The organism is Priestia sp. YIM B13490 (assembly GCF_042787735.1).
Lineage (GTDB): Bacteria > Bacillota > Bacilli > Bacillales > Bacillaceae_H > Priestia > Priestia megaterium.
Window position 1 is genome coordinate 230,687 of the sequence record NZ_JBHZOT010000004.1, and the last position, 57,671, is coordinate 288,357.

Genomic DNA, 57,671 nt, shown 5'->3' on the forward strand with positions numbered 1-57,671 from the left:
AAATACATCCTTGCTTTCAGACTGAAAACTTGGAGCCAGCTCCGTTGCTTTAACTGATTTAAATACATCGTTAAATGAATGCGTCACATCTTTGAACAATTGCTCATCGACGAGTGAATCTGAAAAATAATTTTTTACTTTTTGAAAGATAGATTTTCCGAGTCGGTTATATAAATATACATTTAACACGCCGTCGTTAAAAAACTGATGGGGCGTCAGAGGAGGAATGAGCTCATAAATGAACACACGAACATCATCTTCTTCCTTAATATATGTTTTTAACAAACCAATGCCTTCTAATTTTAACCGCTCATGGTAAATAGCTTTCAAATTAATTTGCATCATTGACATTAGATGATGATGCGTAGACTCTTTCCCCCATAAACGATCTTGTTCCAGCTCGCTCCATAACGTCATATACAGACCAAAGCACGTTGTACCCACCAACGGCTGATAGAGCATGGTTAAAATCTTTCGGTCGTATTCCTGCAGTATGCCGTTCGAACGAACAACATAACGATCGACCGGTATCATTTCTTTCCAATGTTGTTCTTTCATGTCGTTCCCTACCTACTTTTAAAGTAATAGAAATGACAAAAAAAGAGCCTAAAGAATACTTCAATAGCTCTTTTACAGTCGTTCCTTCTTAATTAAATCTTTTAATTCATCAATAAATACATTGATGTCTTTAAATTGTCGGTATACAGAAGCAAATCGAACATAAGAGACTTCATCGATAGCAGCTAATCGCTCCATCACCATTTCTCCTACAACATCTGACTGCACCTCTGATGTACCCTGACTGCGCAGCTCTGTTTCAATATCGTGTACCGTATCTTCTAATTGTTTTAAGCTTACTTGGCGTTTTTCACACGCCTTAATTAACCCTCGAAGGATTTTGTCTTTGCTGAACTCTTCTCTCGCTCCATCTTTTTTTACAACAATTAACGGAAGTTCTTCTACTTTCTCAAAAGTTGTAAAACGATAGTGACACTCTTCGCATTCACGTCTTCTACGAATAGAGCGGCCTTCTTCTACAGGGCGCGAGTCCAGCACTCTCGTTCCATTGTAATGACAGGATGGGCACTTCATATTCTCAGCTCCAATAATAAACCTTGTTTTTCTTTTTATTTTCTCTTATATAAGTTAATTTCCATCTATGTTAGCCGGCTATTCGCCATTTATTATGATTTTTATCATCATTTCCTTTAACAAACACGATGCTGTATTAAAGGATTTGCTTTATTCCATCTTATAGAAAACAAGGCTTGAATACAAGTAAAGGAAAAGGAATTTCCCCATTTTATTTCCTGAAATTCAAAAATGATAAGGAACTTACGAAGAAAGAGGAATGAGTTTTTGATCAAAGCTCTTATAAAGCGTACGTACAAGTTCTTTACTAAAACCAAAATCAACCGGCACCACTTTTGATTCTGTTGTAGCAGAAAAATCGATAGCGGTTTCAAGAGGACGTACGTTAATAATGGTAATCACAACAAAAGCTTTTCTTCCTTTTACAACGTTTAAGCTAATCTCTCCTCGCTCTTCATATGCAGCAAGTATCTCTATCCCTTGCATGTGCTTCAACATTTCATGAACTTGCTTAAATGCATTCCCAGCTGTTGTTTTGTAATAATGCGTTTTTAGAGTCGGATCTGAATGGTAATCGCTTGTTTCCACATGATTAGAAAATAAAGATTTAACTGCTTGTACTACCCCCATGTTGTTATCCCCTTTGTTTTTGCGTATTAAAAATTTATATACTAAAAAGAGGTGTGTAATACACCTCTTAACTTACGTAATCAATCGACACTATTAAAGTGCATTCGCTTTAGTTTGTTTTACCTGAACAGGACCCATTCCACGTGGCAATTCAATTGTTTCACGTGTCTGTGCACTTAGAGCATCTGCAATATAATCTGCTGCGATTGTAGGATCTAAATGACCACAAGTATAAACATCGATACTTGCATAACCATGCTCTGGGAAGCTGTGAATCGTTAAATGTGATTCTGAAATAATAACAACGCCACTTACACCTTGAGGTGCAAATTTATGGAACGCTACTTCGCGAACTTCCGCACCGGATTTTAAAGCTGCATCAACAAACGTTTTTTCAATATAATCAATATCATTTAACTTATCGAAATCGCATCCCCATAATTCTGAGATGACATGACGACCCATTGTTTCCATAATGATATTTCCCCCTTTAACAATTTTTAATCGTTAAACATGAAGTTCTTTCGCCATATAGCATGTTAACTACCACGGGGGAAAGTTAGTCCAAAGAGGTCCTAACCCTTTAAGTAGCCACATCACCGAAAGGTACACAAGAAGTTCACGAAACATAGTATACTTTGTTTACATTTATTTTGCAATACGTGTTTTGATTTTATTAAAGATTGTTCTTGCAGATAGACCTATACAAATTACCCCTGTATTCTCGTGAGACAGTGTGTAAAAGCTGCTAAACGACTATTAATTTTTTATTAAAATTGAGGAAAATAAACACCCCTTTGCATGCTTATCTTATTGCTTTTCCCTATTCTTTTGGATAAAAACAAAAAAAACAGGGCGACAGCTCCCTGTTTTTTTAAAAGCAATCAATAGCTTTCTTAGCTTACTCTTATTTTTGATCCATTACGCATTTCTGCAGCAATATATCTTACCAAATCGACTACGCGCTGAGAGTAGCCCCACTCGTTATCGTACCAAGCTAACACTTTAATTTTATGATCTTCCATTACGATTGTGGATAGTCCATCTACAATAGCTGAATGAGGATTTGTATTAAAGTCAATTGATACGAGTGGTTCCATTGTTAAATTTAAAATATTCTTTAATGGTCCTTCAGCAGCTTTAATAAACGCTAAATTAACATCTTCCATCGTCACAGATTTCCTTACATCCACAACTAAATCGACAAGCGATACGTTCGGCGTTGGCACACGAAGCGCCATCCCATGAAGTTTTCCTTTTAAATGAGGAAGAACTAATGAAAGTGCCTTGGCTGCTCCAGTGGTTGTAGGAATAATTGATTGAGCACACGCACGGGCTCTTCGCAAATCTTTATGCGGATTATCGATATTCTTTTGATCATTTGTATATGCATGAACGGTCGTCATTAAACCGTTTTCAATTGTGAACGCTTCGTCTAGTACCTTGACAACTGGAGCTAGACAATTTGTCGTACAAGAGGCATTGGAAATAATGTTATGCTGATTCACATCAAACTCTCGTTCGTTTACGCCCATCACAATGGTGATATCTTCTTGTTTACCCGGTGCCGTTAAGACAACTTTTTTCGCACCTGCTTCAATATGTAACTGCGCTTTTTCTCTTGAATTAAATTTTCCCGTTGCTTCAACAACTAGATCAATCCCAAGCTCTTTCCAAGGCAAATTCAGCGGATCACGTGAATTTAATAGCTGAATTCTTTTACCGTTAACAATCAGCGCATCATCATCACATTTGACATCTCCATTAAATGCTCCGTGTATAGAGTCATATTTGATTAAATGTGCTAACGTTTCTGCTGGATAAGATGCATTTATTGCAATAATATCCAAATTTTCCTCTGTAATCGCTGTGCGAAACACCATTCTTCCTATTCTCCCAAAACCATTAATGGCAATACGTGCTTTCATGGCTATACCCCTCTCTATATGTGTTATACTATTTAACTTTTTATATTGAATAGTATAACATAAATATTTAAAAAGTGAATAATATTAATTTTTTTTAATAAATTATTTTAATTGAGTTTTACTATATGTATATAGCGAGAACAGATATTTAACACATTCTTTTTTAGAAGCCCTTAAATATTCCCAATAAAAAAAGAGTGAATGCAATCATTCACTCTTTAATCTAGCCATAGGGCTAATATACTTAAAAGCTGTTGTTTTGTTTCTTCCACAGGACCGTTGTTATTGATCACCGCATCGGCTAAGGCTACTTTTTGAATCAATGGCAGCTGTGCATGGATACGCGCATAGGCATCCTCCGCCGAGAGGTTATTACGCGACTTTAACCTTTCTAGCTGCACAGACTCATCGACATATACAACTACTACTTTATCGACTAAATGTGTCAAATCGCTTTCAAACAGCAGCGGAATATCTAATACAACGGCTTCGTAACCTTCCTCTATATAGCTTTCCTTTTGAGAAAGCATTTCTTTTCTTACGGCAGGATGTACAATTGCATTCAACTTTTTACGTTCTTCCTCTTGATAAAACACAATTTCCCCTAAAGCCGCTCGATTGATCTCCGCGTTCTCGTGAAGAATAGAACGGCCGAACGTCTCGACAATTTGTTTGTATGCTTCTTTTCCTGGTTCTACGACTTCTTTTGCAATGTGATCAGCGTCGATTACTGGAATATTGATATCTCGTAGCATTCCGGTTACCGTGCTTTTCCCGCTTGCAATTCCGCCTGTTAATCCAATTACAATTGACATTGGCCTCTCCTTTATCTCTTTATTTAAAATCTAAAAATACCTAAAATAATGAGCAGAACTCCTGGTACAAATGAGAACATTTTCATCCATGATAAACGTGAAAAAACCTTGCCAAATTGTATGCCCGCACTTAAAAAAAGAGAACTCATAAGAGCTACAGCAATTGCTAGAGCATACGGCGAATAACCTAATAAAGCCGCTCCAAACCCCGCTCCAAATGCATCAAGAGATAATGCAATTCCAAGTATAAATGCTTCAATACCATTGATGGAACCTGAATTATCTAAATCTGCTGCAATTGGCTTTTTTAATACGTTAATGACTAGGCCAATTGACTTAATTTCAATTTTTACTAATGTTTTTTCTTCTTTTACTCGAGGTGAATCTGCCGGACAAAAAAACTGGTATAAAATCCACATCCCAAGCAGAACAAGAATACCTCCGCCTACTTTATTTAGTACATCCACTGAAAATAGATGCGTAAGTACTTTTCCTAAAAACATAGAAAACATTAAAGAAAATGCTGAGCAACATGAAATAATAAAAATGGATTTCAGCGGGATTTTCACCTTTCGAAGTCCGTATGTCAGGCCAACACTAAAGCTGTCAAGACTTACGGCAAAAGCAAGAATAAGTAAAGAAAATGTTATCATGATGAGAGGACTCCTTTCCTTTCTGTCTATACGTAGTATATGAAAGGAGCCCATCCATTGTTATTTTTTATCCGGCTGACAATTTGGGCAGATATGTGTTCCTCTACCGCCTACAACAAATTTTTCAATTGGGGTACCGCACATTTTACAGGATTCGCCTTTTCTTCCGTACACATAAAGCTGCTGCTGAAACATGCCTATTTGTCCCTGTGTGTTTACATACGTGCGAATGGTGCTGCCTCCTTGTTTCACAGCTTCTTGAAGAGTCGCTACAATTTCTTCGTACAATTTTTCATACTCTTCGTCTGTTAATTGGCTGGCCACTCGTTCAGGATGAATCCCTGCGCGAAACAGTGCTTCATCTACATAAATATTTCCAAGGCCAACCACGACATTTTGATCGAGTAAAACCGGCTTGATTTTTCGAGAGGTTTTGCCGATTCTCATTTTTAATTGACTAGGATTAAATGTTTCGTCAAACGGTTCAGGTCCAAGGCCAATAAGAGGAGGAAACAGATCTTCCTCTCCCTTTTTAAATAAGTGCATAGTACCAAACTTCCTTACATCCCGGTATCGCAATTCCGTTCCATCCGTGAAGTGAAAAAAGACGTGTACATGCTTATCTGGTTCTTCTGCATTCTCATGGAGAGCATATTTCCCTTCCATACGCAAATGAGAAACCATCGTATAATCATCGAGCACAATTTTCAAAAATTTACCTCTGCGTTCAACATCTCGAATGGTTTGTCCAACAAGCGCATCACAAAACTGTTCAACTTGTTCAGGACGTTTGATAATATTAGGCCATTTAACTGTTACACGCTCAATGGTCTTTCCACTGGCTAATTCAATTAACGTACGTCTGACGGTTTCAACTTCTGGTAATTCTGGCACGTTTGTCACATCCTTTTTCCACTACTTTGCTTCGTACCAAGTCTTTCCGTAAGAATAATCTACTTTCAACGGAACTTCTAACTCTAAAGCGTTCTCCATTACTTCTGGTACGATTTTCTCTAAAATTTTAATTTCTTCTTCTGGGGCTTCAAAAATCAGCTCATCGTGTACTTGAAGCAGCAGCTTAGCCTGAAGATTTTCATCTTTTAAGCGCTTATCCATTTCAATCATTGCTTTTTTAATAATATCAGCTGCCGTCCCTTGGATAGGCGTATTCATAGCCGTACGCTCAGCGAAGCTGCGGAGGTTAAAATTTCGGCTCGTGATTTCAGGCAAGTAACGTCGGCGGTGCAAGAGCGTTGTTACATATCCCTTTTCTTTTGCATCGCGTACAATCGTATCCATATACTCCTGTACACCAGGGAAGCTTTTTAAATAGCGTTCAATAAAAGTAGCCGCTGCTTTTCTTGTAATTCCTAAACTTTGCGATAAACCGTAATCACTGATGCCATAGACGATTCCAAAGTTAACTGCTTTAGCCTGGCGGCGCATATTGGACGTTACTTCTTCTCTTTCGACGTGGAACACATCCATCGCTGTTTTCGTATGAATATCTAAGTCATGCTTAAACGCATCAATTAGCTTTTCATCATCTGCAATATGAGCCAGTACGCGCAGCTCAATTTGTGAATAATCCGCTGCAAATATCAACCAATCAGGCTGTGAAGGCACAAACGCACCTCTTATTTTTTTACCTTCTTCAAGACGAATCGGGATGTTTTGCAAGTTAGGATCTACTGAGCTTAATCTTCCCGTTTGAGTTAACGTTTGATTAAAGCGGGTATGAACTTTTCCATCGCTTTCATGAATAACCTTTTTTAATCCTTCAATATACGTAGACTGTAATTTTCCTAGCTGACGGTATTGTAAAATCTCTGGGATAATATCATGGGTACTAGCTAATTGCTCTAATACATCAGCTGATGTGGAATAGCCTGTTTTTGTTTTCTTTATGACCGGAAGCTGCATTTTTTCAAAAAGAACAACTCCTAGCTGCTTTGGCGAATTAATATTGAATTCTTGTCCAGCGTATTCGTAGATTTTCGCTTCAATTTTTTCAAGCTGCTCTCGAAGATCTTCGCCCATTTCATCCAAACGCGCGCGGTCAATTTTCACCCCTTGATATTCCATATCAGCAAGGACAATGGCAAGAGGCATTTCAAGCTTCTCAAACAGCTCAAACTGTTCATTTTCCACCAATTCTTTTTCTAACACTTCTTTTAAATAAGCTACGGCGGCTGCTTTTCTTACAACATGCTCAGCTAGCTGATCAGCTTCTGCAATGCTTCGCTTAGCTCCTTTTCCATACACAGCTTCATCTGATTGCACTTGATGGTATCCTTTTAATTTTGCAATTGTCGCTAGGTCATCATTTGCCTCAGCAGGGTTCAAGATGTAAGAAGCAATCATTACATCATGTTCAATTCCTTTAATTTCATGCCCCGCCCATTTTAACGATACAATCGTACGTTTCCCATTAAACACCGTCTTTTTTACACGTCCATCTTCTAACCATGCTTTAAATTTAGAAGATGAAAGAGCTGTATCTTTATCAATAAAATAGTGACCATTTTTGTTGCTGATTCCAAAACCGAGCAGCTGATTGTGATGGTAGTTTTCTTCATACCCTTCTACGATCAGAGCTGCTTCGCTTGTTAACATATCATCGTGAACTTCCTGCGCTATTTCAAACGTTAGTTCTTCAAAATCTGCTTCCTCTTCTGCTGATTCACCAAATTTAGCAAGCAGAGAATTAAACCCAAGCTCTTTAAATAATGAGATGACCTTTGAAGATTCAAACCCGTCATACTTTGCATCTTCTACAGATACTTCAAGAGGCGCTTCGCAATAAATAGTTGCAAGCTTTTTACTCATGATAGCTGATTCACGATTATCTTCTAGCTTTTCTTTTAATTTTTTACCGCTGACTTGATCGATAGATTTCAATACATTTTCAATCGTTTCGAACTCTTTTAATAGCTTTAAGGCTGTTTTTTCGCCGACTCCGGGCACGCCTGGGATATTATCCGAGCTGTCCCCCATAAGGCCTTTCATATCAATAATTTGTGCAGCCGTAATACCATACTTTTCATCAATGGCTGCAGGCGTATAGGAATCGACATCCGTAATTCCTTTTCTCGTAATATCTACGGTTACATGTTCTGACACAAGCTGAAGTAAATCTTTATCACCAGAAATGACTTTTACGGCCATTCCTTTTTGTTCAGCTTGTTTTGAAAGCGTACCGATAATATCATCTGCTTCATAATCAGGCAGTTCATAGCGCTTAATCCCATATGCATCTAATAACTCACGAATAAAGGGAAACTGCTCTGAAAGTTCAGGAGGCGTCTTTTGTCTTCCTCCTTTGTATTCTGTAAATGTTTTGTGGCGAAACGTTGTTTTCCCTGCATCAAATGCCACAAGTAAATGTGTCGGCTTCTCTTCCTCTAAGATACGTGTCAGCATTGTAGTAAAGCCATATATGGCATTTGTATGTATTCCTTTATCATTGTTTAAAAGCGGCAAAGCAAAAAATGCACGGTAGGCAATACTATTCCCGTCAATTAATACTAGTTTTTGTGTCATTCATGTTCCTCCATTTCGCTCTCTTCTTATCTTACCTTTATTTTAGCAAACAATAAGCTTTAAGGACAAAAAGTAATCTTGAGTTCAACGTTTTATTTTCATGTGGTGATAAGATCTGTACATCATAAAATAAAAACACCGCCTAGTTATTTTAGGCGGTGTAACATGTGAATGGATAGAAATTGTCAAAAAGAATCGGCGAAAATAGCACGGTTAAAGCTATTTTCGCCTTACACATTGGCTCCTTGGATGAAGGGGTTTCCATGAAAAATTGTATCAATTAATTATTAAGCTACATTAAATAAATTGTAAAAGGAACGTAAACATTTTACATCTGCGGCAAATACTTGTGCAGCTTGACCGAAAAAGTTGTCCCTTTATTGACTTCACTTTTCACTTCAATTTCCCCTTTATGAGCTTCAACGAGATGTTTAACAATTGCTAATCCAAGACCTGTTCCTCCGGAATTACGGCTTCTTGCTTTATCTACTCGGTAAAAGCGCTCAAAAATACGTGAAATTTCATCAGAATCAATACCGATACCTGTATCTTGAACATGAACCGTAATCGTTTCTTCTTCCTCTTCAAGCGAAACGTGAACAGTTCCTCCAGGCATTGTATACATGAGCGCATTGCCGATTAAGTTAACAAACACTTGCATAAGGCGCTGACTGTCACCATCAATCCACGCTTCTTCAGGAAGCGTATCTAACGTTAGCGTGATTTCTTTTTCAGTCGCTCGGTTTGATAGCACTGTTATGACCTCATAGAGAAGGGTATTCAAATCTACTGGATGGATGCTTAGCTTAAACCCTTGCTGTTCAACTTTAGACAAATCTAAAAGATCTTGAATCAGACTCTCCATGCGCTGACTTTCCGTTAAAATGATCGATAGAAACTGCTGGCGCAGCTGTGGATCTTCCATAGCACCGTCTAACAATGTCTCACTAAACCCTTTTATAGACGTAATAGGAGTTTTTAGTTCATGAGACACATTTGCTACAAAGTCACGGCGAACTTGTTCTAGCTTTTTCAGCTCGGTAATATCATGGAAAACAAGCACAATCCCTTTCCATTCATCGTTTAAGCCAATAATCGGCGCTCCGTAAACATCAAAATATCTTCGTTCAATATTTAAAGGGAGAACCACTTGTTTTCGAACCTTTACTTCCGTCATAAATATTTTTTCCACAAGCTTAATGATTTCTTTATGCTCAAATACCTCGTAATACAAATGATAAAGGAAGTCATCCGGATGTATATGAAACTGCTCTTTATAAGCTCGATTCACTAAGTTTATATAGCCTCTACTATCGATAAGAAGCATGCCGCTTCCCATATTTTCAATTAGCGTGCGCAGCCTGTCCTGCTGCATTTCTTGATTAGTGATAGACTCTTGCAGATTACGAGCAAGTGCGTTAATAGACTGACTCAGCATCCCTGTTTCATCTACATAATCTTCATATGTACGAGCTTTATAATTCCCTTTTGCAAGTTCCATAGCCACTTTGGTTGCCGATTCAATAGGACGGGTATAGCGTCCCATAATCTTTACACCTAAGAGTAAAATCACAATCAAAGCTAGACCTAAGCTTCCAATAAGAAGGCCCCAAATTTGCTGATTTACTTGTTTTAATGAATCAAACGATGTACTCAGCACAACAAATCCCTCTTGCTTACCTTCTATAATAAGCGGGATGCCATAGTAATATAAGTCGTAATCTTCTTTAATTTGATCAAAGCTTTTTTTACTGTTTAACTGCTTTTTTAATACTTGTTGGATTACGATACTTTTTTCGATTCTTTGCTGCTTGCTGCCTGGATTTGAGTCAACTAATATTTTTCCGTCTTTTTGAACGATAGTCGTTCGTACACTTAACGAATGGCTGATTTGATCAACTTTAGATTTTAAAGCAGGACTTGTGATACCTTCTTCGCTAATGTACATTTCTACAAGCTTTGCCTCTTTTTCCATTCGCTCTTGAAACGTCTGAAAATAAAAGTTTTTAAACAACTGTCCCAGCAGCAGGCCAAGACCTACTAATACAATAATAATAAGTACTAATAGAGCCAAAAGTAGCCTTGAACGAAATTTATTCATCTACCTTTGGTTCCTCCAGCTTATATCCTAATCCTCTAATCGTTTTTATATAAACAGGTTTTCGCGTATTGTGTTCAATTTTCTCACGCAAATGGCTGATGTGCACATCTACAATTCGCGTATCTCCGGCAAAATCATAATTCCACACTGCACTTAGCAGCTGATCACGAGTTAATACCCGTCCTTTGTATTTTGCCAAATATAATAATAACTCAAATTCTTTCGGAGTAAGCTCAAGCTGCTCTTGATTAAAGTATGCCTCATAATGATCTGGAAGAATTTTTAAATCACCGATCATGATGCGCTCGCCATCTTCCTCTTGTTCATTTTCCTGAGCAATGATTTGTGTTCTGCGTAAAATGGCTTTTACACGCGCTACTACTTCTCGAGGGCTAAATGGTTTCGTCATGTAGTCATCTGCGCCAAGCTCTAGCCCTAATACTTTGTCGAACTCATCGTCTTTTGCAGTTAACATTAAAATAGGCGTCATCACTTTTTGCTGACGAAGCTTTTTACAAACTTCAATTCCATCCATCTTAGGAAGCATCAAGTCTAACACAATTAAATCCGGTTTTCCTTCTAGTGCCTTGTTGTATCCTTCTTCCCCGTCTTCAGCTGTTTCTACTGTAAAGCCAGCTTGCTGTAAATTATATTGTAATAATGTTGAAATTGATTGTTCATCATCTACGACTAATAATTTCTTACTCATATTAACGATATAAGCCTCCATCTAGTTAAATTAAACCGCAGCTTCATCCAAATGATATTATTTTCTATTTATCTTCTCTTATCATACAATGTTTTAGCCTCGTTCTCCAATACATTTCAACATTTTCAGAAAATATGACCAAACAGTTTCTTCTATATTTATAAATATTTAAGGCGTTTTAAAAATTTTCAAAGTCGTGTGTCTCTACCGATGGAAGTCTAAACGGCGGATACACAAGAAACCGCGCCGTTACTACTTTCTCTTTTTGCTCATTGACCGCTTCCACCTCAATCGTAACAGTTCTAGAAGAAACATCTACCTCTGTCACTTCAAATAAAAATTCAATCGTGCTATAATGATGAATCTTTTTAGGGAAGGCTACCGTATGTTCTGCAACGTGGCTTCCAGGTCCGGGCAAATACTTTGAAATGGCTGCTGTCATAATACCGGTAATCATAATACTTGGCACAATAGGTTTTTTAAAAGGGGTCTGAGATGCGTAATCATGCTGAATGTATAAAGGGTTAGAATCGTTTGTCAGCCCTAAGTACAATAAGATATCTTTATCTTCAATTCGTTCCGTTAGCGTTAATTTTTCTCCAACTTTTATATCTTCAATACTTCGGCCTATTTTTTGTTTTTTACCTAATACCATCATCATTCCACCTTTTGTATAAAGTAATAGCTTTTCTTTATATACAAGAAAAATTCGAGGTTTCCCTCGAATTTTCCTTGTGACTATTGTTTGAATATTGATAAAAACCTATACTCAAACCTATTTTATTGTATTAAGCTAATACACCCATGACAGTTTTAACTGATTTTGCTGATTGATCTAAAGAAGCTTTTTCAGAATCAGTCAGTTCTAATTCAATTACCTGCTCAATTCCTGCAGCTCCTAATACGGTTGGAACACCTAAGTAGATGCCATTATAACCATATTCACCCTCCAGGTAAGCAATCGCTGGTAAAATACGACGCTGATCTTTTAAGATCGCTTCTGTCATTTCCACTAAAGAAGCAGCAGGCGCGTAGTATGCACTTCCGTTACCTAATAAGTTAACGATCTCGCCGCCACCTTTGCGTGTTCTTTCAACAATTGCTTCAAGACGCGCTTTTGGAATAAGCGTTTCAAGAGGAATACCGCCAGCATATGAGTAGCGTACAAGAGGTACCATATCGTCGCCATGTCCACCAAGTACAAAACCTGTAATATCTTTTACTGAAATGTTTAACTCCTGCGCTACGAACGTACGGAAACGTGCAGAATCTAATACGCCTGATTGACCGATTACGCGGTTTTTAGGAAAACCAGATTCTTTAAATACTGTATACGTCATAGCATCTACCGGGTTTGTCAACACGATGATGTGACAGTTTGGCGAGTATTTAACAACTTCTTGAGTAACAGACTTCATGATTTTTTGGTTCGTTGTTACTAAATCATCGCGACTCATACCTGGCTTGCGCGCGATACCAGCTGTAATAATGACAATGTCAGAATCAGCTGTGTCTTCGTAGTTGGCTGTTCCTGTAATGTTAGCGTCAAAGCCTTGTACAGGACTTGCTTCTAACATATCCAGCGCTTTACCTTTAGCTGGATTTTCTAATTGCGGAATATCAACTAATACAACATCAGCTAATTCTTTTTGACCAATTAAAAAAGCAGTTGTAGCTCCTGTAAAGCCCGCTCCGATAACAGATACTTTTTTACGCATATTTGCCATTATAATTCCTCCCCTAAATGAATAGCTATTAAACTGTTACTTGTTTTCCTAGATTGCTAATTAATTCATCAGCAAACTCTGAACACTTCACTTCTGTTGCGCCGTCCATTAAACGTGCGAAATCATATGTTACTACTTTTGAAGCAATTGTTTTTTCCATTGATTTCATGATTAAATCCGCTGCTTCATTCCAGCCAAGGTGTTCAAGCATTAACACACCTGATAATAATACAGAAGATGGGTTTACTTTATCTAAACCAGCATATTTAGGTGCTGTACCGTGAGTTGCTTCAAAGATAGCATGTCCAGTTTCGTAGTTGATATTTGCCCCTGGAGCAATTCCGATACCGCCAACTTGTGCTGCTAATGCATCTGAAATGTAATCTCCATTTAAATTCATTGTTGCTACTACATCGAATTCACGTGGACGAGTTAAAATTTGTTGTAAGAAGATATCTGCAATTGAATCTTTTACAATAATTTTTCCTGCTGCTTCCGCTTCTGCTTGAGCTTTGTTTGCAGCCTGTGCACCTTCTTTTTCAACGATGCGGTCATATTGAGCCCAAGTAAATACTTTATCGCCGAATTCTTTTTCAGCTAGCTCATAGCCCCAATTTTTAAATGCGCCTTCTGTATATTTCATAATGTTACCTTTGTGTACAAGCGTAACAGACTTGCGGCCTTGTTCAATTGCATAGTTGATTGCTGCACGCACAAGACGCTCTGTTCCTTCAGAAGAAATAGGCTTAATACCTAATCCAGAAGTTTCAGGGAAACGGATTTTATTTACGCCTAATTCCGTTTGTAGGAATGAAACAAGCTTTTGTACTTCTTCAGAACCCTTCGCATATTCAATACCAGCATAAATATCTTCAGTATTTTCACGGAAGATAACCATATCTGTATCTTCAGGGCGCTTAATTGGAGAAGGTACGCCGTCAAAGTAGCGAACAGGACGTAAGCATGTGAATAAGTCTAATTCTTGACGCAATGCCACGTTTAGAGAACGAATTCCACCGCCTACTGGTGTTGTTAATGGTCCTTTGATTGCAATTATGTATTCGCGAATTGCATCTAACGTTTCTTCCGGTAACCATTCGCCAGTTTGATTAAATGCTTTTTCACCTGCTAATACTTCTTTCCAAACGATTTCTTTTTCACCATTGTATGCTTTTGTAACCGCTGCTTCTAGTACGCGAGAAGCTGCTGCCCAGATATCCGGACCAATTCCGTCACCTTCGATAAATGGAATAATTGGGTTATTTGGTACGTTTAACACGCCGTTTGCTACAGAAATTTGTTCACCTTTTGTCATGAGAATGACCTCCTTAAAAAATTTGTCTACTTTCACTTATGGAAAAGTGCTCAACGAACGTGAGCACCTTCGTCACATTGTTTAGCTGCGCTCTTCAAGCGGAATGTACGTTTGTTTTCCAGGACCGATATAATCAGCTCTTGGACGAATCAAACGATTGTTTGAATACTGCTCTAAAATGTGAGCAATCCATCCTGATACGCGGCTTACGGCAAAGATCGGAGTAAATAGATCGTGATCAATCCCTAAGCTGTGGTATACAGAGGCTGAATAGAAATCAACGTTTGGCGGAAGTTTTTTCTCGCCTGTTACGATCTCTTCAATTTTCACTGACATATCGTATAGCGTTGTATCTCCTGCTTGTTTGGTAAGTTTTTCAGACATTTCTTTCAAGTGCTTGGCACGAGGATCACCCTGCTGATACACACGATGTCCAAATCCCATAATCTTTTCTTTTTTCGCGAGCTTTTCGCGAATATAAGGTTCCGCGTTTTCAACTGTTTGAATGTCAGACAACATTTTCATAACAGCTTCATTCGCTCCCCCGTGAAGAGGACCCTTTAATGCTCCAATAGCGGCTGTAATTCCTGAATAAATATCGGATAACGTTGCCACACAGACACGAGCTGTAAAAGTTGAAGCATTTAGCTCATGATCAGCATGTAAGACAAGTGCTTTATCAAATGCCTCTACTTGGATATCAGTTGGCTCTTCGCCGGTTAACATATATAAAAAGTTAGCGGCAATGCTATAGTTTTCGTTTGGTTCAATTGGCTCTAATCCGTTACGGACTCTTGAAAAAGCCGTTACCACCGTTGGTAATTGTGCTTGCAAACGAACAGCTTTGCGATAATTTGCTTCTTCATCCATTAAATCAGCTTCAGGATCGTACAACCCCAATAGTGATACGACTGTTCTTAAAGCTGCCATTGGATGAACATCTTTAATTGGATAAGTTTTGAAATGTTCTAAGACTTCTTGGGGTAATTTAGCGTTTTCTGCTAGTAATCTAGAAAACACAGATAATTCTTCTTTGTTAGGTAATTTTCCGTGCCATAGTAAATACACCACTTCTTCAAATGTTGCATAATTCGCTAAATCATCAATATTGTAGCCTTGATATGTTAAAGTGTCATCAATAATTGAACTTACTGCTGACGTTGTAGCGACTACCCCTTCTAGACCTCGAGTTGCTGTCATAAATCTCCACTCCTTTACAGAAAAAATTCCCCATACCTTTCTGTGTAAAACGTGAAAAACAAAATTGAGCCCCTGCTCAACTAGACATTAAATGATATACGAAGCGCCTCTTTTGAATATATATCTTGGAAGAACATTCCTTCACCCCACGTAAAGAAAATGCTTACATTTCCATTTGTTTCAATAACACACAAAATCAAAACATCTGCATGTGTCATTGCTTTGTTACAGCCCTATAGGTAAAACATACAATTGTATGTAAAAAGATGCGGCCTCAAAATATATTATAAACAATTATCTGACTTTTGTGAATCAAAAGAGAGAAGAAATTTCAAAAAAATTATTATTATACAAAAATTTCTACGAAAAAAGTTCAGTTAATTTCATAAATAAATAAGCGATTCCAGCACCGATTAACGGACCTACTGCTACCCCTTGAAACAGCGCCACAGCAAGAATTGTGCCAAAAACTAAAGCGGTCGTAATATGCGGATCATCTTCCAAGAGTGTAAGTCCATATTTGGCAATAATTGCTACAGCAATTCCGGCTCCTAGAGCAATCCAGGCATAAGAAGATTTCACGGCCTCTCCTAATTGTTTGAATCCTATGTCTCCTGTTGCAATTGGCACAAGAACGGCAATTGTAATAACCGTTACGCCAATATTAATTCCTTTTGATTGTAGAAACGGAAAAACCTTACCGTCTAACCCAATTAATTTTAAAATAAGTAAAAATGCAACTGCAATAATTAATGATTGATTTTTAGCCACTAATCCAATTACGAGTAAAACAGCTAAAAAAAGCATGGGTTGTGAGAACATTTTACTCATCCTTTCTTTTTTTATTGTGATAAATCTAAAGCGTATTACGTAAATATTTTATGAGTAGCTTTTTCTTTTGTTGACTATCGTTTACAAGGAGGCCTCTATTTATTGTGTACAAGCTTCATTTACATCGACTATTTCGCTTAGCTTGTGTATTGGCAATTATTGCAGCATCTATATTTCTTAGTTATTATGTCTCTTCTCTCATATATCCATTTATTATCGCCTGCTGCATCGCTTTTTTTATAAATCCTATGGTTAATCTATTTGAATTGAAGCTGCGCTTACCCCGCTACTTAGCTGTTTTACTGTCAATGGTTCTGGTCTTCTCTCTTTTGGCTGGACTTATTACGTTACTTATCACAGAAATCATTGCAGGAAGTACGTATTTAGCGAAAGTTGTTCCCACAAATTTCAAAGAAGTGGTCATATTTATTGAAAATATTGCTACAGAACAAATACTTCCTTTTTATGAACGCATTACTTCTATGTTTAATAACTTAAATACCGGTCAGCAAGCAACTATTTTATCGAACATTAAAGGGGTAGGCAACCATATCGCTCAAACGGTGGGCGATTTTCTCCAAAATGTATTGCAAAGCATCCCAGTACTTTTATCCGTACTGCCTAATGCAGCTACCGTGATTATTTTTTCATTACTGGCTACTTTTTTTATTAGTAAAGATTGGTACAAGCTGATGGCTAAAAGCAGCGTGTTTATTCCTAAAAAAGTAAGGGAAAATGGACAGACAGTGGGTGTGGAGCTTAAAAATGCACTGTTTGGTTTTATTAATGCTCAGCTTACGCTTATTTCGATTACCACAATTATCGTTCTTTTTGGTTTACTTGTTCTTAGGGTTGATTATGCTATTACAGTCGCTTTATTGATTGGCTTAGTAGATATTCTTCCTTACCTCGGAACAGGACTGGTTTTTGTTCCTTGGATGATTTATGCCTTTGCCACACATAACGTGTCATTTGCTGTAGGGCTTTCGGTACTATATGCTGTAGTACTTGTGCAGCGACAAATTATGGAACCAAAAATTTTGTCATCAAGCATTGGTCTTGATCCTCTCGCTACATTAATTTCTTTATTTGTAGGATATCAATTGATTGGATTTTTCGGATTAATAGTTGGCCCTGTGATTCTTGTTATTCTAAAAACACTTCATACAACGGGAGTTTTTAAAGAAACGTGGCAATTTATTATAGGAAAATGAAAAAGTGTGTGAAAGAAGCTTCTTTCACACACTTTCTAGTTAACGAATAATCGTCATTCGATTACGTCCTTGAAAAAATCTTCTTAGCCACGTTAAAAGAAAAGGCTTAACGATTCTGCGTGTAAACGGCAGTAAAAAGATAAAGCCCACAACATCTGTCAAGAAGCCTGGAAACAGCAGAAACAGTCCGCCAAATAGTACACACATGCCATCAAGGATTTCACCGCTTGGAACATGTCCCTGGCTCATCTGACGCTGTGCCTTTTGAAAAAGAGATGTTCCTTGTTTTTTCGCTAGAAACGCACCAATAAAACTGGTAGCAATAATCAGTAAAAATGTTGACATTACACCAATGAGATGACTTGAATAAATCAAAATCATTACCTCAACAGCAGGTACAATAAGAAGGAGCGGAAGGAGCTTCCTCACCATCATCACCTCTTCGCTTATTGAATTGCCTAAACAAAAAGAGAAGGATTCCCCTTCTCTTTTTTCTATCATCTACGTGTTCTTACAGTACGCTTGCGTGTCCGTTGTATACGACACCACGTGAAGCATCAACTGTAATATCTTGATCTTCTGAGAATACGCTTGTTGCATTTTCTACGCCTACAATGACAGGAATGCTTAAGTTTAACCCTACTACAGCTGCATGGCTTGTTAGACCGCCTTCTTCTGTAATAAGAGCTCCTGCTTTTTCGATTGCACTGATCATATCGCGATCTGTGCTGTTTGTAACAAGGATCGCACCTTCAGTCATTTTTGCATTTGCTTCTTCAGCAGTTTTAGCAATAACTACTTTACCAACTGCTGCTTTACGACCAATTCCTTGTCCTTTAGCAAGAACGTCACCTACAACTTGAACTTTCATTAAGTTCGTTGCACCTGATTCTCCAACTGGAACACCAGCTGTAATAACCACTAAGTCGCCGTGTGCTACAACGCCTGTTTTTACTGCGTCATTTACAGCGTGATCTAACATATCGTCAATCGTATTTACGCGCTCACCAACAACTGGTGTAACACCCCATACTAGAGACAGACGACGTGCAACAGAATCGTTTGCTGCAACAGCTACGATTGGAGATTGCGGACGATATTTAGAAACGATTTTCGCTGTATAACCACTTTCTGTTGGCGCTACGATTGCACTAGCGTTTAAGTTAAGCGCTGTGTGTACAACAGATTGTCCAATTGCATCTGTAATAGATGGGCCAACTTGCTTGCTGCGCTGTTGTAAAATCTCAGAGTAGTTTAGAGCTTGCTCAGCACGAGAAGCGATTGAATGCATTGTTTGTACAGCTTCAACTGGGTAAGAACCTGCAGCTGTTTCACCAGATAACATAATTGCATCTGTACCATCAAAGATAGCATTGGCAACGTCACTTGCTTCCGCACGAGTCGGGCGCGGGTTGCGTTGCATTGAATCAAGCATTTGTGTAGCTGTAATAACTGGTTTGCCAAGCGCATTACATTGTTTGATTAGATCTTTTTGTACTAATGGTACTTCTTCAGCAGGAATTTCTACTCCTAAGTCACCACGAGCAACCATTAAACCGTCTGAAACTTCAAGAATTTCCTTGATGTTATCTACGCCTTCTTGGTTTTCGATTTTTGAGATGATTTGAATGTGAGCTGCATTGTGTTTTTCTAGTAGTTCACGAATTTCTAATACATCAGATGCGCGACGCACAAAAGAAGCAGCAATAAAATCAATGCCTTGTTCGATACCAAATACAATATCGCTTGCATCTTTTTCAGTGATACCAGGAAGGTTTACACTTACGTTTGGCACGTTTACACCTTTTTTATTTTTTAATGTACCAGGGTTAAGTACTTTTGTTTTAATTTCACCATCAGTTTTATTGATGTCTAGTACTTCAAGACCGATTAAACCGTCATCTAAAAGGATTTTTGATCCTACGTGTACGTCCTCGATTAGACCTGGATATGTAATTGAGAATTTTTCAGTTGTTCCCACTACTTCTGTCATAGAAACAATGATTTCAGAGCCTTCTTCTAACTCAATTGCACCATTTTCCATTGTGTTTGTACGAATTTCAGGTCCTTTTGTATCAAGTAAGATACCTACTGTTTTACCTGTTTGTTTCGCAGCTTCACGAATGTTAACAATACGTGCACCGTGCTCTTCAAAGTCACCGTGAGAGAAGTTTAGACGACAAACGTTTAAGCCTGAGTTAATTAGTTCAACTAATTTTTCTACACTTTCACTCGCTGGTCCAATAGTACATACAATTTTAGTTTTACGCATTCAAATTTCCTCCTATATATTTACTATTTACTCCTTAGATAGGGCAAATAGCTATTTCTTTTACTAACCTTGTACTAGCAGGCTGTGAACAAATATTTTGTTGCCCTGACTTGTTCACCTTGCTTTACGTGTAACTTATGAAATACCTATGTAGCGCTGAATCAAATAGCAAACACAAACACATACACAGCACTTTAACGATGAATTTCTTCATCGTTTGCTTCTTGTTTTACTATTCCCTGCAATTCATACAGCAATACTTGCTGCCTGATTTGTCTTATATATCTCACGTTTTAGAGAAAAGACAAACGCTAGCACAGCTGCTAATAACCATAGGAAATTTTTTAAAAACACTCTTTTTCTACTTTTACTTAAAGGTTTTTGCTGTCTATAAAATACCACGAAGAACTTGTAAACACAATAGAGAAGGGCTATACAAACCGCACAAAAACGCGCACCCTTATTTTTCAAGAGTGCACGTTTCTTTATTTTATAGTAATGGCATCGTTTTCAGCTGCAAATTGTCCGATTTTTTTGTATTTTAAATAACGCTCTTCCACTAGCTCTTCTTTTGATAAATTCATCAGCTCTTTTAATGATTTCTTGATAATGCCCTCCATGTATCCAGCTTGTGCATCGATATCTCGGTGAGCTCCGCCTTTTACCTCTGAAACCATTTCATCTACAATGCCCAGTTCTTTCAAATCTGGTGCTGTAATCTTCATCGTTTCAGCAGCTTTTTTCGCAAGAGAAGAATCTTTCCAAAGAATGGCTGCCGCTCCTTCTGGAGAAATAACTGAATACGTCGAGTTCTCAAGCATATGAAGGTGATTTCCTAAACCTAATGCCAAGGCTCCCCCGCTTCCTCCTTCTCCAATTACAATGCAAATAACAGGTACAGTTAAGCCAGCCATTTCGAAAAGGTTTTTCGCAATAGCTTCGCTTTGTCCGCGCTCTTCTGCCGCTTTTCCTGGATAAGCTCCTTTTGTATCAATAAAGCAAATAATTGGGCGGTTAAATTTCTCCGCTTGCTTCATTAGACGCAGTGCTTTACGGTAGCCTTCAGGATGAGGCATACCAAAATTACGGCGAATATTTTCTTTCGTATCTTTACCTCTCTGATGTCCAATCACGGTAACAGGCACGCCATTAAACTTGGCAATTCCTCCTACGATTGCTTCATCATCTCCATAAAAGCGATCTCCATGACACTCTAAAAAGTTTGTAAACAAGCGAGAAATATAATCGAGTGTTGTAGGACGCTCAGGATGACGAGCAATTTGAACACGGTTCCATGGGCTTAGATGATTGTAAATATCGTTTTCTACTTTTTCTAAGCGATTTTCTAACTTATCAATTTCGCTAGATAAATCCACTTCTGTATTTTTAGCAAACTCTTTAAGCTCTGCAATCTTGTTTCGCAACTCAACAATTGGACGTTCAAATTCTAATTCGCTTACCACTCGATGTCACCTCCTGCTACGTGTATATCTAAAATAGTTGTTAACGTTTCTTTTAAATCATGACGGTTAATAACTCCGTCTAGCTGACCATGCTTCAACAGAAATTCCGACGTCTGAAAATCTTCTGGAAGCTCTTCTCTAATTGTTTGTTCAATAATACGTCTTCCAGCAAAGCCAATTAACGCGCCCGGCTCGGCTAAATTATAATCACCTAACGAAGCAAAGCTTGCTGACACGCCTCCTGTAGTAGGATGTGTCATAATCGAAATGATTAAGCCGCCTTCATCACTGAACATTTTAAGAGCTGCGCTAGTTTTAGCCATTTGCATCAAGCTCAGAACACCTTCTTGCATACGTGCACCGCCTGAAGCTGTGAAAATAAGGAATGGAACATGCATTTCCTTCGCTTTTTCAATGGCGCGAGTAATTTTCTCGCCGACTACAGAACCCATGCTTCCCATACGGAAGTGTGAATCCATAACAGCAACTACTACTTTAATGCCCTCAATATCTCCTTCACCCGTAACAATCGCTTCACTTAAATTAGTTTTCTCACGATCTTTTTCGAGCTTTTCAAGATAATCAGGGAACCCAAGAGGATTTTCTGACGTCATATCTTTGTCGTATTCAACAAACGTTCCGCTGTCGATTAAGCTTTCGATACGCTCTGGTGCTGTCATTTGGTGATGATATCCACAGTTTAAGCATACTTTTAAGTTTTTATTTAACTCTTTCGTATACATTATTTTTTTACACTTTTTACACTTGGTCATAATTCCTTCAGGTACATCTTGTCTCATATGCTCAGAAGGAATCGTAGCATATTTTCGTTTTTTTGGAGTTTTTGTGTTTTTTGTAAATAAATCTCGTAACAAGGTGTAACCTCCTTTTGGTTCTTCTCTTTATCATAAGAACCTTTATTCTTCCTCTTCTTCTACTATTTACAAGTTGTGAAAATCCGCCTCAAATACAAATCAAGTGACGGATAGACAAAAATTGGACGAATTGTTCGCTTCACTTTATTAGTTGCTATTTACTTTACTAGATGACTGTTTGATTTTGTGTAGAAAGATGGCATGTCTCTTTCGACAAATTCCTTCTTTCACACTTGTTTGTAGCACTGATGGTGAAGATTTAATACAGCTGCTTCATCTTTTTTAGCTAACGCCTCTACTAATTCACTTATCAGAATGTCGCTTGGCGCTGAGTTTTGTTGAAAAGTTTGAGAAAAACGGCAAATAATCAGCCAGATTCGGTGTAATAGCCGATTAGGCTGCAAAGAAAACAAATAGTCAAACAAGTTCTTCAAACAATCGTCATTCTGCTTTTGAATTGCTTTCGAAACATTGATTTCGTCCTGTTCCGCTAAAACAAAATACAAACAGCTCTTTTCAAGAATATATCTAGTCTGAATTAAGTCTGATTTTGTTTTACCGTCTTGTACTAAAAAAGTAGCTAATAAATCAATAAATTGATGATCCCCTACTTCTTTAATAAACGTACCTTCACCTCTTCTAGTTTCAATCAACCCAATTAGCTCTAACGCTCTGAGCGCTTCTCGAACGGAAGAACGTCCTGCGCCTAACCGTTCAGAAAGCTCTCGTTCTGACGGGATTTTATCTCCCGTAGTTAAACGATCGTCTTCCATTAGCTGGCGAATTTGTTTTAGAATTTCTACATATACTTTTGAACGTTCATTCTTCAAGTTTACTACCACTCACTTTACATTACTTTAACAGGCATGCTTGAAGCATCATGCCTGTCAAAGAACAGTTGATGTAACCTTATTCAATAATCGCTAAGCGACGTGTGTTTTCAGCTACGGCTTCTGGCTTTACCTTTATTCGGGCAACGCCTGTTTCCATAGCTGCTTTTGCAACAGCGGCGGCTACTGCCGGAGCCACTCGTGCATCAAATGGACCTGGAATCACATAGTCTGTATTCAAGTCCTCTTCCGTAATCAAATTAGCAATGGCCTCAACTGCAGCCATTTTCATTTTTTCATTAATATGAGTAGCACGTACATCTAGTGCACCTCTGAATATCCCCGGAAACGCTAAGACATTGTTCACTTGATTAGGAAAATCAGAACGTCCGGTGCCGATTACTTTCGCGCCAGCTTTTTTAGCTTCTTCTGGCATAATTTCAGGCACCGGATTTGCCATTGCAAAAATGATTGGGTCTGGATTCATCTTTCCAATCATCTCCGGTGTGAGTGCTCCTTCAACCGAAACTCCAATAAATACGTCAGCTTCTTCTAAGGCATCAGCTAACGTACCTTCTACTTTGCTTCGATTTGTATAGGCTGCAACTTCATCTTTTATACGGTTCATGCCGTGAGGACGCTTGTCATAAATCGTTCCTTTGGAATCACACATAATGATATCGCGCACTCCATAGCTGTATAATAATTTAATAATAGCAATGCCAGCAGCTCCTGCTCCATTCGCTACCACTTTGATTTGTGACATTTTTCTTCCCGTCAGCTTCAGGGCATTAAGAAGGCCCGCTACCGTAACAATAGCCGTCCCATGCTGATCATCATGAAAAACCGGGATATTTGTTTCCTTTTTCAACCGCTCTTCAATTTCAAAACAGTTAGGAGCCGCAATATCTTCTAAATTAACGCCTCCAAAAGTAGGTTCTAGCAATTTAACAGTTTCTATAATTTTGTCCACATCTGTCGTGTTTAAACAAATTGGGAATGCATCTACGCCGGCAAAACTTTTAAAAAGGACAGCTTTCCCTTCCATTACTGGCAGAGCAGCTTCAGGACCTATATTGCCTAAGCCCAATACGGCAGTGCCATCAGATACAACAGCTACCATATTTCCTTTCATCGTATATTCATATACATTGTTTACATCATCATATATTTCTTTGCAAGGTTCTGCTACACCAGGGGAATAAGCAAGGCTTAAATCCTCTGCGTTTCGAACAGGAATTTTGGACTTTGATTCTAGTTTACCTTTGTTAATGCGGTGCATATGCAATGCTTCTTCACGTAAAGACAATGAATTTCACTCCCAATAAACAAAATGATAACAAATACTGCGCCTGAACCATGTTCTTTCCCACACTCATATGATGTTATAAATCCAATTGCATTTCATTTCAAGAAAAACGCATCTAATTCGTATATTTCATAAAAAACGGTGGTCAGACCACTTTTTTAACTATTTTACCATATAACATCACATGAAATCTGTAAAGACTATATCTTCTTGAACACAACGTGGTTCTCTCCTAGCATTGCTTTTAAAGTTTTTATTAACTCGTCGCTTCGTTCAATAGAATAGTGAACGGGAAGCTTAACCAATTGACGTTCTGCCTCATAATAAATTTTCACGGGAATTTTCCCTCTATGAGACTGAAAGTGCTGGTAAATAGTATGAAGCAGCTTTTCTGTACCTTGCTTTGTTTCTATACGTAAGTATAATTCTTCTGACGGTAGTTTTTGAACCGCCTCGCTAGCAGCTTCAGCACGTTGACAAACAATTTGCTGCTGCCCATTTCTTTCATCTATCTTTCCTTGTATCAGTAAAACCGTACCTTGTTCAAACAGCAAACGATTCTGCTCAAATACGCGGGGAAACGCAACAACTTCTCCTTCTCCACTTTCATCCGTGATGCGTAAAAAGGCCATTTGCTCTCCTTTTTTCGTTCGAATGACACGAATTTCCAACACAAATACTAAAAGAGAGACCGCTTTTCCTGAAGCGTATTCTTTCATATCGTGAAGAGAAACAACAGAATAAAAGGAATTCAGTGCTTCATACTGAGAAGCAGGGTGGCTTGATAAATAAAAACCTAGCATATCTTTTTCATACTGAAGCCGATCTTCTATTTTTAGTTCCTCTTTTTCCATATATTTAGGCTTTAACGAAAATTCATCTCCAAATCCAAAATCATCATCTGGGAGTACCAAGCTTGCATGTTCAAACGCTACATCAATCGTTGCTAATAAAGTAGCTCGATTTTCTCCGAACTCATCAAAGCCTCCAGATAGAATCAAAGCTTCAAGCCCCTTTTTATTCACGGCTTTTTGTGAAACACGGGCACAAAAATCAAATAAGTCTTCAAATCTTTTTTTCTTTCGCTCTTCTGTTATTTCCTGCATAGCTGCTGCACCAATATGTTTAATCGCTGCAAGGCTATACCTTATACTTTCACCTTCTACGTTAAACGAATACATGCTCTTGTTAATAGAAGGTGGGAGAACTTGTATTTTTTTTCTTTTTAGTTCATTAATATATTGAGCAATTTTCCCTTCATTTCCAATAACGCTCGTTAGTAAAGCTGAAAAGAACTGCAGCGGGTAATGTGCTTTCAAATAAGCTAACTGATAGGCTACCATACTGTAAGCAACAGCATGACTTCGGTTGAAGCCATAATCAGCAAAACGCACAATAAGGTCATACACTCGATTAGCAACGGATAGGTCATACCCTTTCTTCTTGCTTCCTTGGATAAAATGAGCTCGTTCACGATCCAGCACTGCCCGTTCTTTTTTACTAACTGCTCTTCTCAACAAATCTGCTTCTCCAAGAGAAAAACCGGCCATTTTTGAAGCAATCTGCATAATTTGCTCTTGATACACGATAACGCCGTGCGTGGATTGTAAAATGTCTTTAAGCGTAGGATGATCATATATTACCTTCTCCACTCCATGCTTGCGCTTAATATAGGTTGGAATATTTTCCATCGGACCAGGTCTATACAGCGCGTTAACTGCTACAATATCTTCTAGCTCTGTAGGTTTTAATTGCTGAAGCACTCTTCTCATTCCATCTGACTCTAGCTGAAAAATACCGGTCGTATCCCCTTTACTCAGCAGTTCAAAAGTTTTCTGATCGTTAAACGGTATATGAGACAGTGACAGCTTTCGATTCATGTCCCGCTCAATTTTCTTTAAAATATGATCTAAAATGGTTAAGTTGCGCAAACCTAAAAAGTCCATTTTCAAAAGCCCAATGTCTTGCAGAGCTTCCATTGGATATTGAGTTAGATATACATCATCATGTCCTTCTTGTACAGCTACAGATTGCGTCAGCGGCTCCTCACTAATCACAACGCCTGCTGCATGCGTAGAAGTATGCCTTGGCAGTCCTTCTATCTTCATGGCAATGTTGTACCATTGTTTTCTGGCTTCATTTTCAGATAAATAGTCTTGAAGAACTCTTGAATCACGAAGAGCGCTTTTCAACGTTGTACCTGGTTTAGTTGGAATCGCTTTGGACATTTTGTTTAGCGCTTCTTGATCAAATCCCATCACTCTCCCTACATCACGTACGGCTGCTTTAGCTGCTAGTGTTCCAAATGTAATGATTTGAGCTACGTGCAGCGCTCCATATTTTTGCGCCACATACTGAATGACTTGATCTCGTTTGTTATCAGGAAAATCAATATCAATATCAGGCATCGAAATACGTTCAGGGTTTAAAAAGCGCTCAAATAAAAGCTGATGCTGAATTGGATCAACATTTGTAATTCGCAAGGCGTATGAGACCAGTGAGCCTGCCGCTGAACCCCGGCCTGGGCCCGTTAAAACACCGTGTTCATGAGCATAATTCATAAAATCCCATACGATAAGAAAGTAATCACTAAAGCGCATATTTTCAATAATGTTTAGCTCATAATCCAAGCGTTCCTCATATTGTTCCGTGATCACTTGAACTCTTTCTTGCAATCCTTTTTCGCAGAGAGTGCGCAAGTAGGTTGATGATGTAACAGACGGGGGAACAGGATATTTTGGAATGGACATTACGCCTAGAGAAATTTCGAGCTCGCATCGTCTTGCGATTTTTATACTTTCTTCTATTAAAAAATGCTGGTCATGAAAGAGATCTTCCATTTCATCAGGTGATTTGAAATAGTACTCGCTGCTCTTACTTTTTACCTCTTCATCGCTATGTAATTTCTCTCCGTCTCGAATAGCTGCTAAACACTCATACGCATCCCGATCTTCTTTTTTTAAATATTTCACTTGATTCGTCGCAACAAGCGGGATATTTTCTTCAGCAGCAAGTTCCGTTAACTGCTGATTTATAAAAGCTTCATCCTGTCCGTGGCGCTGTATCGATATATACAAAGACTGCGAATATACTTTTTTAAAGAATTGAAGCACTCGCTTAGCATCTTGAAGTTTGTTTTCTGCTAGCAGGGTTTCAACTTCTCCAGTTAAACCGGGTGTAATAGCAATCAACCCGCTGCTGTAATGATGAAGCCATTTTTTATTTACACCGTGTTTTTCCTTGGTTTGAACTAAACTGCTTAGTTTTAATAGATTTTCATATCCCTTATCATTTTCCGCTAACAAAACTAAAGGGTACGCTCGCTCGCTTTCTTCATGTTCTAGAATTGATAATGTGAGCCCAATAATTGGCTTGATCCCCGCTTTCACGCAGGCTTTATAAAAAGGAATGACTCCGTACATCACGTTTTCATCAGTCAAAGCAATCGCTTCATAGTTCATTTTCTTAGCTGTTTCTACAAGTTCATGAATACGAACGGAACTGCTTAATAAGCTATAAGAACTTTGAAGCTGCAAGTGAACAAAAGGCACAGGACTTCCCACCTTTCTTTAATTCTTTATTCTTATTATAAATTTTGTTGCCGGCGTAGACAAATTACATAACTCTGAGCGTTTGTCCATATATATGTAGGAAGCGTGATTCATTGATAAAATAGTAAAGGAGGACACGTCATGACAAAAGAGCCTTTTATGTCTCTTTTCATTTGGAGTTACTTCACTTCATTAGGTATTATTTTAGGCGGTTCATTAATTGGAGCATTTGCAGGGTTTTTAATTGGCAAATCTCCTTTATACGTCATGCATACCCTCAGCAATAGTTTAAAAATCTGGGCAATTGTCGGAGCAATTGGAGGAACATTTGATACGTTTTACAGCTTTGAGCGAGGACTCTTTGAAGGAGCCACAAAAGATGTATTCAAACAAATCCTTTTAATTCTATCCGCTATGGGAGGAGCTCAGACCGGGGCTCTTATCATCAAGTGGTTAACTCAGGAGCATTTTGTATGAGGGTACCCAGCGAGCGAATGTTCAAGCGCTCCGACTGGCAGCGTTTTTTTGCCGGTATAGTCATTGGAGCAATTGTTAGCTGGGGGGTGTTTTTAACGATTTATGGCGTTTCAAGAGATAGAGAGCTAGAAGAAATTCGAATTGCTAATGATAAGCTAGAAAAAGCAAATTTGCAAATTAGCGCATGGCAAGAAGATGTAAAAGCATTAAACAAGGAAATGAAGCAGCATTTAATTATTCAGAATGTGAAAGTAAAATTAGTAAACGGCAATCGTTATAAAGTAAACTCTGTGGTTGAATACAATATTCAAAAAAGCGTGGACAAAGAAGCACAGCACTTAATTGCCCAAGATATTGAAAGTGCATATCGAAGCAGGGATATCTTAAAAAAAGCAATTGAAAATAAAAAATACGAATTCGATAAAACAATTTATGAAGTTGAAGTTCATCAAATTTATTTTTATACAACACTTTCGATTGAAGTTCGAATTAAAAAGATGGAAAAAGTACTATAAAAAGCCGCTGATTTAAAATCAACGGCTTATTTTACAGATTACTCCTGACTGCAGAGCTCTTCTAAATCAAGCAGTAAAGGCTCTACTTCTTCCCATGAATAAATGGAAGCGCCGGACGCAAGAGGATGGCCTCCTCCGTTGTATTTTCTAGCAATTGTATTAATGACAAGCTCTTTTGAACGAAGGCGAACACGAATTTGATTTTCTTCCTCCACAAAAAATACCCACGTTTTTACTCCATCAATTTGCCCTAACGAACCGACTAGCTGAGAGGCATCGGCTGGTGTCACATCATATTTTCGAAGAATTTCATTCGGAATTTTCATATGAGCAACTCCTGTTGGAGACATCGTAAAGTTTTGCAGCACATATCCGTGTAAGTGAGCGACGTTTTCTTTTGTTTTGTATAACTGATCATATACGTCTTTAAAATTGAAACCATATTGAATCAATTCACTTGCATAGCAAAACGTTTTCGGCTTTGTATTTGGAAATAAAAATCGACCCGTATCTCCGACGATACCGCTGAAGATCAGCTTTGCTCCTTCATCATTCAGAGATAATCCCTTTTCTTTTCCTTCCAAGTAAAATTCATAAATCATTTCGCTTGTTGAAGAAGCAGACGTCTCAACCCAAAGCAAATCACCGTAAGGAGTTTGGTTTGGATGGTGATCAATTTTAATGACCATTTTTCCATTTATGTAGCGCTGATCTGACACTCGGGCTTCATTAGCCGTATCACAAACGATGACAAGCGCATCCTCATAGGTGTCATCAGCGATGTCATCCATCCGGTATAAAAATTTTAGTGACTCCGCTTCTTCTCCCGTTACGTATACCTTCTTCTCCGGAAAAGATGTTTTTAACAATTCCGCTAATCCGCACTGAGATCCGTATGCATCTGGATCTGGACGAATGTGCCGGTGAATAATGATGGTGTCAAACTGCTTAATAGCTTCTAATATTTGTGCTTTCATTTTCTCTCTCCTGTCAATACTGTTCTTATTTTATGTACGTACCGCATGCACTTACATTTCCGCAGCGCTGTATCCATATTATTTATTAAATCATATCTCTTCTCTTTTTTGAAAGAAGAATCAATCAATAGTAGAATTTTCTGTCATCTACCTGTAAAATAATAGATAATACTGTAAGCACTTTCAACACTACGCATTACTAACATCTAGAAACATTATGGATAGAAATACACCGGACTGGAGGGGCGTCTGTGCCATTTTTTATGATTTTAATCGTTGTGTCCTTTGTTTTCTACATGTATTTAAAAGTAAAATACGTACGTTCGAAACGCCCAATGGAACGAAAGTGGATTTCCGCTAAGTCGAGTATTTGTCTTGGCTCTTTTGTATTATTTTTTGGAATCAATCAATGGTTTATTTACGAAACAAGCCTTTCGCTTATCATCGGCATACTATTTGTATTATTCGGTTCAGGCAGCATATTAGCAGGTATCAAAGCTTACAAGTACTATCAGCCTTATGCAATAAAAGAAGCTGGTCAAATGTAAAAGAAGCTGCAGAGCAGCTTCTTTTTTTATACTCTTTCCAATAACTGAGCCATCATCATCGCTTTCCCTACTACAACCCCGGCATTGTAGACTTCTACATCTAATTTAGCAAACTTCCGACCAAGTTCTAATAGCTTAGGGCGAATTTCAATTACGCTTTCAATTTGAACTGGCTTAATAAAATAAACGGTGATGTTTTCAATAACCAAATCACCTTTTTTATATAAGCGAAGAACACGATTGGCGGCTTCCGTTACAATAGTAGTGAAAACTCCGTATGAAATAGTCCCCATATAATTCGTCATTTGCGGCGTTACTTCACAGCGATACACCGGTGCTTCTTTTGTCTCTTGTACATCCATAAATTGATTGGTTACAATGTCGTCAATAGTTTCTCCTACCTGCGGTTGACGCTGAATCATTTGCAGCGCCTTTAAAACATCTTGACGGCTGATAATGCCCTCTAGCCGGTGGTAATCATCCACTACAGGCAGCACTTCAATCCCTTCCCATACCATCATATGCGCAGAAGAAGCAACCGATGTTTTCCCGTGAACCGTCATCGGATTTTTCGTCATTACTTTTTCAATTGAAGTAGAAAGGTCATATCCAATAACATCTTTTGAGGTGACCATACCGTGAACTTTCATATGCTGATCCACTACAGGAAAACGACTGTGGTGAGTCTTATCGTTACATTCATGCCATTTTTCAATCGTATCGGTTAACTGCAAGCTAACCGCTTCAGAGATAGGTGTTAAAATATCCTCTACAAGCACAATTTCTTTTTTTATCAGCTGATCATAAATAGCACGATTAATCATCGTTGCAACTGTAAACGTATCATAGCTCGTTGAAATAATAGGAAGTTTAAGATCATCCGCAAGCTTCTTAACCCATTCTTCCGTATCAAAGCCGCCCGTAATTAACACGGCTGCTCCTGCTTCAAGAGCTAATTCATGAGCGTTTACTCGATTCCCTACGATAAGAAGGTTTCCGGCCTCGGTATATCTCATCATAGCATCAAGCTTCATCGCTCCAATAACAAACTTGTTTAACGTTTTATGCAAACCTTCACGTCCGCCCAGCACTTGTCCATCCACGATGTTTACTACTTCAGCAAACGTGAGCTTTTCAATGTTTTCTTTCTTCTTTCGTTCAATTCGAATGGTCCCAACTCGTTCAATCGTTGAAACATATCCTTTATTTTCCGCGTCTTTTATTGCTCGGTACGCCGTGCCTTCACTGACATTCAGTTCTTTGGCAATTTGGCGCACTGAAATTTTTTCACCAATTGGAAGCGAATCGATATACTGTAAAATTTGCTCATGTTTTGTCGCCACGTGTACTTCACCCTTCTAAAACGTTTTTACGTTTCATATGTCTTTTCTTTTATTATACGGGGGAAGTGAAATGGATTCAATCTAACCTCTTTGACGCAAAGGCTTTCTCACACTATTTTTTTGAATACCTGCCTTCTTGCGGCGCGGTGCATAAAGCAGTGATGACAAATTGCCTCCGGCTACAAAAAGAGCAAAGGTAAGCCAGCTTATGCTAAAAACCCCTTGCAAACTCGAAGTTGTTAACACTAAGTGCGGCATTGCATAGTAAAGCATCACTCCGCATAATAAAAGCGATAAAATAACTCGATTTTTTTCCATAGCTCTCCCTCCTTATTATTACTATCGTATGCAGGGAAGTAAAAAAAGCAGAACGTTTCTTTACAAATAAAAAGAGATTAAGACATAACTGCATCGATTCAATCTAAAGACGAACAAATGTGAGACATGAGCTGAACCGTTTGTGACACCGCAGTTGACTTGCGTGCAAGACTTCGCTTTCCGAGGGAGTCTTCGTCTTGCCCTCCAATCAACAGCTAGAAGCCGCTACATATATGAAACCTACGTTCACCTTAACAATAAAAAAAGAACGAGTGATCGATAATATCGATTACTCGTTTTTTTTAACTTTAACTGAAATCGTTTTGTCCCAGCCTTTATTTATGATTAAAGATCCAATCCTTCTCCAACTTTTAATACTTTTCCTTCAATACCAGATAAAGACTCAACAAATTGATGAGGATCTTGCTTAATTACAGGAAATGTATTGTAGTGAATTGGCACAACAAGCTTTGCCTGCACCCATTCCGCTGCGATAGCCGCATCTTCAGGTCCCATTGTAAAGTTATCTCCAATTGGAAGAAATGCTACGTCAGGCTCATGGCGACCAATTAACTTTAAATCAGAAAATAAAGCCGTATCTCCAGCATGATAAATTGTCTTTCCTTCAATCGTTAAAAGCAAACCAGCCGGCATTCCTGTATAAATAATTTTCTCATTATTTTCTGTATAACTTGAACCGTGGAAAGCTTGTGTCAATTTTACCGTACCAAAATCAAATGTATAAGCTCCGCCTATGCTCATTGGATGTACGTTTAAGCCTTGCCAGCTAAGATATGTAGCTAATTCTGCTACTGCCACAACAAGTGCACCGCTGCGCTTAGCAATTTCCACCGTGTCGCCTACATGATCATTATGGCCATGAGTCAGTAAAATCACATCTGCTTTTACATCTTCAGCATTTAAATCTGTTAATTCATTTCCAGTGATAAACGGGTCAATTAAAATTGTTTTTCCTTTTGTTTCAATTTTAACAACAGAATGTCCATGATAAGAAACGCGCATCATATATTCTCTCCTTTTACACTAACCTTTTCTATATTCTACCCGTCTGTTTTGGTTACAAAACAAGTGAATACGCGGCTATCATATCACAAACTGCGCAAAAACATGCCTTATTATGCTTGCTCTAATAAAGTTGTTGCATCAGCGTAAGTTAGACCGTGTGCATCTGCAACAGCCGCGTAAGTGACAAACCCATTTAGGGTGTTGATGCCTTGAAGAAGGGAAGGGTTTTTTAAGCACGCTTTTTTATATCCCTGATTTGCTATTTGCAGAGCATAAGGAACCGTTACGTTGGTCAGCGCTAAGGTCGACGTGCGTGGAACAGCTCCAGGCATATTAGCAACAGCATAATGCAAGACCTCATGCTTCAAATAAGTCGGGTTATCGTGAGTGGTAATGCGATCAGTTGTTTCAAAAATCCCCCCTTGATCAATAGCAATATCAACTACAACGGACCCTTTTGACATCGTTTGAACCATTTCCTCTGTGACAAGCTTTGGCGCTTTAGCTCCCGGTATGAGAACCGCTCCTATCACTAAATCTGACTCTTTTACAGATTGTGCGATATTGTAGTGATTTGACATTAATGTCGTCACTTCTTTACCAAATAAATCATCAAGCTGGCGAAGGCGATCAGCGTTTAAATCAATTATTGTAACATCAGCCCCTAATCCGACCGCAATTTTAGCAGCGTTGGTTCCCGCTACTCCTCCTCCAATAATTGTTACTTTTCCTCTTTGCACGCCTGGAACTCCACTTAATAAAATCCCTTTGCCACCTTTGGTTTTCTCCAAAAATTGAGCTCCAATCTGAGAAGACATTCTTCCTGCAACTTCGCTCATCGGAGTTAACAGAGGCAAGCTTTTGTTTGGAAGCTGTACAGTTTCATAAGCGATGCCTACCACCTTTTTATCAATCAATGCTTTCGTTAATGCTTCTTCAGCTGCCAAATGTAAATAGGTAAACAAAATAAGTCCTTCACGAAAATATCCGTATTCTTCTGAAATCGGTTCTTTTACTTTCATAACCATTTCAGCATCCCATGCTTCTTTTGCAGTATTTACAATAGAAGCTCCTGCATTTGTGTAATCTTCATCATGGAATCCAGAGCCTTCTCCTGCCTGTGTTTCAATATATACATCATGCCCACCGTTAACTAAAGCTGTAACACCAGCTGGAGTAATAGCCACGCGATTTTCATTGTTTTTTACTTCTTTCGGCACTCCAATTTTCACCTTTATCCCTCTTTTCTTATATCAGTGATTAACTGAAAAAAGAACGCCACACCAAATCCTTTAGAAAACCGGATTTACTATGACGTTACCTTTCGATAGAGCTCAGCATAATCCTGCTTTTCTTAGTCTATATACAGTATATGCATCTAGTTATTCATATAGTTCGTTATCACTCTGTGCTTCTGGATTTTCGACTACAGAAGCCATAGCATCGCCAATGACGCCGCTTGAATAAGAATCCATTAGCTGTCTTGATGTCTCTTTTTCTCCTTCAAAATCATATTCATATACATGCTGCGGATGTTTTTTGTCTTTCATATGTCACTTCTCCTTTTTCACTTTATTTTCTTTACGAATGTAAACTTTACTTCATAATCCCTTACATGATCTTTTCTATTTTCTTCTTAAATGCTCTAGTTATACCATTTATCTCACATCAAAAAACGCCCGCAGATTTTTCTACGGACGTTTTGATAACTTTTTTATATCGATGTTTTTTCATGCAATTCATCTTTAGCTAGCTGAATTGCTTTTTTTACTTGTTCAAATCCTGTTCCTCCCGCGCTATTGCGGCGATTAACAGCTGTTTTTGGACTTAATACATGATAGATGTCTTCCTCGAATAAATCTGACGCTTCCTTATATTGTTCAAGCGGCAAATCCATTAGGTAGATATTTTTCTGAATACAAACGAGAACCAGTTTCCCAACCACTTCATGTGCTTCACGAAACGGCATACCTTTTGAAGCAAGATAGTCAGCTAACTCCGTTGCATTTGAAAAATCTTGTTTCGTAGCTTTTTCCATAACATTTGTTTTTACTGTCATTGTTTCGATCATGCCAGCAAAAATGGTCAAACATCCTTCAATCGTTGTAACCGTATCGAACATGCCTTCTTTATCTTCTTGCAAGTCTTTGTTGTATGTTAAAGGGGTACCTTTTAACACAGTCAATAGGCTAAATAAATGACCATATACTCGTCCTGTTTTACCACGAATTAACTCCGCCATATCAGGATTTTTCTTTTGAGGCATAATACTGCTGCCCGTTGCGTACGTATCATCCATTTCAATAAATTGAAATTCTTGACTAGACCATAAAATTAACTCTTCACAAAAACGAGATAAATGCATCATTAAAATAGAACTGTTGCTTAAAAACTCTAAAATAAAGTCACGATCGCTGACAGCATCCATACTGTTTTGATAAATCCCATTAAAGCCTAGAAGCTCAGCGCTATAGTGACGATCAATTGGGAATGTTGTACCAGCTAAAGCTCCTGCTCCTAAAGGAGATAAATCAATACGCTTCAGCGATTCCGCATAACGTTCAGCATCGCGCTTGAACATTGAAACATAAGCCATTAAATGATGAGCAAAAGAAACCGGCTGCGCGCGCTGCAAATGTGTGTAGCCTGGAAAAATGGTTTCAACATGCTGATCTGCTTTTGTAAGCAATACATCTTCTAGATTTTCAATCAGACCTACAATTTGCTGAACATGCTTTTTTAAATATAAGTGCATATCTGTAGCAACTTGATCATTACGGCTTCGACCCGTATGAAGCTTCCCTCCAACCGGACCAATTTCATCAATTAATAACTTTTCTAAATTCAAATGAATATCTTCATATTGAGCAGAAAATGTTAATTCTTTCTTCTTAGCTTTTTCAAGCAGTGTTTGAAGGCCTTTTTTAATTTGTGACGCTTCATCTCCAGAAAGAATACTGCATTTCTCAAGCATTGTTACATGTGCTAAACTGCCTTCAATATCTTCTTCTACAAGATGCTGATCAAATGAAATCGACGCACCGAACTCGTCAATCCATTGTTCAGGGCGTTTCGTAAAACGCCCTCCCCAAAGTTTGGTCATACCGTTGTCACCTTCTTTTGATTTACCATGCTGCTCACTTGTGTTGGAAGTCCCCATAATGAGATGAAACCAACTGCTGCATTGTGATCAAACTCATCTTCTTTTGTATATGTTGCAAGTTTTTCATTGTATAAAGAATTAGGAGATTTACGTCCCTCTACGATAGCATGCCCTTTAAATAGTTTTACTCTCACTGTTCCGTTCACATATTGCTGCGTATCTTTCAAGAATGCAAGCAGTGAATTTGTTAATGGAGAGAACCATAAACCTTCATAGATAACTTCTGTTAATTTTTTCTCAATCACTGGTTTGAAGTGCGCTACTTCTTTCACTAATGTTAAATCTTCAAGCTCTTTGTGTGCTTTAATTAATGTCATAGCAGCTGGACACTCATATACTTCACGTGATTTAATTCCCACAAGACGGTTTTCTACATGATCAATACGTCCGACTCCGTGCTTACCTGCAATTTCATTCAATTCTAGAATTAACTGAGCTAGCGTGTAAGATTGACCGTTTAATGATACTGGAACACCTTCAACGAATTCAATTTCTACTACATCCGCTGTGTCCGGAGTGTTTTCAAGAGAAGCCGTTAGGTCATATGCTTCTTCAGGTGGAGCTGCCCAAGGATCTTCAAGAACGCCACACTCGTTACTTCTTCCCCACAAGTTTTGGTCAATTGAAAATGGGCTGTCTAAGTTAATTGGAATTGGAATATTCTTTTCTTTTGCATACTCGATTTCTTCTTCACGAGACCATTTCCAGTCACGAACAGGAGCTAAAACTTCTAAGTGTGGATTTAATGCTTTAATTGATACTTCGAAACGCACTTGGTCATTTCCTTTTCCCGTACATCCATGTGCGACAGCTACTGCATTTTCTTGTTCTGCTACTTCTACAAGCTTTTTAGCGATTAGCGGTCTAGATAGTGCAGATACTAATGGATATTTTCCTTCATATAATGTGTGTGCTTGAAGTGCTGCTAACGCAAATGTATTGGCATATTCTTCTTTTGCATCAATCACATATGATGATACCGCTCCAACTGTTAAGGCTTTTTCTTTAACGAATTTCAAATCTTTTCCTTCGCCTACATCTAAACAGCAAGCTACCACATCGTACCCTTTTTCCTGTAACCATTTAATTGCAACTGATGTATCTAAACCTCCGGAATATGCTAAAACAACTTTTGGATTACTCATTATCTATTCCTCCTACAAATTATATATATATTAATACAACCGTTTTAATTTTTATTCATTTAATCTACTATTACTTTAACAACTTTTTAATCTATTTTCAATAGTTATTCAAAAAAAAGTATATAAATTCACATTTATTTTAATTTAATAGGGTGAAATCTCTTAAAATACTGTAAAAATAGATATGAATGAATATTCCTCCCTTACATACTTTGTATATTTATATGCATAAATCAAGTATACATGATTTATTTTTCACTTACAGTAGCTCTGGCTTTTGTCATTGTATAAAATGGAAGGGAAGAGGTGAAAAAATGGAGCGCTTTTTTACTTATGACAACAGACTCGGTATAAAAATTCCTGCTCTCGAAAGAGAATGGACATTCTATTCTGAAAAAGTTCAGCAGGATATCCTCCTAACATGGGAATCCATTCGGGGGCAGATTCCAGACAAAATTCAATCTTTAGAAAAGAGTATTAATCAAAAACAAGCGGCGTTAGAAGATGAGACTAATTTTATCCGCTCCTGTGAATTAAATAGCGAGATAGGAGAACTTGCTTCTATTATTAATGATTTGTGGATTTGGTATCGAACAAATGAGGAAATATCAAAAAAAGTTCACGGATAGACAAAAAAACGAGTCTCATGAAAAATTAATGAGACTCGTTTTTCTTATCCAGCAAATAGCGGTATTGGTAAAAGCGCTTCGCATAATCTGTCACTTGTTTGGCCATTCGATAATTCATCCCTCCGCCAACCATCATGCTTACAATCGGCAAACGATTATAAACTTTTCGCTTCGCAGCGAATATAGCTAGCGTTTTCCCAATTTGCACAACGATTTTTTGCAGCCACGTTTTATCTACAATTTGATCAACACCTTCATAAAAATACGGGTCAAATTCTTGGCTTAACTCACCCTTTAATTGATGCCACCCCTCAGCCTGAAGGTGTCTAGGTAAGGTTGCTGCATGGAACACTTTTAGCGTTAGCATAAGCTCTGAAGGAGTCTGGATATGATAACCGTAGCTCATTGCTGCCTGTTGCACCGCTTGAATATTCATGCATAAAACAGCAGGTATATCAATACCGACTAGCAGCGATTGTCCGGTTCCTGAAAGTGCTCCTTGACTCAGCGCATACAACCGAAGCTTGGCCATTTGCTGTTCGCATATATAAGAAAGCTGATCTACTTGAAGGGAATTCATTTCTGACAGATCTGTGATATCCTCTTTGAATACACGAGCGGTTTCAATAATTCGTTTTGTCGCTTGAGTTTGCATTTCCGTACCTTGAATTAATGCAGTTAACTGAAAGAGTCCCTCATCAATTTTATGTAAATAGGTCTCACGAACAGAAGCTGGAATTAAATTAAGCCCTTTTTCTAACCACTCTTCGTACAATAACTCCATCTCAGTTGCTTCTACACTCTGTAAGCTCTCTTCCCATTTATAGATTTCTTCTAAAAGCTGTTCTTCGCGATTCGTTAGTATCATCATGTCACCCTTTCAAGAAATAAGTAGTTTTATTTTTATTATAACAAATAATGCATCCGTTACATTTTGCTTCCTATATTATTTCTTTCTTCTATACGTTGTAAACCTTCTTTCAACCGTCAGCTACTTACGCTATATAAAAAAGCTGATTTCCAAACAAGGAAATCAGCTTTTCGTTAGTTTGCCTGACAATTTATGAGAATTCATGCATTGAAGAGGCACTTTATGAACTTAAATATTCGCTAAACGAGTAACGTCACGTGCAATCATAACTTCTTCGTCTGTAGGAATAACCATAACTTTAACTGGAGAATGAGGGTAGCTAATAAATGCTTCTTCTCCTTGTACACTATTTAAAGCTGGATCCCAATAAACGCCCATGAACTCTAAACCGCGCAGAACGCGAGCACGTACAACATCACTGTTTTCTCCAATACCTGCTGTGAAGATGATTGCATCTACACCAGACATACGAGCAGCATAAGAACCGATATATTTATGAATACGGCTAGCAAATACTTCAAGTGCTGTTTCAGCGCGTTCATTGCCTTCAGCGCTTGCTTTGATTAGATCGCGTAGGTCACTAGAAATACCAGATACACCTAAAAGACCACTTTCTTTATTTAATACATTTAATACTTCGTCAGCAGTTTTTCCTGTTTTCTCCATAATAAATGGAATTAATGCAGGGTCAATGTTACCTGAACGAGTTCCCATTGCTACACCAGCTAATGGTGTGAAGCCCATTGATGTATCAATTGACTTGCCGCCTTCAATTGCAGCGATACTTGCACCGTTACCTAAGTGACAAGAAATTAAGCGCAATTGTTCGATCGGACGGCCAAGAAGCTCAGCTGCACGCTCAGAAACATATTTATGAGATGTGCCGTGGAAACCGTATTTACGAACGCCATACTTTTCATAGTACTCGTACGGTAAGCTGTACAAGAATGATTTTTCTGGCATTGTTTGATGGAATGCTGTATCGAAAACTGCTACAGCTGGAACATTTGGAAGAATATCTTGGAACGCTTTAATTCCCACAATGTTTGCTGGGTTGTGAAGCGGTGCTAAATCAGATAAAGCTTCAATTTCCGCTAGTGTTTCATCTGTGATTAAAACAGAATCAGCAAATTTCTCTCCGCCGTGTACTACACGGTGACCTACACCAGTGATTTCATCGTATGATTGAATGATGTTTTGAGAAAGTAACTTTTCAACTAAAATTTTAACTGCAACAGCATGGTCAGGGATTTCTGTAATATCCGTTTGTTTTTCACCATTTACCGAGATCGTGAAAACAGCGTTATCTAAACCAATTCGTTCTACTAAACCTTTTGTTAATACCGTCTCACTTGGCATTTCAAATAATTGAAACTTAAGTGAAGAACTGCCGGCGTTGATTGCCATGATTTTTGACATAAAAAAACAGCTCCTTCTTTATTATACGTGCATCATAAACATAACGAACAGAACATAAAAGTGTAATCTCTACAATATTCTATGCATTTCGACACGATTTCTATCCTTATTCATTTAATCATTCACGACAATAGATTTCAAGAGCTATACATCATGAAAACGCTACCGACAAATATTCATTATTTTCGAAAAAGACTTACTTTTTATTCACTCGGAACCATTGGTCCATTTGAGCCATAATATCACTCATTGCTTCCCGATTGCTGAACTTCGGCAAATTCACAAGCAGCGCGTTTTCAGGTGCTGTTACTCCTTCTCCCTGCTTTTGAAGAACCATAATACTTTTAGCAGCCTGCTCTTGTTTGAACATTGAAAGTGGCAGCTGAATAATCCCTTGCACGATTGCTTCCTCTTTTAAGAGCGGCTGTAATAAATGAGACTGTTCCGATTCAAACAAGTTATTTGGAATAAGAGCCACTACATATCCTCCGTCTTTTACATGACGCAAGCTTTGTTCAATAAATAAGTGATGAGCATAAGTGTGACCTTCTTCAGCTCTTACCTTATACTCTTTTGCCCCTTCGTCGTTTGGATAATAACCAACCGGCAGGTCACAGACAACTAAATCCACAGGATCAATAAAAAGCGGCTGTAAGCTGTCTTGATTGAATAATTGAACGCCGTGCTTCTGTAAATTTGCATTTACATATGTTAATTGAAGTAATAAATCATCCACGTCTACACCGTATACGTGTTCAATTGACGCAGCGTGTGTGTTTAAAATGGTTGTTAATAAATTCCCTGCTCCTACTGCGGGATCTAAAAGCGTATATTTATCTTTTCCTGCCATGAACTTTCCAACTAGATAGCTGACAAATAGTCCTACAGCATCAGGCGTCATTTGGTGGTTAGGCTGAACTGCTTCTTTCATGCCTTTTAAAATAGCCAGCTGATACGCTTTTCGAATCGTTTCTTTTTCAAAATGATCAAGCGTGATTGAATCGTATTCTCTTTTTAAACGTTTTTTAGTTACCTCATCTAGCTCTTTTTGTAAAATAGTTCCTTGAAACAAATTTTCTCCCGTTTCAGCTACTGCTTCTAAATATACGCAGTTTAGTTCTTTTCTTAAAATAATAGCTGTTTGATCAATTACACCAAATAGCTTTTCCATACTAGCTAACTGACTCATATTCTGCCTCCTGTGTAATGAAATAATATCTATATAAATGAGTAAACGTCCTATTTGGAACATCATATTTTATCATAAAAACTTCTTAAAACACAAAGAAGGCGAAAAACATTGTTTTCCGCCTTCTGCCGAACGCCACTGACAATCTTACTTAGCTGTTTTAGCTGCTTCGATTGCTGCTTCGTAGTTCGGATGCTCAGTTACTTCTGGTAAGTACTCAACATACGTTACGTTGTCATTTGAGTCTACCACAAAGATTGAACGAGCTAATAAGCGTAATTCTTGAATAGCTACACCATATGCTTCTCCGAAAGATAAGTCGCGGTGGTCAGATAAAGTTTGAACATTATCAATGCCATTAGCACCACACCAGCGCTTTTGAGCAAACGGTAAATCTACGCTTACTGTTAATACTTTTACGTTATCTAATTTAGCTGCTTCTTCGTTGAAGCGGCGAGTTTGCGCATCACAAACTCCAGTATCAATAGAAGGAACTACACTGATTAGGCGAACAGAACCCTTTGTACTGTCAAGCGTTACTTCTGATAAATCATTTGCTAAAACAGTAAAGTTTGGAGCCTTGTCTCCAACCTTCACTTGATTTCCTAATAATGTTACATCGTTACCTTTAAATTTAGTCACGAATAATTCCTCCTTTAAATAAGTATGTACACTGTTCATATTAGCTTGTCTGTCTCTATATTGCAATTAAATGACATACAAAACATGGCACTCCAAGCTAGAAAACAAACCAAACAAAATAAGCTTTGCTTGCTTCTTTTACTATTCAAAGAAGCAAGCAAAGCTTTATTTTATACTTACAAATTAAAATCGTTTGCACTATCATGATGCTGATTTTGTTGATTATGATGATCCTGCTGATGATTGTTTCGTTTAAACATTTGTTGCAAGCGTTCAATTGCTTGAGGTGCTGTATCTAAAATCTTTTCATATAAATGTGTACTTTCGTTAAGGTGAAGCATTTTAATTCCGCTTCCACTCACAATTAAAAAGGCAATTGGCGTAATTGATACACCGCCACCGCTACCTCCGCCAAATGGATGACCTGATTCTTGCTGATGCTGTCCCGGAGAAGATGGTGCATGCCCTTCTACTCCAAATTCGCTTCCGCCCGCTGCAAAACCAAACCCTACTTTTGAGACAGTTAAAATAACACTGCCATCAGGTGTTTCTACAGGATCACCAATGATTGTATTAACATCAATCATTTCCTTTAAATTTTCCATAGCTGTCGACATTAAACTTTTAATTGGATGTTCTGCCATTAAGATAACCTCCTTATGTTTTCACAGAGTGTGTCTTGTTCTTATTTGACGACTTCCATCTTTTGCGACGCTTTTTGGACGTATGCCGCCAGTATCTCAAGGTCCGTAAACCTACTAGAATAGCTTGACCAACTCGAAAAGAAATTATGCACTCAAATACCGTTTCTGACCAAAGATGTTGAAATACAGGAGTAACGCTCATGACAGGCATATCTTTTAATTTCATATAACGGCTGATTATACCAACTATGCTCCCCTTTGCAGACCATACAGCCCCGGTAAGTACGCCTGTTAACGCAGCGTCACCTAAGCCGAAACGGCTGTGCCATCTAATATCACTTACCGTTACTTTCTGTAAGAAACGACGGAAAATTTTATGAAAACCGACTACCTGTTCAAGAAATTGCTTCGCATTTTCTAACATGCTTAGCCCGTCTTCTACAGAATAATCACTCCATGAATTCTCATTTTCTTTTCCTTGATCACCCATTCCTTTCTTCTTTTCAACAAGCAAACGCGGTGAATCTTTTCTTACTTTCACTACCGGAATTTCATATGTATAGCGAATAAGACCAAACCAAGCCCTGAGTCTCACTCTGTAATAATCGTTATCTCGGACATGGTGAAGATCTACAAACAGCGTAATTTTTGTCCATACAATAAGTACAATAACAATTAAAAGTGCTAGCAATATCCATAAAAGCCATAGCACATCCTTCACTCCTTCTTAGCTTCACATTATCTCCAAAACACAGAATATTAAACCTTATGGAAACAATAAAAAGAGGTTGAGATATAACGAAATGAATCTAATCTCAAGACGAACAAATGGGATACATGAGTTGAACCGCTTGTGACACCGCAGTTGATTGGAGGACAAGGCGAAGACTCCCGCGGAAAGCGAAGTCTTGCACGGAAATCAACTGCTAGAAGAATCTAAACAAATGAAACCTGCGTTTACCATAACAAAAAAAACGAACCACTAATCAAAAGTCTTGATCAGTGGTTCATTTTTTACTTCGTCTAAAATCCTTTTATTCCAGCCCGTTTTTATTATCTGCTGATTGTACCTTCGTGTATGACGGTTGTATCTGCGTAGTAATCGTGTGCTCCTTGCTTCTTAGGTAAAAACGCAACTAATAAATAGCCTAGTAGAAAAACCGTTTTAGAAATATAGCGTCCAACTCCTTCACGAAACAGCACAACAGGCCAAGTTAACGTGGAGTCTTTCAGCGATACTACTTTAAGCCCAAACACCATTTTTCCAAGCGTTTGTCCAAAATACTTGGTCATTAAAACAAAATAACCATAGAAGATAATAACCGTTACAATCGTATAAGGAGAAAAAAATCCATCTTCTCGAGAAATACCTGCTAAATGGAAAATGGGCTTGATCAGCAGAGAGTTCAAGCTAGCTACCACAGCTAGATCTAAAAGATATGCCCAAAAGCGCATCCAAAAGCCTGCATAATGGAATTCACTACCTATTGGCATACTTACCGCTGGCTCATGTTTTATATTGTCGTTTGATTCGGTTGAATGAGACTGATTTTCCATGTTCCCACCTCTATTCTGCATATAAATACATCAGACGCGGAGAGCTTGGCTGCGCAAATGTTTTTAACATTGCAGTGACTTGTTCATCTCCACCTATTACTTTTTGCATACTCATTGAAAGCCAAGAAGGCAGTCCGAATCCTTGATCGTATTGAATTACTTGTGCCCCTTTTAACTTATAATCTTTTTCCATTCCTGTTACCGCATCTTCAAAATAGCCTAGTTGATCGACCAGCTTCAGCTCTTTAGCCTGACGTCCATCGTACACTCGTCCATCTGCGATAGAACGCACTTTTTCTTTAGACAAGTGACGTCCCTCAGAGATAACATTGACGAAACCATCGTACGAGTTGTCTACAAGTGTTTGCATAATTTCTTTTTCTTCTCCGGTCATTTCTCTTGTTGGAGACATAATATCTTTATGAGCCCCGCTTTTAATCACGACAGATTCTACTCCTAGTCTATCAGCCAGCTTGCCGTAGTTAACGCTTTGCATAATTACACCTAGTGAACCTGTTAAAGTGTCCGGGATTGCATAGATTTTGTTAGCCGCTGTTGAAATGTAATAGCCTCCTGAAGCAGCCATTGATCCCATTGAAATATACACTGGCTTTTTCGTTTCTTTCTTCAGCTCTTCAATTTTTTTATGTATTTCAGCACTTTCAACGACGCCGCCGCCCGGTGAATTCACCTTAATAATGACTCCTTTAACTGCCTTATCATTTTTTGCAGCCTCTAGCTGCTTTAAAAATGCTTGGTGGTTATAACCATTTTGGGACATAAGCGGAGAGGAACCGCTTCCTGTATCTTGAATCGTTCCATTGACCTCTAGCACTGCAATTTTCTTAGCTGCATCCCCTTTTTCGATAACTGTTTCTGATAGTTCACTGTCGTCTCCTCCAAATATGCCTGCCAGACCGTCATCTTTTTCTTCTTTGACTGAAAAACCAATATTAACAATCGCAGAAAAAATGAATAAGCAGGCTGCAATTAAAAGAGCAATCCACCTTTTTTTGTTCATGAAAATCCTCCTTTTTAGGTGTCAGAATTAAAAGATTATTCTTTTAATTCTTAAAGCAATAATGCTATAATTATTGTAACAAACTTTTTTTAAAAAGTTTACTTTATCGCTAATATTTTACATATCAGACAAACAAGGGGGAACTATCTATGCCAAATCGTCGCAACGTTTATTTCTTTCATCCAAAAAACCAGGAAACAAAGGCGCTTGTAAGTCCACTTATTGAACTTGCAAAACAATATGACTTTCAAGTAGTAGATCATTTCGACAGCGCTAACATCATTGTAAGTATTGGCGGTGACGGAGCTTTCTTACAGGCTGTCCGTCAATCTGGCTTTCGAGATGACTGCTTATATGCTGGTGTCACAACTTCAGATCAACTAAGCTTTTACTGCGATTTTCATATCGATGAAACGGATAAAATGATTGAAGCTATTACGACAGAAAATATAGAAGTACGTCGATTTCCCGTTTTACAAACTCAAATTGATCAAGGAACTTCTTTTTATTGCTTAAATGAATGTTCGATTCGATCAGGTGTTATAAAAACACTCAGTCTAGATGTTTTTATTAATGAAAATCACTTTGAAACATTCCGTGGGGATGGGATGATTATTTCAACACCAACAGGCAGTACGGCTTATAATAAATCGGTAAGTGGAGCCGTAGTTGATCCGTTAATTCCTTGTATGCAAGTCAGCGAATTGGCATCGCTAAATAATAATAACTATCGTACATTAGGATCTTCATTCATCCTAAGCGCTGAGCATACGCTCACTTTAAAACTATCCAATGACAACAACCACAGTCCAATTATTGGAATAGATAACGAAGCATTAAATGCACGCCAAGTTGATCAAGTTCAAATTCGTTTAAGCGACCGTCAAATTAAAACGGTTAAACTGAAAGATAACTCTTTCTGGCAACGAGTTAAGCGTACATTTCTATAATAAAAAGCGCCCTTGGGCGCTTTTTATTTTTGATATACAATTTCTCCATTAATAGCAGTCATCTGCACCTGTACCCCTGGAATATCATCTGCAGGTATCTCAAACAGATCTCTTTCTAATACGGTAAAATCAGCTACATAGTCCTTTTGAATATATCCTTTTTTGTCCTCTTGATGAATGGCCTGCGCACTTCCTAAAGTAAACAGCTGAACAGCTTCAAATACTGTAAGTCGCTCAGACGGTATGTAAACGACCGAGCTATTTGGAGAAGTTTTTCTAGAAACTGCTGCATGAATTGTTAACATGGGATTGATAGGTTCAATAGGCGCATCCGATCCGCCTGCACACATAACGCCCTCGTCCAATAACGTTTTCCACGCATAGCAATAGTCCAAATGCTCTTCTCCAATTTTTTCAATGACCCATGGAAAATCACTGGCTAAAAACCGAGGCTGGATATCCAATACAACCGGGAGCTTTTTTACACGCTCAACTAAATCTTTTCGTAGAATTTGCGCATGAATAATACGATCTCTTTGCCCTGTTTGAGGAGGATATTGTTCGATGCTTTCTACTACATATTGAAACGCTAAATCACCAATCGCATGAATTGCAACCGTCATGCCTAATTCTCTTGCTTTTCTCACTAGCTGTTTTAATTCATCGAGTGATTGAATAGCTACACCTCTTGTAGATGGGTCGCTTTTGTATGGAAAGCTTAAAAGAGCAGATTGACTGCCGAGAGAACCATCAGCAAAAATCTTCATTGGCCCTATTTCAATAAAAGCGGATGTGTCTTTCTTTTCTTCAACATATGTATACATATCATCTACAGCTTCATGATGAACAAGTAAATGAGCACGAAACAGCTGCTTTTCTTTATGAATAACGTCTTGAAATGCTTGATATGTACGCAAAAAGCCTCCATAATAATTTAAATCTTCCGTATGTCCACCCGTCAATCCGTGCTGAACACAATCTTTAATAGCTACTGAAAGAGCTTGTCGAATGTATGCTTCCGATACTTGAGGAATATGAGCCGTTACTAATTCTTGCGCTTGATCAGCCAAAAAACCGGTAGGATTTCCCGCTTCATCCCTCTGGATAATACCTCCTTCCGGGTCCCATGTTTCAGCTGTAATCCCGGCTATTTTAAGAGCAGTCCCGTTTACTACTAATCCGTGACGACAGACTCGCTTCAACATAATAGGATGTTCTGTTGAAAGTTGATCAAGATCTTGATACTGAATCAAAGAGGAATCTTCCCACTGATTTTCATCCCAACCTTCTCCAATTACCCATTCTCCTTTTGGTGTACTCTCTACTTTTTGCCGAACGCGCATCAGCACATCTTCCCTAGAAGTAGCTTGAGACAAATCAAGCCTAATGAGCTTTTCACCATGACCAATTAAGTGAAGATGGCTATCTACAAAGCCCGGATACATTGAATATCCTTTGAGGTGTACTTCTTTGTCAATCTCAGCACCCCATTTGATTCTTAGATTTTCTTCTGCGCCTATATCTTCAATGAATCCTTTTTCAACATATACGCTTTCTACATGCTCATCTTCTTTTAGCATCGTATATATTTTGCCTCCGTAAAATAAAGTCCCCATCGCCAACATCTCCTTTACTTTATAAAGCTTGATCTTGTCTCTATTATACGTGACAAAACAAACCAGACAAAAGAGTGAGGTTTCCCCCACTCTTTTTAGCCATCATTATTTAGTTAATATGACTTATTTACCACCAAGTTGTTGCTCAGCCATTTGAACTAAGCGTTTAGTGATTTCTCCACCAACAGATCCGTTAGCGCGAGCTGTTGCTTCTGGTCCAAGATTTACACCGAATTCAGAAGCGATTTCGTATTTCATTTGGTCGATAGCAGCTGCTGAACCAGGAGCTACTAATTTGTTTGTGTTTGCCATGTGTTTTCACCTCCTTGTTGAATATAGATTGTGTCAAAACACATGGCATCATACATTATTTTTTTGGTAATTTTATGAAATTTAACTTTTAAAACAAATCTTCTACGCTGTCTGCGGTATTTGTAGCCGAAGAAGCTGTCATCTCAAGCGTTTCTACATTATTTACCGCTTCTTGAATTAATGTTTCAAAATCATAAAATTGTTCGTATCGATTTATTTTTTCACGCTTTGGCTTCGTTTTTGGTGAGCTTGGGGTAAAAATTGTACAGCAGTCTTCATACGGTCGATTCGAAATTTCATGTGTATCAATTTTGCGGGCAATTTCAACAATCTCCGTTTTATCCATTGTTACAAGCGGACGCAAAATTGGCGTATTAGTCACTTCATTAATCGCATACATGCTCTCAACCGTTTGACTAGCTACCTGCCCTAAGCTATCGCCAGTTACGATAGCTAACGATTCATTTTTTTCACGAATAAGGTCCGTAATTCGAAGCATCATACGACGTGTAGAGGTCATGGTATAATTCTCTGGAATTTGCTTTTGAATCGCTTGCTGTACAGCTGTAAACGGTACAATATGCAGCTTTACTTTTTCGTGATAAGCCGTTAGTTTTTGCGTTAAATCGATGACTTTTTGCTTAGAACGTTCACTTGTAAAAGGCGGACTATAAAAATGAACCGCTTCTATTTCTAAACCGCGCTTCATAGCTAAGTATCCTGCAACCGGGCTGTCGATTCCTCCAGAAAGCATCAGCATCGCTTTTCCACTCGTACCAACTGGAAGACCTCCTGCTCCGCGATAATCAAAACATGTAATATACGTTGCTTCACTTCTCACTTCTACTCGTACATTTACGCTTGGTTCTTTTACGTTTACCTTTAGATGCTCTGTATTTCGTAGAATATGACTTCCTACTTCATAATTTAATTCGTTTGTATCAAGAGGAAATTGTTTATACGCTCTTCGAGTAGATACTTTGAATGTTTTTCCTTCTACATCAAATTCTTTCATTGCTTCTAACGCTGCTTCTTGAATCGCTTCAAGCTCATTTTCAACTTTTAATGCTAAACTAAAGCTTTGAATACCAAAGATTTGCTGAAGACGTTCGATAATAGGCTCGTGATTTTCACCGTTTAAGTGAATATACATGCGGTCTCTTGTGTATTTTACGTGAATATTTTGGAATGCACTAAGAGCCGTTACAATATTTTTTCTTAGCTGGGCAACAAATTTTTTTCTATTTTGTCCTTTGGTTGAGATTTCTCCGTACCGAATTAAAATATGGTTATATATCATAATCATTTACCTCATTACTTTCTTTAGATCTTCAATTACTGTGAAAATAGCATTTACAATAGGCGTTACTTCATTATAATCATTTAAGCCTGACAAGCTTAATCGAATGGACTGATCGGCTTCTTCGTAATTTTTACCGATAGCTAAAAGCGTTTTGCTTGGCTTTTTTCGCTTTGATGAGCAAGCAGATGTAGTGGATACAAACACTCCTTTTTCTTCAAGAGCGTGAACAAAAACCTCACCTTTAATACCTTGTGCTGTAAAATTTATAATATGGGGTGCCGAATGCTCATTCGGCGTATTAATCGTGATTCTTTCGTGAGCAGAAAGGTTGTCCATCAGTTCTGCTTTTATTTTCCGCATTTTTTGCTGATTTTGAGCAGCATGTTCAAGTGTTAAACGAAGTGCTTTAGCAAATGCTACGATTCCCGGCACATTTTCCGTGCCTGATCGATACTGCATTTCCTGAGAGCCTCCGCTAAGCAGTGGATGAAGCTGAACTCCATTTCGTTTATATAAAATTCCCGTCCCTTTTAAGCCGTGAATTTTGTGTCCTGATAATGTGCATAAATCAATTTTATGATCCGCTAAAGAAAGCGGAACTTTTCCAATTCCCTGCACATGATCGACATGAAAAAGCACCTTTGAATAGTTCGTCAGCATATGTCCAATTTCTTCAATTGGCTGAATGGTGCCAATCTCATTATTTACATGCATAACAGATACTAAAATGGTTTCATCTGTAATAGCTGATTCAATAGCCGCAGGTGATACAAATCCACTGGAATCTACCGGAACATACGTAACGTTAAATCCTAGGGCTTCTAACTGCTTGAATGGTTCATGAACAGAATCATGTTCAATATTTGTCGTAATGATATGCTGACCTCGGCTTTTATATCGCATCGCTACGCCTTTAATAGCCAAATTATTCCCTTCCGTTCCTCCCGATGTAAAGATAATTTCATTTGACGATACGTGCAGCAATTCTGCTACTTGCTCACGCGAGCGGCTCAACAAATTCTCCGCCTGTACGCCAAACTGATGGAGGGAGGATGGATTGCCATAATAAGTTGTAGCTACTTTAGTAAAAGATTGTATGACTTCGTTATAGGGTTTTGTTGTAGCGCTATTATCTAAATAAATCAAGGATGCGCGCCCCCTTCTTCATTTTTTCGGAACAACGTATTATCATAACATACCTTGATACTTTTTTAAATTAGGTTTTGCCTTAGTAATCATAACAAGGATAGACGATCTTTTCAAAGCTATTTGCCACTTTATAAGCAAGGTCTCCCCTTGCTTATCCTAACAGTTGCTGCCGTATTTATAGACTATACCATTAGCATTGAAAGAGATACGAGATAGTATGCAAAGAAAAGCGTCATAAAAAAGCTCGTGTCCTTTGGACACGAGCTTTTTAACTCTGTGAAGATACAATACGCTGTATACGATCCAGCGCACCAGGATCTACTTGCTCAATAGCTGCAGATGCCTGTTTTAATGCTTCTTTGTATTCGTAATGACGAAATGCTTCTTCTGCTTCTTCTAAAGACTGTGCAATCGAGTGATGAGTACTTCTATAGCGGTTACCGTATTGAATCACTCTTTCAACGAGTCGCGCTTCTTCTAACATTGCCTCTGTTTCATCAAATGTATCCTGAACAAAACCAACAGCATCTTCAAGTAAAGATTGAACAGCTTGAATATTAAGCGGTTTTTCTTTCAGCTTAGCGGTTACTTCATTTAAGATATGAACCGTTTTTTCAAGCTGCACTTTATATTCTTCAGGAACACCAGGAAGGTTGCTTTTTTGAATAAGGCGTCGTGCTTCAATCAACTGAGATTTCAGTTCTTCTATTTTGTCCTTAGCTGAGAGCTCATCTTTGCGAAGAGCTTGTAGCATATCGCTATAGGATTCCTGAGATTCTTTTAATTGGTTAAGCTGTTTGGAAACGTCTTCGAGTTCTTCTTGGATCACACTGTAGGCTAAATTGTGCTCCGCCACCTTGTCCGAAATATTATAGTACAAGTTAGTCAATCGTTTTAGTTCGCGGTCCATTTTATAATATACGTCTAAATCGCGCTCTTTAAAATGATAGCTTTGCTGTACAAATAGCGTTTCTTCACGAAGTTCACGGTTTCGTTCTTGAAGCATACGAAGGAAGTTAGATACCGTATGAGATTCACGGTTCATTTTATGATAGGAGAAAACCTCATGCTCAAGTGAGTCATATAACTGCTCTAAGCGTTCGTTCACATCATCTAGTTTTGTAATCGCTTCTTCCACATATAATTCTTCAATATCTGCAATAATTTCAGCAGTTTCTTGTTTTAAAAGCTCTACCGTTTCTTCTACTTGCAGATGATCTAACACATATCCCTGCTCACTCATTTCGCGGAACCCGTCAAGCAGTTCATTGAACTGAACAGGAAGAGTGGTCTGACACTCAACTAACACTTTTGGAATTTGTTCTAAATACGAATCAATAGCTGTTAAATCAGTTTTTAATTGAAGAACAATCTCACGTGCTTGAAGATAGTTTCCGTTAATCGTCTCTTCCTCGTATTTTTTAAACTGCTCTTTAGACGTATTAATTGCGTATTCTAACGTTTTTTCAGCATTTCCATAGGAATACCGATGTGCGAGCAATTTTTTCTTCACATGGCGGTGAAGCTGATTTAATTCCTCAATATCATATCGATTATCTTGTTCGCTACCAATTAAATTTTGAAGTTCAGTAAGTATGTTTTCAATATCTATCTTGGTTTGTTCTAAGGCTTGATCAATATGTATAGATAACTGCTTCGCTTTTTTAAATCGGTATTTATCCGCTGCTTCTTCCGTTTCAAACAGTTCTTTATCAATTTTCGGGAGATTAGTTGATATAATTTCATCCCACTGCTCACGCCAACGTTCAAATAGCTCTTCAGTTTGACCTGTCATGTTCAATTCTTTTACTTTTGAAATTTCCTCTGCAACTGGCGTATTTGCTAATTCGACTTTGATCGTTTCCAGGCGATCAATTTCTTGATAAATCTTTTTACGTGAAAACATTCCGTACACAACTAATCCGATAATAAGTATGATTAGTGCTATAATGAATTCCATACTAAGCCCCCTTACAGTGCGTTCTACATGACAAGTTTCTTATTTATAAAAAGGGTGAATTTAATCCTTTAAATTTTTTTGCGTCAATGTTTTTATGATACCATGTAAAGTCCAACTTTTGAGCAAAAAATTAAATTTTTTTATACAAAATATTGGCATGGAGTCACTTTGTGTCGTTACAATGGAAAAAGAAGAAAAAAGGAGGCATTTTTTATGAAAGTTGACAAACATATTCATACTCCATTTTGCCCACACGGTTCACCTGATTCATTGCAACAATATGTTGAACAGGCGATTTCCCTGAACTTTTGCGAGATTTCGTTTACAGAGCATGCTCCATTACCAAAAAGCTTCAGTGATCCGACGCCTGATCGCGACAGCGGAATGGATCCTGACAAACTTGATCGCTACATTCAAAACGTACAGCAAGTTAAAAAAGAATTTGAGCGCGATATTCGTATTAATATCGGATTGGAAGTTGACTTTATTGAAGGATTTGAACACCAAACAACAGATTTCTTAAACGAATATGGTCCTTATCTCGATGACAGCATACTTTCTGTCCACTTCTTAAAACATGAAGAAGGATATGACTGCCTAGATTTTAGCGCTGACGTATTTGCACATATTGTACAGAAGTTTGGCAGCGTAAGCAAAGTATATGATAAGTATTACAACACGGTATTACGCTCTGTACAGGCCAATTTAGGCGTTTATAAGCCTAAGCGCATTGGTCATATGACGCTTGTACATAAATTTCAAACTCGCTTTCCATATGAAGACACACTTTCCCCTATTATTTTAGCAATACTCGATGAAATAAAAATGAAAGATCTGGCTTTGGATTATAATGGTGCAGGGTTGTTTAAGCCTTTGTGCAAGGAAGCGTATCCAGCTCCCTTTGTCGTAAAAGCAGCCCAACAGAAAAAAATCCCTCTCGTATATGGGTCAGACGCCCACTGTGCGAAGGATTTAGGCCAAGGCTATGGAGAGCTCCATTTAGGATAATTGAACGCGCAGTTTGTTTGTCCGTTCATATGGTAAACATACCGTTGTGTGCACCCATTGCTCAAGCTCAATCGCATATTGCTGAACAAAATACGGTTCGTGAGGCAATATATGAAGAACTTCACTTAGATACTGAGGATGAAGATAAGGCATAGACAGCATGCCCTTAAGCTCAATGATTGTAAAGGAAACGTGCAGCTTTCGAAATTCCTTTTCTTTCATCCCTCTTTCAAGGATTGTTTTTAAGTAGTATTTTTCCTTGGTTAAATACGTAGTCATAACTTCTCGAATTAAAATCGTGTCAAGAGAGATTTCTCTATATACGAGCCGGGCAATATGCCTATTTTCGTGCTGGTAATGTAAGATAGCTCGAATCATCACGATCATACTTTCTGTTGAAGACAGCTTTTTCATTTCTTGGAATGCTTGCTCCAGTACCGCAATATAACCTTCAAAATAAGAAATCACTAAACTTTCAAGCAATCCTTCTTTGCTATGAAAATAATATGAAATATTCGCTACGTTCACTTTCGCTTTTCCTGCAATCTCGCGCACCGACGTACCATCAAAACCTTTTACGTTAAAAAGAGAAACAGCCGCATCAATAATTTTCTCTTTCGTTTTTGACTGTACAGCCATCTATCTACACCTCATTTCGATTTATTTTTACAAAACACATATGATTGCAAAATTGTGTAGAAATCGTTACAGTATTTAAAAAGGATTTTAGTAGCCTCTCTACATAATTCGTGATAGGCTTTTTAGTTCCTGTAATCTTTTATCGACAAAGTAGCGTTAAAACTGACGTTTCCTGATAAAAACTCATTAAATCTTATGTTGAATGGAGGAGAATACATTGTTTAATGTCGAAAACTACAGCGGCTCAAAACAAAAGGATTATGAATTAGTAATTAAGCAATTACGCGCCTTATTAGAAGGAGAAAGCAATGCCATTGCTAATCTAGCAAATGCTTCAGCTTTACTAAATCAATTTTTAAATGAAGTAAACTGGGTAGGTTTTTATTTAATGGAAGACGGCGAGTTAGTACTCGGTCCTTTCCAGGGGCTGCCGGCTTGTGTTCGAATTCCACTTGGAAAAGGCGTATGCGGTACAGCAGCTCAAAATCAAAGAACAGAGCGAATTGAAGATGTTCATGCATTCCCTGGCCACATTGCATGTGATGCTGCTTCTCAATCTGAAATCGTTGTGCCAATGGTAAAAGACGGTAAACTTTTAGGTGTTCTTGATATTGACAGTCCAATCAAGAATCGCTTTGATGAAATCGATCAACAGTATCTTGAAGAATTCGTGAAAGAACTCACTTCTTTTCTTTGAATATGAATAAGCAAAAAAACCGCTGCGAATCAGCGGTTTTTGCTTATTAAACAAACGTTTGATTAGCCCATCACCACCGTTTTCTTACGTTCTTTCTTCTCCTTTCATACTTCAAATGAATATATCCTTTCTTTTACATTCTTTTAATCTTCAATCTTCCTTGACTTTATACGAGGAAACACCTATAATACTCGTTGTGTGAAATATTGCAGCTTATACAATCTTCTTTATGTTTTTTCATTTTGTTCCTCATTAAAAGATTGTTTTACAGAAGTAGCAATCCTTTTAACAAGATGGTGTATCGTGTAACTCTCTGCTGCTAGAGCGATGGTACATGAAAACAAAATGAGCATATCGCTAGAATGTGTCTGTTTTTGTTTTGCATAAAATAAAAACACAAACAAGGAGGAGTCATCATGGCTCGTTATACAGGTCCAAGTTGGAAAATCTCTCGTCGCTTAGGTCTTTCTCTAAGTGGTACAGGTAAAGAATTAGAAAAACGCCCTTACGCTCCAGGTCCACACGGCCCAGGTCAACGTAAGAAAATTTCTGAGTACGGTTTACAATTACAAGAAAAGCAAAAATTACGCCACATGTATGGTGTAACTGAGCGTCAATTCCGTAACTTATTCGTTGCTGCTGGTAAATTAACTGGTAAGCACGGTGAGAACTTCATGATTCTTTTAGAAGCTCGTCTTGATAACTTAGTATACCGTATGGGTCTTGCACGCACTCGTCGTCAAGCTCGTCAATTAGTTAACCACGGTCACGTTTTAGTTGACGGTAAACGCGTTGACATCCCATCTTACCGTGTACAACCTGGTCAAGTGATCGGTGTTCGCGAAAAATCTCGCAACCTTTCAATCGTGAAAGAAGCGCTTGAAGTTAACAACTTCGTACCAGACTACTTAACAGTAGACGCTGAGAAATTAGAAGGTACATTCACTCGCTTACCAGAGCGTTCTGAATTATCTGCTGAAATCAACGAAGCACTAATCGTAGAGTTCTACTCTCGTTAATAGTAAAAAGCCGTTCCTTATGGAGCGGCTTTTTTGCTATCTATATAAAAAAAAGGCCTTTCGGCCTTTTTTTTATGCGTATTGAATAAGCGTATATTTTTTCTTGCCTCGACGAATCACTGTGAATTGACCTTCAATACGGTCTTCTGCACCTACTGTTTTTTGTAAATCTTGTTCACGCTCACCATTTAAGTAAATCGCACCGTTTGAAATATCTTCACGTGCTTGACGTTTAGAAGGAGAAATTTTACTTTCTACAAGTAAATCAATTAAACCAATATCTTCACCTGTATGCGTGTAAGAAGGAACATCCTTGAATCCTTGCTTAATTTCTTCTGCTGTTAACTCTGAAATACTTCCGCTAAATAAAGCTTGCGAAATACGAATTGCTTGCTCAAGAGCTTCTTCACCGTGTACAAGCGTAGTCATCGCTGCCGCTAGTGCTTTTTGTGCTTCGCGTTTTTCAGGAGCTTCTTTTGCAGAAGCTGCTAATTCATTAATTTCCTCGTGTGATAAGAATGTAAAGTATTTTAAATATTTTATAACATCACGATCATCTGTATTAATCCAGAATTGGTAGAATTCATATGGACTTGTTTTTTCAGGGTCTAACCAAATTGCTCCGCCTTCTGTTTTACCGAACTTCGTCCCGTCCGCTTTTGTTACAAGCGGAACTGTTAATCCAAATGCTTTTGCATCTTCTTCTGATTTACGAATTAATTCTAAGCCAGCTGTAATATTTCCCCATTGGTCGCTGCCGCCAATTTGAAGCTTACAGTTATATGTTTGGTATAAATTCAAGAAATCGTATGATTGTAAAATCATGTAGCTAAATTCCGTAAATGAAATGCCTGATTCGATACGAGATTGAACAGAATCCTTTGCCATCATATAGTTAATACCAAAGTTTTTACCGATATCTCGTAGGAATGTAATAACATCTAATGAGCCAATCCAGTCATAGTTATTTGCAATAACTGCTGCATTTTCACCTTCTTCGAAATCTAAGAAGCGTGAAAGCTGACCTTTAATACGCTCACTAAACATGGCAACCGTTTCTTTTTCATTTAATGTACGCTCTGCTTTTTTACCGCTTGGATCTCCAATAAGACCCGTACCTCCACCAACTAATGCAATTGGTTGGTGTCCAGCTTGTTGAAAGCGACGTAAAATTAAAACAGGAAGCATGTGGCCGATGTGAAGGCTGTCGGCTGTCGGATCGAATCCACAGTATAAACGAACAGACTCTTTACTCAAAAGTTCACTTAAACCTTTTTCATCCGTTTGTTGGTTAATGAGCCCTCGAAACTCAAGATCTTGTAAAATATCCATGTTATATATTCTCTCCTTTATCTAATTGCTCGTTACAATTTGTTGAACAACATAAAAAACGCCCCTTCTTAAAAAAGAAGGGACGAAAATATCGCGGTACCACCCTATTTGGAAATAAATTATTTCCCACTTAAATGATGTAAC

At 38.1% G+C, this 57,671-nt stretch carries 55 protein-coding genes and 1 other annotated feature (2 of these 56 running past the window's edge); of the genes, 9 read left to right on the forward strand and 46 right to left on the reverse strand.

Annotated features, from left to right (window positions below; genetic code table 11):
* The 16 genes from ACFX4R_RS15530 to ACFX4R_RS15605 all read right to left on the reverse strand — a co-directional run.
* Positions 1-558: the start of a replication initiation and membrane attachment family protein gene (locus ACFX4R_RS15530; protein WP_043976021.1), read on the reverse strand. The gene continues 870 nt to the left of window position 1, outside the view; the window shows 558 of its 1,428 coding nt (coding positions 1-558); its start codon is at positions 556-558; its stop codon lies off the left edge, out of view.
* Between the two features lie 72 nt (positions 559-630).
* Positions 631-1,092 carry a transcriptional regulator NrdR gene (gene nrdR / locus ACFX4R_RS15535; RefSeq protein WP_013059432.1) on the reverse strand — a complete coding sequence of 154 codons (462 nt, stop codon included), beginning with the start codon at positions 1,090-1,092 and terminating at the stop codon, positions 631-633.
* A gap of 243 nt (positions 1,093-1,335) precedes the next feature.
* The gene (locus tag ACFX4R_RS15540) at positions 1,336-1,722 is read right to left on the reverse strand and encodes a hypothetical protein (RefSeq protein WP_043976018.1); all 387 of its coding nucleotides are present in this window, start codon (positions 1,720-1,722) and stop codon (positions 1,336-1,338) included.
* A 93-nt stretch (positions 1,723-1,815) separates the two neighbouring features.
* Positions 1,816-2,196, reverse strand: a complete 381-nt coding sequence (gene speD, locus ACFX4R_RS15545; RefSeq protein ID WP_013059434.1) for an adenosylmethionine decarboxylase — start codon at positions 2,194-2,196, stop codon at positions 1,816-1,818.
* A 422-nt stretch (positions 2,197-2,618) separates the two neighbouring features.
* On the reverse strand, positions 2,619-3,650 hold the full coding sequence (locus tag ACFX4R_RS15550) for a glyceraldehyde-3-phosphate dehydrogenase (RefSeq protein WP_377569909.1): 1,032 nt from the start codon (positions 3,648-3,650) through the stop codon (positions 2,619-2,621).
* 218 nt (positions 3,651-3,868) lie between these two features.
* Entirely contained in the window at positions 3,869-4,465 is a 597-nt protein-coding gene (gene coaE / locus ACFX4R_RS15555; protein WP_016765703.1) for a dephospho-CoA kinase, read from the reverse strand.
* Positions 4,466-4,488: 23 nt separating this feature from the next.
* Positions 4,489-5,118, reverse strand: coding sequence for a sporulation membrane protein YtaF (ytaF, locus tag ACFX4R_RS15560; RefSeq protein ID WP_016765704.1), 630 nt, complete (start codon positions 5,116-5,118; stop codon positions 4,489-4,491).
* A gap of 60 nt (positions 5,119-5,178) precedes the next feature.
* Positions 5,179-6,012, reverse strand: coding sequence for a DNA-formamidopyrimidine glycosylase (gene mutM, locus ACFX4R_RS15565; protein ID WP_043976015.1), 834 nt, complete (start codon positions 6,010-6,012; stop codon positions 5,179-5,181).
* A gap of 21 nt (positions 6,013-6,033) precedes the next feature.
* Complete coding sequence (gene polA, locus ACFX4R_RS15570; protein ID WP_377569911.1) at positions 6,034-8,661, reverse strand: DNA polymerase I; 2,628 nt, start codon at positions 8,659-8,661, stop codon at positions 6,034-6,036.
* Positions 8,662-8,989: 328 nt separating this feature from the next.
* Positions 8,990-10,762, reverse strand: coding sequence for a two-component system histidine kinase PnpS (gene pnpS / locus ACFX4R_RS15575; protein ID WP_097824668.1), 1,773 nt, complete (start codon positions 10,760-10,762; stop codon positions 8,990-8,992).
* Positions 10,755-11,471 (reverse strand): response regulator transcription factor, encoded by a 717-nt coding sequence (locus ACFX4R_RS15580; protein WP_013085192.1) that lies wholly within the window; start codon positions 11,469-11,471, stop codon positions 10,755-10,757. The genes pnpS and ACFX4R_RS15580 overlap by 8 nt, the downstream gene beginning before the upstream one ends.
* Before the next feature lie 178 nt (positions 11,472-11,649).
* On the reverse strand, positions 11,650-12,126 hold the full coding sequence (locus ACFX4R_RS15585) for a MaoC family dehydratase (RefSeq protein WP_016765707.1): 477 nt from the start codon (positions 12,124-12,126) through the stop codon (positions 11,650-11,652).
* Positions 12,127-12,259: 133 nt separating this feature from the next.
* Complete coding sequence (gene mdh / locus ACFX4R_RS15590; protein ID WP_013085194.1) at positions 12,260-13,198, reverse strand: malate dehydrogenase; 939 nt, start codon at positions 13,196-13,198, stop codon at positions 12,260-12,262.
* Positions 13,199-13,226: 28 nt separating this feature from the next.
* Positions 13,227-14,519, reverse strand: a complete 1,293-nt coding sequence (gene icd / locus ACFX4R_RS15595; protein WP_277813712.1) for an NADP-dependent isocitrate dehydrogenase — start codon at positions 14,517-14,519, stop codon at positions 13,227-13,229.
* 75 nt (positions 14,520-14,594) lie between these two features.
* On the reverse strand, positions 14,595-15,713 hold the full coding sequence (gene citZ, locus ACFX4R_RS15600; RefSeq protein ID WP_013059445.1) for a citrate synthase: 1,119 nt from the start codon (positions 15,711-15,713) through the stop codon (positions 14,595-14,597).
* 360 nt (positions 15,714-16,073) lie between these two features.
* Positions 16,074-16,535 (reverse strand): DUF441 domain-containing protein, encoded by a 462-nt coding sequence (locus ACFX4R_RS15605; RefSeq protein WP_013059446.1) that lies wholly within the window; start codon positions 16,533-16,535, stop codon positions 16,074-16,076.
* A 113-nt stretch (positions 16,536-16,648) separates the two neighbouring features.
* Between ACFX4R_RS15605 and ytvI the strand changes: the two genes are divergently transcribed.
* On the forward strand, positions 16,649-17,758 hold the full coding sequence (gene ytvI, locus ACFX4R_RS15610; RefSeq protein ID WP_043976005.1) for a sporulation integral membrane protein YtvI: 1,110 nt from the start codon (positions 16,649-16,651) through the stop codon (positions 17,756-17,758).
* A gap of 39 nt (positions 17,759-17,797) precedes the next feature.
* On the opposite strand, the gene ACFX4R_RS15615 is transcribed toward ytvI, so the two are convergent.
* The 7 genes from ACFX4R_RS15615 to dnaE all read right to left on the reverse strand — a co-directional run bounded on the left by ACFX4R_RS15615 (position 17,798) and on the right by dnaE (position 28,058).
* The gene (locus ACFX4R_RS15615) at positions 17,798-18,190 is read right to left on the reverse strand and encodes an FxsA family protein (protein WP_025750656.1); all 393 of its coding nucleotides are present in this window, start codon (positions 18,188-18,190) and stop codon (positions 17,798-17,800) included.
* Positions 18,191-18,269: 79 nt separating this feature from the next.
* A complete protein-coding gene (gene pyk / locus ACFX4R_RS15620; protein ID WP_043976002.1) occupies positions 18,270-20,030 on the reverse strand; it encodes a pyruvate kinase in 1,761 nt (586 codons plus the stop codon).
* A 485-nt stretch (positions 20,031-20,515) separates the two neighbouring features.
* The gene (gene accA, locus ACFX4R_RS15625; RefSeq protein ID WP_013059450.1) at positions 20,516-21,493 is read right to left on the reverse strand and encodes an acetyl-CoA carboxylase carboxyl transferase subunit alpha; all 978 of its coding nucleotides are present in this window, start codon (positions 21,491-21,493) and stop codon (positions 20,516-20,518) included.
* Positions 21,487-22,368, reverse strand: coding sequence for an acetyl-CoA carboxylase, carboxyltransferase subunit beta (accD, locus tag ACFX4R_RS15630; RefSeq protein WP_043976000.1), 882 nt, complete (start codon positions 22,366-22,368; stop codon positions 21,487-21,489). The genes accA and accD overlap by 7 nt, the downstream gene beginning before the upstream one ends.
* A gap of 227 nt (positions 22,369-22,595) precedes the next feature.
* A complete protein-coding gene (locus ACFX4R_RS15635; protein ID WP_016765715.1) occupies positions 22,596-23,198 on the reverse strand; it encodes a FadR/GntR family transcriptional regulator in 603 nt (200 codons plus the stop codon).
* A gap of 79 nt (positions 23,199-23,277) precedes the next feature.
* Positions 23,278-24,507, reverse strand: a complete 1,230-nt coding sequence (gene ystJ / locus ACFX4R_RS15640) for an NADP-dependent malic enzyme (protein WP_013059453.1) — start codon at positions 24,505-24,507, stop codon at positions 23,278-23,280.
* A 200-nt stretch (positions 24,508-24,707) separates the two neighbouring features.
* Positions 24,708-28,058, reverse strand: coding sequence for a DNA polymerase III subunit alpha (gene dnaE, locus ACFX4R_RS15645; RefSeq protein ID WP_323617630.1), 3,351 nt, complete (start codon positions 28,056-28,058; stop codon positions 24,708-24,710).
* A gap of 141 nt (positions 28,059-28,199) precedes the next feature.
* Here dnaE and ytrH point away from each other — a divergent pair, with 141 nt between their 5' ends.
* Together ytrH and ytrI are read left to right on the forward strand one after the other, a co-directional pair.
* Entirely contained in the window at positions 28,200-28,535 is a 336-nt protein-coding gene (gene ytrH, locus ACFX4R_RS15650) for a sporulation membrane protein YtrH (protein ID WP_013059455.1), read from the forward strand.
* Complete coding sequence (gene ytrI / locus ACFX4R_RS15655; protein WP_016765717.1) at positions 28,532-29,050, forward strand: sporulation membrane protein YtrI; 519 nt, start codon at positions 28,532-28,534, stop codon at positions 29,048-29,050. Before ytrH ends, ytrI begins: the two co-directional genes overlap by 4 nt.
* A gap of 38 nt (positions 29,051-29,088) precedes the next feature.
* Here the strand turns inward: ytrI and ACFX4R_RS15660 are convergent, their stop codons facing one another.
* Positions 29,089-30,027, reverse strand: coding sequence for a DHH family phosphoesterase (locus tag ACFX4R_RS15660; RefSeq protein WP_043975994.1), 939 nt, complete (start codon positions 30,025-30,027; stop codon positions 29,089-29,091).
* 251 nt (positions 30,028-30,278) lie between these two features.
* Between ACFX4R_RS15660 and ACFX4R_RS15665 the strand changes: the two genes are divergently transcribed.
* A complete protein-coding gene (locus ACFX4R_RS15665) occupies positions 30,279-30,575 on the forward strand; it encodes a YtpI family protein (protein WP_013085203.1) in 297 nt (98 codons plus the stop codon).
* 26 nt (positions 30,576-30,601) lie between these two features.
* On the opposite strand, the gene ACFX4R_RS15670 is transcribed toward ACFX4R_RS15665, so the two are convergent.
* From ACFX4R_RS15670 to ACFX4R_RS15700, 7 genes are all read right to left on the reverse strand, one after another.
* Entirely contained in the window at positions 30,602-31,918 is a 1,317-nt protein-coding gene (locus ACFX4R_RS15670) for a CBS domain-containing protein (RefSeq protein ID WP_013059459.1), read from the reverse strand.
* An 81-nt stretch (positions 31,919-31,999) separates the two neighbouring features.
* Positions 32,000-32,236: a hypothetical protein gene (locus ACFX4R_RS15675; RefSeq protein ID WP_043975991.1), complete on the reverse strand. Its 237-nt coding sequence runs from the start codon at positions 32,234-32,236 to the stop codon at positions 32,000-32,002.
* A 345-nt stretch (positions 32,237-32,581) separates the two neighbouring features.
* Positions 32,582-33,259: a metal-dependent hydrolase gene (locus ACFX4R_RS15680; RefSeq protein WP_043976679.1), complete on the reverse strand. Its 678-nt coding sequence runs from the start codon at positions 33,257-33,259 to the stop codon at positions 32,582-32,584.
* Between the two features lie 113 nt (positions 33,260-33,372).
* Positions 33,373-34,494: an alanine dehydrogenase gene (gene ald, locus ACFX4R_RS15685; protein WP_043975989.1), complete on the reverse strand. Its 1,122-nt coding sequence runs from the start codon at positions 34,492-34,494 to the stop codon at positions 33,373-33,375.
* 150 nt (positions 34,495-34,644) lie between these two features.
* Positions 34,645-34,812: a hypothetical protein gene (locus tag ACFX4R_RS15690; protein ID WP_013059463.1), complete on the reverse strand. Its 168-nt coding sequence runs from the start codon at positions 34,810-34,812 to the stop codon at positions 34,645-34,647.
* A 164-nt stretch (positions 34,813-34,976) separates the two neighbouring features.
* On the reverse strand, positions 34,977-36,365 hold the full coding sequence (argH, locus tag ACFX4R_RS15695; protein ID WP_013059464.1) for an argininosuccinate lyase: 1,389 nt from the start codon (positions 36,363-36,365) through the stop codon (positions 34,977-34,979).
* Entirely contained in the window at positions 36,362-37,570 is a 1,209-nt protein-coding gene (locus ACFX4R_RS15700) for an argininosuccinate synthase (protein WP_013059465.1), read from the reverse strand. Before ACFX4R_RS15700 ends, argH begins: the two co-directional genes overlap by 4 nt.
* A 314-nt stretch (positions 37,571-37,884) precedes the next feature.
* On the opposite strand from ACFX4R_RS15700, the gene ACFX4R_RS15705 reads away from it, so the two are divergent.
* The gene (locus ACFX4R_RS15705) at positions 37,885-38,199 is read left to right on the forward strand and encodes a hypothetical protein (RefSeq protein ID WP_029319996.1); all 315 of its coding nucleotides are present in this window, start codon (positions 37,885-37,887) and stop codon (positions 38,197-38,199) included.
* Between the two features lie 25 nt (positions 38,200-38,224).
* On the opposite strand, the gene ACFX4R_RS15710 is transcribed toward ACFX4R_RS15705, so the two are convergent.
* The 8 genes from ACFX4R_RS15710 to sppA all read right to left on the reverse strand — a co-directional run bounded on the left by ACFX4R_RS15710 (position 38,225) and on the right by sppA (position 45,542).
* On the reverse strand, positions 38,225-39,067 hold the full coding sequence (locus tag ACFX4R_RS15710; RefSeq protein ID WP_013085209.1) for an EcsC family protein: 843 nt from the start codon (positions 39,065-39,067) through the stop codon (positions 38,225-38,227).
* Positions 39,068-39,298: 231 nt separating this feature from the next.
* Positions 39,299-40,489 (reverse strand): acetate kinase, encoded by a 1,191-nt coding sequence (locus tag ACFX4R_RS15715; RefSeq protein ID WP_013059468.1) that lies wholly within the window; start codon positions 40,487-40,489, stop codon positions 39,299-39,301.
* A gap of 196 nt (positions 40,490-40,685) precedes the next feature.
* Complete coding sequence (locus tag ACFX4R_RS15720; RefSeq protein ID WP_377569914.1) at positions 40,686-41,678, reverse strand: class I SAM-dependent methyltransferase; 993 nt, start codon at positions 41,676-41,678, stop codon at positions 40,686-40,688.
* A 147-nt stretch (positions 41,679-41,825) separates the two neighbouring features.
* On the reverse strand, positions 41,826-42,320 hold the full coding sequence (gene tpx / locus ACFX4R_RS15725) for a thiol peroxidase (protein ID WP_013059470.1): 495 nt from the start codon (positions 42,318-42,320) through the stop codon (positions 41,826-41,828).
* A gap of 176 nt (positions 42,321-42,496) precedes the next feature.
* Positions 42,497-42,964, reverse strand: a complete 468-nt coding sequence (gene ytfJ / locus ACFX4R_RS15730) for a GerW family sporulation protein (RefSeq protein WP_162215025.1) — start codon at positions 42,962-42,964, stop codon at positions 42,497-42,499.
* 13 nt (positions 42,965-42,977) lie between these two features.
* Positions 42,978-43,676: a DUF2953 domain-containing protein gene (locus ACFX4R_RS15735; RefSeq protein ID WP_280560419.1), complete on the reverse strand. Its 699-nt coding sequence runs from the start codon at positions 43,674-43,676 to the stop codon at positions 42,978-42,980.
* Between the two features lie 341 nt (positions 43,677-44,017).
* Positions 44,018-44,521 carry an RDD family protein gene (locus tag ACFX4R_RS15740; RefSeq protein WP_377569916.1) on the reverse strand — a complete coding sequence of 168 codons (504 nt, stop codon included), beginning with the start codon at positions 44,519-44,521 and terminating at the stop codon, positions 44,018-44,020.
* A 10-nt stretch (positions 44,522-44,531) separates the two neighbouring features.
* Positions 44,532-45,542, reverse strand: a complete 1,011-nt coding sequence (gene sppA, locus ACFX4R_RS15745; protein WP_377569918.1) for a signal peptide peptidase SppA — start codon at positions 45,540-45,542, stop codon at positions 44,532-44,534.
* A 149-nt stretch (positions 45,543-45,691) separates the two neighbouring features.
* On the opposite strand from sppA, the gene ACFX4R_RS15750 reads away from it, so the two are divergent.
* Positions 45,692-46,492, forward strand: coding sequence for an NAD kinase (locus ACFX4R_RS15750; protein ID WP_013059475.1), 801 nt, complete (start codon positions 45,692-45,694; stop codon positions 46,490-46,492).
* A 23-nt stretch (positions 46,493-46,515) separates the two neighbouring features.
* On the opposite strand, the gene ACFX4R_RS15755 is transcribed toward ACFX4R_RS15750, so the two are convergent.
* The 5 genes from ACFX4R_RS15755 to ezrA form a co-directional block, all read right to left on the reverse strand.
* The gene (locus ACFX4R_RS15755; RefSeq protein WP_237074105.1) at positions 46,516-48,108 is read right to left on the reverse strand and encodes an amidohydrolase; all 1,593 of its coding nucleotides are present in this window, start codon (positions 48,106-48,108) and stop codon (positions 46,516-46,518) included.
* Positions 48,109-48,231: 123 nt separating this feature from the next.
* Positions 48,232-48,420, reverse strand: a complete 189-nt coding sequence (locus ACFX4R_RS15760; protein WP_013059477.1) for an alpha/beta-type small acid-soluble spore protein — start codon at positions 48,418-48,420, stop codon at positions 48,232-48,234.
* A gap of 88 nt (positions 48,421-48,508) precedes the next feature.
* Entirely contained in the window at positions 48,509-49,720 is a 1,212-nt protein-coding gene (gene thiI / locus ACFX4R_RS15765; RefSeq protein WP_162215028.1) for a tRNA uracil 4-sulfurtransferase ThiI, read from the reverse strand.
* A 6-nt stretch (positions 49,721-49,726) separates the two neighbouring features.
* Positions 49,727-50,869, reverse strand: coding sequence for a cysteine desulfurase family protein (locus ACFX4R_RS15770; RefSeq protein ID WP_043975970.1), 1,143 nt, complete (start codon positions 50,867-50,869; stop codon positions 49,727-49,729).
* A 271-nt stretch (positions 50,870-51,140) separates the two neighbouring features.
* A complete protein-coding gene (gene ezrA / locus ACFX4R_RS15775; protein ID WP_013059480.1) occupies positions 51,141-52,832 on the reverse strand; it encodes a septation ring formation regulator EzrA in 1,692 nt (563 codons plus the stop codon).
* Between the two features lie 213 nt (positions 52,833-53,045).
* Between ezrA and hisJ the strand changes: the two genes are divergently transcribed.
* Positions 53,046-53,840, forward strand: coding sequence for a histidinol-phosphatase HisJ (hisJ, locus tag ACFX4R_RS15780; RefSeq protein WP_043975968.1), 795 nt, complete (start codon positions 53,046-53,048; stop codon positions 53,838-53,840).
* Here hisJ and refZ read toward each other — a convergent pair.
* Positions 53,832-54,479 carry a forespore capture DNA-binding protein RefZ gene (refZ, locus tag ACFX4R_RS15785; protein WP_013085219.1) on the reverse strand — a complete coding sequence of 216 codons (648 nt, stop codon included), beginning with the start codon at positions 54,477-54,479 and terminating at the stop codon, positions 53,832-53,834. The two genes, hisJ and refZ, sit on opposite strands and share 9 nt — an antisense overlap.
* A 217-nt stretch (positions 54,480-54,696) precedes the next feature.
* On the opposite strand from refZ, the gene ACFX4R_RS15790 reads away from it, so the two are divergent.
* Positions 54,697-55,176, forward strand: a complete 480-nt coding sequence (locus ACFX4R_RS15790) for a GAF domain-containing protein (protein WP_043975966.1) — start codon at positions 54,697-54,699, stop codon at positions 55,174-55,176.
* 416 nt (positions 55,177-55,592) lie between these two features.
* Complete coding sequence (gene rpsD, locus ACFX4R_RS15795) at positions 55,593-56,195, forward strand: 30S ribosomal protein S4 (protein WP_013059485.1); 603 nt, start codon at positions 55,593-55,595, stop codon at positions 56,193-56,195.
* Positions 56,196-56,267: 72 nt separating this feature from the next.
* On the opposite strand, the gene tyrS is transcribed toward rpsD, so the two are convergent.
* Positions 56,268-57,527, reverse strand: a complete 1,260-nt coding sequence (gene tyrS / locus ACFX4R_RS15800; RefSeq protein WP_013085222.1) for a tyrosine--tRNA ligase — start codon at positions 57,525-57,527, stop codon at positions 56,268-56,270.
* Positions 57,528-57,602: 75 nt separating this feature from the next.
* Positions 57,603-57,671: a binding site (T-box leader), on the reverse strand (it continues 142 nt past the right edge of the window).

Bases quoted from the DNA above. Each gene is read 5' to 3' on its own strand.
- ACFX4R_RS15760 (WP_013059477.1), bottom strand. From the start codon at position 48,420: ATGGCAAACACAAACAAATTAGTAGCTCCTGGTTCAGCAGCTGCTATC.
- ACFX4R_RS15710 (WP_013085209.1), bottom strand. From the start codon at position 39,067: ATGATACTAACGAATCGCGAAGAACAGCTTTTAGAAGAAATCTATAAA.
- rpsD (WP_013059485.1), top strand. From the start codon at position 55,593: ATGGCTCGTTATACAGGTCCAAGTTGGAAAATCTCTCGTCGCTTAGGT.
- pnpS (WP_097824668.1), bottom strand. From the start codon at position 10,762: ATGAATAAATTTCGTTCAAGGCTACTTTTGGCTCTATTAGTACTTATT.
- hisJ (WP_043975968.1), top strand. From the start codon at position 53,046: ATGAAAGTTGACAAACATATTCATACTCCATTTTGCCCACACGGTTCA.
- ACFX4R_RS15675 (WP_043975991.1), bottom strand. From the start codon at position 32,236: ATGGAAAAAAATCGAGTTATTTTATCGCTTTTATTATGCGGAGTGATG.
- ACFX4R_RS15615 (WP_025750656.1), bottom strand. From the start codon at position 18,190: ATGGTGAGGAAGCTCCTTCCGCTCCTTCTTATTGTACCTGCTGTTGAG.
- ytrI (WP_016765717.1), top strand. From the start codon at position 28,532: ATGAGGGTACCCAGCGAGCGAATGTTCAAGCGCTCCGACTGGCAGCGT.
- ACFX4R_RS15680 (WP_043976679.1), bottom strand. From the start codon at position 33,259: ATGCGCGTTTCTTATCATGGACATTCTGTTGTTAAAATTGAAACAAAA.
- ACFX4R_RS15690 (WP_013059463.1), bottom strand. From the start codon at position 34,812: ATGAAAGACAAAAAACATCCGCAGCATGTATATGAATATGATTTTGAA.
- refZ (WP_013085219.1), bottom strand. From the start codon at position 54,479: ATGGCTGTACAGTCAAAAACGAAAGAGAAAATTATTGATGCGGCTGTT.
- ytaF (WP_016765704.1), bottom strand. From the start codon at position 5,118: ATGATAACATTTTCTTTACTTATTCTTGCTTTTGCCGTAAGTCTTGAC.
- ACFX4R_RS15755 (WP_237074105.1), bottom strand. From the start codon at position 48,108: ATGGGGACTTTATTTTACGGAGGCAAAATATATACGATGCTAAAAGAA.
- argH (WP_013059464.1), bottom strand. From the start codon at position 36,365: ATGACCAAACTTTGGGGAGGGCGTTTTACGAAACGCCCTGAACAATGG.
- ACFX4R_RS15540 (WP_043976018.1), bottom strand. From the start codon at position 1,722: ATGGGGGTAGTACAAGCAGTTAAATCTTTATTTTCTAATCATGTGGAA.
- pyk (WP_043976002.1), bottom strand. From the start codon at position 20,030: ATGCGTAAAACTAAAATTGTATGTACTATTGGACCAGCGAGTGAAAGT.
- coaE (WP_016765703.1), bottom strand. From the start codon at position 4,465: ATGTCAATTGTAATTGGATTAACAGGCGGAATTGCAAGCGGGAAAAGC.
- ytrH (WP_013059455.1), top strand. From the start codon at position 28,200: ATGACAAAAGAGCCTTTTATGTCTCTTTTCATTTGGAGTTACTTCACT.
- ytfJ (WP_162215025.1), bottom strand. From the start codon at position 42,964: ATGGCAGAACATCCAATTAAAAGTTTAATGTCGACAGCTATGGAAAAT.
- nrdR (WP_013059432.1), bottom strand. From the start codon at position 1,092: ATGAAGTGCCCATCCTGTCATTACAATGGAACGAGAGTGCTGGACTCG.
- ACFX4R_RS15580 (WP_013085192.1), bottom strand. From the start codon at position 11,471: ATGAGTAAGAAATTATTAGTCGTAGATGATGAACAATCAATTTCAACA.
- ACFX4R_RS15740 (WP_377569916.1), bottom strand. From the start codon at position 44,521: ATGGAAAATCAGTCTCATTCAACCGAATCAAACGACAATATAAAACAT.
- ACFX4R_RS15700 (WP_013059465.1), bottom strand. From the start codon at position 37,570: ATGAGTAATCCAAAAGTTGTTTTAGCATATTCCGGAGGTTTAGATACA.
- ACFX4R_RS15720 (WP_377569914.1), bottom strand. From the start codon at position 41,678: ATGAGTCAGTTAGCTAGTATGGAAAAGCTATTTGGTGTAATTGATCAA.
- thiI (WP_162215028.1), bottom strand. From the start codon at position 49,720: ATGATATATAACCATATTTTAATTCGGTACGGAGAAATCTCAACCAAA.
- polA (WP_377569911.1), bottom strand. From the start codon at position 8,661: ATGACACAAAAACTAGTATTAATTGACGGGAATAGTATTGCCTACCGT.
- mdh (WP_013085194.1), bottom strand. From the start codon at position 13,198: ATGGCAAATATGCGTAAAAAAGTATCTGTTATCGGAGCGGGCTTTACA.
- ACFX4R_RS15705 (WP_029319996.1), top strand. From the start codon at position 37,885: ATGGAGCGCTTTTTTACTTATGACAACAGACTCGGTATAAAAATTCCT.
- citZ (WP_013059445.1), bottom strand. From the start codon at position 15,713: ATGACAGCAACTCGAGGTCTAGAAGGGGTAGTCGCTACAACGTCAGCA.
- ACFX4R_RS15660 (WP_043975994.1), bottom strand. From the start codon at position 30,027: ATGAAAGCACAAATATTAGAAGCTATTAAGCAGTTTGACACCATCATT.
- tyrS (WP_013085222.1), bottom strand. From the start codon at position 57,527: ATGGATATTTTACAAGATCTTGAGTTTCGAGGGCTCATTAACCAACAA.
- ACFX4R_RS15750 (WP_013059475.1), top strand. From the start codon at position 45,692: ATGCCAAATCGTCGCAACGTTTATTTCTTTCATCCAAAAAACCAGGAA.
- ACFX4R_RS15550 (WP_377569909.1), bottom strand. From the start codon at position 3,650: ATGAAAGCACGTATTGCCATTAATGGTTTTGGGAGAATAGGAAGAATG.
- ezrA (WP_013059480.1), bottom strand. From the start codon at position 52,832: ATGGAATTCATTATAGCACTAATCATACTTATTATCGGATTAGTTGTG.
- ACFX4R_RS15605 (WP_013059446.1), bottom strand. From the start codon at position 16,535: ATGTTCTCACAACCCATGCTTTTTTTAGCTGTTTTACTCGTAATTGGA.
- ACFX4R_RS15715 (WP_013059468.1), bottom strand. From the start codon at position 40,489: ATGTCAAAAATCATGGCAATCAACGCCGGCAGTTCTTCACTTAAGTTT.
- ACFX4R_RS15585 (WP_016765707.1), bottom strand. From the start codon at position 12,126: ATGGTATTAGGTAAAAAACAAAAAATAGGCCGAAGTATTGAAGATATA.
- speD (WP_013059434.1), bottom strand. From the start codon at position 2,196: ATGGAAACAATGGGTCGTCATGTCATCTCAGAATTATGGGGATGCGAT.
- sppA (WP_377569918.1), bottom strand. From the start codon at position 45,542: ATGAACAAAAAAAGGTGGATTGCTCTTTTAATTGCAGCCTGCTTATTC.